Genomic DNA, 57671 nt, shown 5'->3' with positions numbered 1-57671 from the left:
ATGCCAATAGCACTTGCTGCTCCGTGGCCAAGGAGAATCTGAACTATCTGATGTGACATGGTGACATAGATGGCACTGAAGGGGATCAATAGGGCTACCGAGATTCGAGCCCCACGAGTTAAGTTGCGACGGAAGGCCCCTATCTCGTGGTGGGAGTAGTATTCGGCAAGGTCTGGCAAGATTGCAGCCATGACCGAAAAGGCTGCAATGCCATAGGGGAGCTGAAAAAATAGATATGAATTGTTATAGGCACTCACAGAGCCGGGGGAGTGGCCCTCTGCAAGGGTGAGCATGAAAAATAGAGAGACTTGATTGGCAAGCACATAACCAAAGGTCCACCCCGAAAGGCGAGTGATCTCTTTTACCGCGGGGTTGGAGAGGTCAAAACGAACAGAGAGGGCAAAGCCTCGTCCTCTCATTGCATATAGGACGATTGCACATTGAAGTGCTACCCCCGCAGTAGTTCCGATCCCTAAGAGCCAAAGTAGTGAACCGCCATTTGCGAGAGAGTTCAGCTTTTGTGCCTCAGTTAGAGAGGAGAATGAGAAGTGAAAGATTGCCAGGGTGATGATAGCTATGACGTTGTTGGCAATGGGCGCAAAGGCGGGGACGGCAAAGTGTCTAAAGGTGTTAAGTAGGGCTGTTCCGATTGAGATGACCCCATAGAAGAAGAGTTGTGGGGCAAAGAACCTAAGCAGATTTATTGCCGCTCGTATTTGAAGGTCACGATTTGGTGCATGGTTGGAGAGGAAGTAACCATGAATTATCAACCCTGCCACTAATTCAAAGATCAAGGTGGCAATTATTAAGGCTCCAACGGTAACAGTCGTGATGGCTGAAAGGGACTCCCAGACCTCGTTTTTAGCCTTTCGAGACGATGCTTTTACCATCACCGGAACGATCGTGGAGGCTAGTACGCCCCCAATCAAGAGATCGAAAAATGTATTAGGTGCGTTGTTGGAGAGGTTGAAGATATCTGAGATCGTGTAAATTCCAAGTGCCCATGCAATTGCAGAGAGGCGAAGAAGTCCAGTTACGCGCGATATTATCGTGCCAATGGCCATAGCTCCAGCGTTTCGGCGCCTGGTGGCTACGTTCCCAATCAAAGACTCCATCTTTTTCATTTGTTAATCAGTCTCATCAATAGAGCTTTGGTCGGATTGTAAGGCGGCTTCTTGGTCGAAGGCAGGTGGTTCTGTTTGGTCCTTTGATTCAACTTGACTCTGAGGGGCTTGGCGGGGTATGAGATTTTGATTTCGCGACCGTCCTCTAAATAGGGTTCTGAGCCACCAAAATCCTAAGGTTAGCAGCGCCAAGATCGTTAGCAGCGATCCAACCGTGGAAAATGTAAGAGATCTAAAAACTACTTGAGTGGATGCGATCTCTAGGTTTCCCTTTGGTGTCGACAGTGTCATTTTGGCCGAGAAGATTCCAAGAGTTTTGGTCGAGATAACAAAGGTAGCGGTATTTGTGGCAGAGACTACTTTTACTAGCTCGTTGTTGCCATTTGGTATATTGAGGCGGTCGCTAGATAGCCCAAGGCGAAGCATCAGGCCAACATGCGAATGTGAAGTAACAGAGATGGGAACGCTTGCATTATTTGAAGTCAATGTGACAGTTCTATTGCTTGGAAGTGAAACACCCGAGAAGATTTTGGTGATCGATGAGTTGATATTGGCTAGAAGGCTTTGGTTTTGAGATTGCGAGTTATTCGATGATAGCGCTTCCATAAGCCAAAGGGTCATTGGATCTGCGAGTTTCTTATTGATCAAGGCACTCTTTGTAGCAGCTAATTTGATAGCAGTTTTATTGAAGGTGGCAAGATTGGCTATTTGGGAGTGTCTTTGTCGTGTGAGAGAAGTCTCCAGCCACTGAGCTTTTGGCTTAGCGGAATTTAACGCGTCGAATGCTTGACCAAGTGTCATGATTTTTATCACTTTTGCACCCGATAAAGAGCCAAGGAAGTCATTGGCAACAGCTATTTGGTTTGAGCTATTGACAGGTAGGGTAAGCGACATTATTCGCTGTGTTGAATCATTAGGTTGATCTTCAAAGACCGATACCAAATCAGAGATCGTAAAGTTTGATTTCTCAAAGGCATTTGATGGTTTTTGAAGATCTTGCTTTAATTTTGGGTCTTGGCTTAATATTGAAACTGGATTCGAAGCTCCCTGAGGTATTCTCAACCCGGCTGTAAGTGTGTACTTTAGGTCAGGAAGGTCGAGGTTGTTGCCAGCGGTCACAACCTGATGAAAGCCATCGTTAGCAAGCGCGCTAAGGGCAGAGTTATCAAGGGGTCCTTGGGTAACAAATATTTTGGGCGATGTAGCTGGTGTAAGGCCGACTTGGCTTGCAATCTTTGAGGCGAGGGCGCTATCTTGGGCGATGTAACTAAGAAGGTTAGAAGCATCCAACTGCACCAAATTCAACGGAGTGACACTATTGATGAGAATTTGGTGGTTTGGCTGAGAGGCCCAGCTGGCGATCGTGCGTAACGCTTGGTGAGCGGATTGCGATTTCGAGGTTTTGATTACTTCTAGAGTTTGGGCGCTAAAGCTTAGGGTGAGCGAGAGGGTCGGATAGGTCGATAGAAGATTAGCAAGCTCAGAGATAACTGGGATGGCATTTGCATTCTTTAGAGAAGTTAGATCTATGTTTAGCCCGAGTCCAAGAGGAACGGTACTAGGGACGGCCGGACTCAAAATAGCTATAGGAATTGCGTGAGATGCGATCGTGGCTCCTTTGTGGATCATGGTAATTACCAATGGGTAAACACCATCGCATGTGTTGGCGCAATCAGTGAGATCGAGGTTGAAGCCTGATTTGTTAGAACTAGCCGAACCCGGCGCGGTAAATGAGATCGGTATTACAAGGGTGGAAGTTGCCGTTTGGTTACCTGGAACCGATACCGGTCTAGAAAATGCGATTGGATAGCTGAGACTCCCAGCATTATTTAGATACTTTAACTCGCTTCGATTTTGAAGTTTTGGATAGAGCAAGCCCTCTATAGCTGAGTGTGAGGGTGCGTTGGTGACCTTTATGGAAATTACATAGCCGCTTCCTAGATGTGCTATGGAAGGACCTGCTGTAACTGTGATTGAGGGCGACGTCTCTGCGGCAGCTGCGGACGATGATGCGATGGGCCCGACAAAGATCGCCCCGAAGGTGAAAAAGGTTGCGAGAAAGACGATCGAAGTAAGTAGTCGGCCAAAGGCCTTTGTTCTTAGCCTTGAATTATTCGAGTAATTGTTGTTCCGGTATGTATTTGAACTTGGTCTAACTTTTGCCAAATAAAAATGCAGGTTATTGGGTTGAGAGTCATAGTTATCCCTATTCGTGAGGATCCTGGCTAGATTGAACTTTTGACTTAGCGCCATCGAAGCTTTCCATGCCCCTGCATTGTACTTAGGTCGCAACCTACACTCTTGACTACTCTGGCTCAGACCACGGTTTGTGGACGGTGGTCTTCGACCATGTCAATGCTAATGGTACTTTTGTTAGATTGTTGATATCGGCATCTTCTAAGGGGTTGCCACGTCTCGATCCTCTGACGGAGATAGCTAAATTGAGAGCTAGCTCAAGGATTCCTATGATATTCGATGGCCCATATTCTTGTGACGTTCTATTGAGCGCTACGTCTCTATTTTATCGTATGTGGAGATCGGGGTAATGGTTTGTTTGTTTCTAAAGGTACCTAGACAAATGCGTTGTGTGGCGGCTTATATCTTTGGTGTTTTTAGTCAGGCGGCTATGGGATTGGCTGTCGTTCGATGTGACCACGGTGCCAGCTAGAGAGCTCAAAGTTGTTTGTTTCGAGGAGTTACCTTTTGTCAAAATACGATTTATCGGTTCTTTGATGTGTAAATGGTTTTGAGTCATAGATCCAAAAATCGGCATGTAAAGCAAGCAGTCGCCTTCACTCTAAGTATAGAGGCATTTCAAATCGAAATTTTGAATGCCTCTATGTTCAGTTCTGTTGTACTTTTTGTGACCTTAAGGCTCTATGGTCAAGATCGGATGTGGAATTGATTTACTTGTGTGCTGAGGATTGTGATCTGTAGCCGGGTGATGGACGAGAAAGTCGCTCCACGATGACTTTTTTTGTGGAATTGTTTCGCTTTGAAGGTAAAAATAAGCGACATACAAACTAAATAAGACCTAAAAATATTGACCGAGGCGCAGGAGAATAACGTGACAGGTTTAGGCACCACAGCTTCTCGATAATTTCAAATAGTTAATCTCAGAAAGTGATGCAAGCTAAATCTAACACTTTTATTCCCAAATAACTAGGAGGAATTGAAAGTGTTCGTATGATTGTTTACCCTTCGGTTAGTTGAGCAAGATAATCATTTTGTTTATCTTGGCAGACAGATCCTAGCCTTCTACCGAAATAAAGAACTATTATTGTTGTCAATAAAGCAAAGTTTAGCAAGAGGTCTCCCCAAAAGATTATTAATTGTAATGGTGAAGTAAAGCTAATTTTGATTGAGTTATTTCCGGCTCTTACTTTGACTCCGGCCATAAAGTTGTCTACCAGGAGAACTTTGGTCTTGTGGTTGTTGACTGTAACTGTTTCACCGGGTGATATTTGTTGCCTAATTACTACAATTCCAGATCTGGCGGCTTTGAAGCTTGCCGACATTTGAGACGAGTTTTCAGTGAAATGTATTGAAGTCAAATTGACAGCATTATTTTGAAGAGTTTTTGATAGATTAGATGCCTCGATCGTTACTGAGTTCGAGGAGATGGCTATCGGATCCTGATTGCGATTATTAGAGTAATTGATTGTCTTTGGGACCCATAACGGAGTTCTATTTTTGCCATTTGCTATGTCGTAAATGAACTCAATTTGCCCTTGGACTAGCGTCTTTCCTAGTAGGCGAAGCTGAGGTTTGCGAAATCCACTCGTTGAATAGTTGTAGATCGTAAAATTCGGTTGGGTGCGCAAGTAAGAGAGCGTGCTCTTATATATTTGATCAAACGGAGCCAGTTGGGGCGCAGATGTGTCCGAGCTATTTGTGACGCTGATTGCCCATTTCAGGAGTGTTGTACCGCTTTTGTCAATTGTGAATGCCTTTTGTAGATCCGGTCGTGAGTCGTAGATATTCAAAAGTGTTGTGAATGCCTTTTGAAAGCTTTGTTGGGATACATTTAGGCTTTGTGGAACGTTCGAGATCTTTACCGCAGATAATGGAATTTCGCGGCTTAAATTTAATGGATTGGAGACAATGACAACTTCAACGCCGAGCGCTTTTAGCTCAGGTATTGTTTGATAATCTATGGGGACGTTGATCATTGCTGGAGCAAAGGGAAAGATCGGTGATTGCGGCTGAAATGGCGATTGATTTCCGAAATATTTTTTAAGTGAGTAGGCGTAGCCTTTAGGAAAATAAACATCAAATGCTTGAATACTCGGAATTGAATTCTTGATCAATATCGACGGAAGAAGATAATTGAAGGGTGAGAAGGTAAGCGAGTTTTGGTAGCCGTTGTTGGTTAGGATTTGGCTAATTTTTCGTATTTGAGATGTGGGCACTTTAGTTGTATAGAAGGTGCTAGGAACCATTATTAGAATCATCCAAATGCTTACGATGGAGGCGACTGGAGCTCTAAATTTATTCGGTAGAAATACGATGACAAGGGGTAGCGCTATGGAAATCGCTATAATTGGTAGGTTTGTAGCGATTGTGGATGACAGATTGGTCTTTGAAATTATCGCAAAGATCGCTGGACCCTTTTTGAAAATGTCTAACCAAAGTAGTGCGATTATGCTAGCCGTTAATAAAAAGCCTGATATAAGCGGAAGTCGCCATTTCAATGCATCGATCCCAAATCCAGCCAGAATACATAGGGGCAGCCACCATAAAAATGGCAGGAATCGAACCATGGCTATTAGGTTCAGCGGAGGAAGTTGAAAGATGTTTAGTACCGAGAAAGTATCGTTGAATCCTAGTATCCCGAAGATGACTACTGCGGTCATGACCAAGGCGATCGCTCGATGATTGTCTTTGGAAGGTCTTTTTATAAATAGTGCTATCGGGGCCGTAGCACTCAGTCCAAAAAGAATTGGTGTTCCCGCGGTCCAAACGGTGTTGTTGATTTGCAAGGAGCCCGATGTTATTGCTTTGCCAAATGACCAGTAGTCAAAGAGTGACAGGAGCCAATACCGTGGGTTATGTAGCGACCAACTTTTGGTGTCTTGAAATGAATAATAGCTGGTTAGTGGTGTCAGAAATGGTACGATTGCAACCAATGCAGCAACGAAGCCCGCGATTAACGTAGCTGACCAAAGCGCAGCCATCGCTATCTTTGATTGCCAGGAGCCTTTAGTCTTTAGGATCATCGTCAATGTGATTAGCCCAATTGTGATGAGTTCAATCGGTAAGACTTCTACGAAGCCCGACAAGAACAATTGAGATGCAACGAACGTATTTATGGCGATCCACAGGTACTTATTGCGGTTTAGGTTGATTGCATCAATTAAATACGTGGAGCTTAAAGCGAGATAGGGCATCACCATAAGAGGATTGATCATATCTAGATTGAGATTTGCGATCGCAGGTCCGCTCAAGGAATACGATAGGCCAACTACGATCGAACCGAGGTAGCTAATATTGAGGGCGCGGGCAAAAAGATAGGAGCCGCACGCTCCAATAGTCAAGGCAACGACATTCCATATCGATAGATTGTGTGGAAAGAGAAGATGCAGTACTATCTCAGGTACAAACCAAGGTGCGGCTTGGTTTCCTGCCAGGGTGATTCCTAAACCTTCTTTGGGTAACCATATCGGCAGGTGTCCTAGCGACCAAGCATGGTTGACGGCTATTTCTTTATAGTAGGTTATCTGTGACCCAGCCACTGGGTCGGCCACAGAGTAGCTTTTAGGAATAATATTGGTGTCGCTAAAGAGACTCGCTTGCCCTAACAGGATTTTGTAATATCGGCCAAGAATGATTAGCGTCATTACCACAATTGAGGCAAGATCGAGTGTTTTGTCGCGTGACCCGTCCTTGCGTAGAATGCTAACAGGGGCTTGGTTTGTATGATCTATTGGTGTCTGATCTTTGATCGTTTTTATTGTCTAGCCCCTGTTTCTATGATATTTTGATTTATTTTTTGATTTTAGATATCGTTTACTTGTTGCAAATTGAATACGACGCTGACCCGAAGATTAATAATTCGAGAAGTTATAAAGCTTTTATGTCTCGTTCGAATTGTTAGATTAGGATATCTTATCAGCTCAATTGTCGCCCTTAATTTTGCGATCGGTCATTATCTTTATATTAAATACTGAATTATATTAGTCCTTGCGAGACATGGATGGTCGATCACCTCATGGGCCAACCTTCAAATAGGGGTCTCGTATCTTGGATTGGAACTAAATTCTCATTTACTTTCTTCAAATTCAAAATCTATTGGGCATAGGTTTCTCTCTGTTGCGGTTTGATCGTCGAATTTTTGAGGTCGATTGGACTAGGGTCTCAGGACTAGGGACATAACCTTTGACGTGGGTTTCGTGAAATAGCTATTAGATGAACGTAGTCTTATTTGCACGCAATGGACTTTTGGACTCTTGGCTGAGCCGATTAATAAGCTGTGGCGACCGTAGTGAAAATGGTGAGCCGCGTAGTTTTCGCGATCGCTTAGCTAAAGTGCTGCATCTGGTTGCCGGGTCTTTTTTGGCTTATTACTTTTCAGGGAGTTACCTGACGCCGCAGGGTAAAGATATCTTGGCTATTGAATATTGAAGTATTGGCATCCCAGGATCTCCATTCGTCCCACTTCGAACTTATTAGCCTTCCAGTGAGTCCTGGTACGTTGTTGTTCATTAGGAATAATATCAATTCCACGGCATTGTCCATGGAGTCGGCTCCATCTGATTTAGCCTGCACCATCCGTTTGAAGAATGATTCGCCAACAGCACTTGGTCCGGCTTTGATAACTTCATCTAGCATCGCAGTGTCAAGGAGACCTGGCGCTACTGCATTGATTTGAATGTTGTGCTCTTGAACCTCTAAGGCTAGTGTTTCCATCAATCGCACGACCGCTGCTTTGCTTGCGGCATAGCCTGAAATATTGGGCATCGGATTGGTTGCACCGCCCCCACTTAGTAGAACTACTTTGCCGCCGTTGTGCTCAAGCATCATGTCGATAGCAGAGCGAGCAACGTAGAAAGTGCCCATGAGATTGGTTTCGATAGTACGTATCCATTCGTCTGCCCTGATTGAGTTTGATGGCCCAAATGGTCCATAGATTCCAGCGCAGTGAACGACCGCAGAGGCAGGTCCGTTGTGATTAACTGCATTTTTAAAAAATTCAGTGACGCTTTTCTCAATTGACACATCGAGTGAGTTTGCGTGATTGTTTTGTTTTGGGTTGAGCAGCTTTGAGATCGTATCAAGATCGACTCTCGAACGTGCACCAATGGAGACGTCCCAACCTAAGTTAGAAGCTCGTAGAGCAACAGCTGCTCCCAAACCCCTACTGGCGCCGGTGATGATCACATGCGACATATTTAAATTTGTCCTTTTCTAGGTTTGGCGTTTTAGTAAAGTGTAAAAATTGCAACCCGTTCATCCTTGAGTGGCCTGACGGTGAAGCCCTTATCCATGATAAGGAGCTAGCGGCATTGGTGGTTTATCAATGTGGCAAATTGTCAAACTATATCCGTCGCAACCTCCTCTTTGTTCGAGTGGAATCTCTAAAGAAGTGAGTAGGTATTTACAAAAGTTTCTAATGCAATGGATCGATGTGGTGGTTTGGGCTGAGGTCTGTAAGTCACGACTAATTCGGTTACCCTTGTGTTTCTAAAGGAGAAGGGTTCGCATGATTTTTTGTCAAGTGGCGAAGGTTTTACGTAGCCTTTGATCAAAGGTGATGTAACGGGCTCTGTGTTAGGGGGCTCGTCCGCATTCTTAGGTTCTGTTTTTGCTAAACATTTGATTTGGTCAGATTGAACGGGGTCAGATTGAACGGGGTCAGATTGAACGGGGTCAGATTGAACGGGGTCAGATTGAACGGGGTCAGATGAGATTTGGAAGTTTTAACTAGCGTTACTGGTTGGCAATCGTTCGATACCGAGATGGTCGCGATGTAACGCAGATGACACCAATGAGGGCCACTCGAATCTTTGAGTGGCCCTCATTGGAAAGTCTTGTTATGTTGAGAATTGGCTATTTGGATTTAGATTCTTGTCGAACGGAGTTCTTTGGTGGCTTGGCTGAATCGCAACTTGAGGAGTAGTACTATCCACGAGATTGGATCGCTAATAAGCTTTACCTTTTTACCTTGACTATAGTCTCTGGAGATGTAATTTATTGGAATCTCAAGTGGCACGAAGCCCAAGATCGCGAACTTACAGATAATTTCCCAATCGAGATCAAACCTATCACTTACGAGCTCTAGATGATCTAGGATCTCTCTTCGAAATACCTTCCACATCGTAAACGGATCGCGGATACGTACGTCAAATGCAAGATTGATCATGGTTGCAAAGATCCAATGCATAAGATTCATCGATTGAGCAAGCCAATTGTGTTTTCCAAATTGCCTGACCTTTTGACCCGGTCCGTGTCGACTTCCGAGGACGAATGACGCACGTCCATCTTCGATAGCGTCAACTAGTTTCCAAATGTCGGAGAAGACATATTCCCCATCAGCATCGAAAATCGAGATTATGTCACCCTTGGCATGGCTGATTCCGTTGCGCACAGCGTGACCTTTGCCGAATGGGCGCTCCTCAAGAATGACCAATATTCCCTTTTCATCCTGGAATTTAGTGACATATTCTCGCGAACCATCATCGCTCGCACTCTCTACGATTATCAACTCTAGGCGGCTATCTAATTTGTAGGCATCTTGAAATGATTTGATTGCCTCTTTAATCGTAGAAATCTCGTTATAAACCGGCATGATAACGCTTATGCGATCCGCACGCTGTGCGTAGTTATATTTGGCTTGTATCGTTCTCAAAATCTATGAATCCATCTTGTTGCCAGTCGAACCTTAGTTCGTTGTTAATACGAGCTAAGGGCTAAGGGTCGACTGTAGCTATCTATATCAGTTGTTCAAAGCGAATATCCGGCTGCAGTAGCGTCGTTGTAAAACATTTGAACCGTCTCTAGGGAAAGATCGGTCAAATCTTTTCCAAGCATAGGTAACTTTTTCCAGAGATCTGGTGTCATGGTAATGATGTCGCAATTGGACTCTTGAGCTTGGATTAGATTTAGGATCTCGCGCGGACTCGCCCATAGCAATTTGTGTCCGACTTTGGTGTGGGTGATCTCTGACGAACTTTTCATGATCGGGATGGGATTAGTTCCGGTATCTGCGATTCGCCCCGCAAAGACCGATATTATTGCATCGACCCCAGAGATTAGCGCATTCGACACTCTCTCGACCTGATCTATCGTCATGAGCGCAGTCACGTTTATCTTGACTCCGTTGTCGGCGAGTTTATGAATCGTTTTTTCTAGGCTCTGTCCTTTGGTGTTAGTCACAGGTACTTTTACGAAGACATTTGGTGAAACTTTTGAGATGTCGATTGCTTGATCATAGATCTCTTGCTCATCGTCTGCGAATACTTCAAGCGAGAGGGGAAAGGGGCTAACCAGTTGGGCGGCTTCGAAGGCGAAGGCCGCGTAATTTTTAACGCCCGCCCTATTCATAAGTGTCGGATTTGTTGTGAATCCCTTTACAAGGGGGTTATTCATGAATTCTGCTATGGCGCTGAGATCTGCGGCATCTACGTAAAGGTCTAAATCGATTGTATTTGCTGTCAAGTTAGTTTCGCTTTCAACAGGTCTGTGATTTTAGGTTGGTACAATACAAGAATGCGTTTACGGTGATAAACGTTTACCAGTGGTTTTGATTGGATGCTTTTCAGATCTAAATTGTAGCGAGAACAAGGTGGCTATATGACCTACGTTGAGGACTTCTTGTCCGAAGCATCTAAAATTGCCCAACTGATTGACGTCAACAGTATCGAACGATTAGTTGATGTCATTTCTGACGTAAAAGGTCGGAACGGGCGGGTGTTTTTTGCGGGTTCCGGTGGGGGAGCAGGTCATGCCTCTCATGCTACCTGCGATTTTAGGAAATTGCTAGGGATTGAATCGTACTGTATCTCAGATAACGTAAGTGAATTGACTGCGCGCATAAACGACCAATCTTGGGAAGAATGTTACGTTGAATGGCTGAAGGCTTCGCGTTTTTCAAGCAATGATGCTGTTTTTGTTTTTTCGGTAGGAGGTGGCGACGCCGCCCGTAAAGTGAGCATGCAGTTGGTAAGAGTCGTTGATTACGCAAATTCCATTGGCGCTAGTGTCGTGGGCGTAGTCGGTAGAGATGGCGGTCACCTAGGGGAAAATTCAACGGCTTCGGTGATAATTCCAACGGTCAATGATGCCACGGTGACAACGCAAGTGGAGGGGTTTCAAGCAGTCATATGGCATTTGATTGTAGGACACCCTAAGGTGATCGAGTCCAAGCCGGTTTGGGAGAGCATTACTTCTAAATGAGAAATGTACTTATAACTGGCGGTGCCGGCTTTATTGGATCGAATTTGGCCGACCAATTGGTACGAATCGGATGCAACGTTAGGATCTTTGATAACTTTTCCACTGGTCGCGGCGAGTTTCTAGAGACGTCGAATGCAGATGTGCGACGTGGCGACCTGTTGGGGGACGTCGATGAGTTGCGATCGGCCATGGCGGGGATAGATACCGTATTTCATCTTGCAGCGAATGCAGATGTACGCGATGGGTGGAACAATCCCGATAGGGACGCCTATCAAAACGTTATCGCTACGTTAAATGTAGCTAACGCAGCAGCAGTCGAAGGTGTCATAGATTTTGTTTTTAGCTCGACTGGTTCGATCTACGGTGAAGCAGAGATCTTTCCCACCCCTGAGAATGTGGCGATACCAACTCAAACAAGTCTTTATGGTGCTTCCAAAATTGCAGCCGAAGGCTTTTTAGCCGCTTATGCCCATGCGAAAAAGCTTAGGGTTACGGCTTTCAGGTTCGTGTCAGTTCTTGGCCCTCGTTACTCACATGGTCACGTCATTGATTTTGTTAGACAGCTCGCTAAAGATCCATCCAAGCTTCATATCCTAGGAGATGGCAATCAGCGTAAATCATATATGCATGTCGAGGACTGCGTGAGAGCTTTGATTGACATTCGATCGGATTCTGGCTTTGACGTCTTTAATTTAGGTACACCCGAATTCTCAACGGTGAATTCTTCGGCTAGGTGGATTGCCTCAGTGATGGGTCTCGACCCAGACATTACCTATAGCGGAGGAGATCGGGGTTGGATCGGGGATAATCCCCTTATCTTGCTTGACGTCGATAAAGCAAAGCTCGCTGGATGGACAACTCAAAGGTCGATCGAGAGTTCTGTCAAGGACACCGTCAAATGGATTCTTGAAAATGATTGGATACTATGAGCCATGGCTAGCGTAAGCAAACGGTTTGGTCTAATCGGAGCCGGACTTATCGGCAAGAAGCGCAGCGGAGCTTTGGCCGAGCTTGGCTTTGAGATGGCGGGCGTCTTCGATATTGATGAGAGTCGGGCTAGTACTCTGGCGCACTCTTTTGGATCGGTAGCTAAATCAACGATCCAAGAGCTGATCTCCTCAGTTGGTAAGGATGGAGTCATTGTTGTAGCGACTCCTCATTGCGAGTTAACTAAGGCTGCAATGGCTGTGGTTGAATCTAATGTCAATCTTCTTCTAGAAAAGCCCGGTGCCATGTCGCTGGAGGATGTAACTTCTTTGATCGACTTTATAGCCCATAGTGGCTCAGACTCAAAGATAGCGGTTGGCTTTAATCATCGCTTTCATCCGGGGATCTTGGCGATGCGCGAAGCGATTTTCTCTAGAAGATATGGGCAAGTTAAATTTATTCGGGCTGTTTATGGCCATGGTGGTCGCCTTGGCTATGAACGCGAATGGCGATTTGATCCAGCTATTTCTGGAGGTGGCGAACTGTTAGATCAAGGCTCTCATCTGATTGATCTGGTGAGGTTCCTAACAGGGGAAGATCTTTTATACAAATTTTCAAGTATTTCGAACATCTTTTGGGGAGGCAAAGTTGAGGATAACGCCATCCTAAATCTTGCCGGCTCTAATTCGGGATTCGAAGCGCTTTTGCACGCTAGCTGGACAGAATGGAAAAACAAGTTTTTGCTAGAGGTCTTCTGCGAAAGTGCAAAGGTCGAGGTTTCAGGTTTGGGCGGTTCTTATGGCGCGGAGACCTTCCGGATATACGACATGGGGGAGAAGTTGGGGCCCCCTCAGATATCGTCCGTGGAGTTCAAACCAGACGATCTTTCCTGGAAGCGTGAGATAGTGGACTTTATCGGCGCAATAGAGGGAAATGAATCAATTGGCGCCACAGTCTTTGATTCTAGGGCTGTCTTTGAAATCGTTCAAAGGTCCTATGAGGCATGATAATTTCAAGAACCCCTTTGCGAATCTCTCTTGGTGGGGGTGGAACCGATCTTCCGTCGTTTTATCGAAGCCATGGTTCCGGGTTTTTAGTTGCAGCGGCGATTGACAAGCATATCTACATTGCAATACATCGCAATTTCGAGGATCGCTACCTCCTTAAATACTCTGAGATAGAGAACGTAGCCAAGGTCTCCGAGATTAGACATCCCATGATACGAGCTGTTTTGGAGAGACTTGATTCTCCAGGTGCTCTTGAAGTAACGTCAATTGCTGATATTCCGGCTGGAACGGGTCTGGGAAGTTCGGGTAGTTTTGGTGTTGGATTGGTAAGAGCGCTATCTTCTTATTCGAGAGATCCTCGCTCGGCTCAAGAGATAGCGGCAATTGCCAGCGACATTGAGATAAACGTCTTGAACGAGCCAGTGGGAAAGCAAGACCAATATATTGCTGCCTGTGGTGGAATTACTGCTTTTGAATTTCGCAGCGATGAATCCGTCTCGGTTACCCCAATTGTCATGCGCGAGGCCGATAGGCGTGATTTTGAGAGATCTCTGATGCTTTTTTATACAGGTATTAGACGTTCTGCTTCAGAGGAACTCAAGACGCTCGCCAGAGGGGCCGGTACAACTAAAGCAATTGTCGATAATTTAGAGTCGGTGCGCAAGGCGGGATATATTGCTGCTGAAGCTCTAGCAAATGGCGAAGTTGAAGGCTTTGGAAGAATGTTGACTCGCCAGTGGGAGCTGAAGTATCATCGTCAACCTTCATTGGTTCACGATGAGATGGATGTAATTATTCAAAAAGGGTTAGCTACCGGTGCTTTTGGCGGCAAGTTGATTGGTGCTGGAGGTGGCGGCTTTTTACTCTTTTCGACTGATCATCCAGCTAAACTTCGTCTTGCCATGGAGGAGAATGGCCTTCAAGAAGTTCCCATTGCGATTGATTACGAAGGAACTACCACCTTGAGAGCGTGGTAATGAACGTCGCAGTTGTTTTGGCGGGTGGTTTGGGTACCCGGATAGAGGCCTTGGCAAAGGGCAGACCGAAAGTATTGTTGCCCTTGGGTGGAGCTGATTTCCTAGAGTGGAAGTTAGCGGAATTCTATCAAAATAAGATTGATTCGGTCTTTTTATTGACCGGCAAGGGCTCTATGGCTATAAGTGCTTCGCTGTCGGTTAGAGATAGCGCGGTTCCTGTTGCTATGGTAGACGATGGGCCAACTTTAAGAGGCACAGGTGGAGCCTTACTTAGGGCACTCGCATTTCTACCAGATAACTTTTTTCTTACATACGGTGATACCTTACTGGATATTTCATATGAAGAGATCACAAGGTTTTCGAACCTAGATCCTGAGAGAAGAAGCGTCCTTGTGGTTTCAAGGCCACAAAATGGAGTCGATGGACGCTGCAATACTGCAATAGAAGGTGACCTGGTCAAGAGTCATTCCAAAGTGGATGTAGCTGATAAAGACTGGATTGATTTTGGAATTTCATTGCTAAATCGAGACCATATCTTAGATCTTGGTATTTCAGAGACGAGATTTGATCTGTCTGAGATTTACTCCCGATTGGCTGAGAGACAGCAACTTCGAGCGTTGCCCACAGAGGCGCTCTACTATGAGATAGGTACACCTGAATCGTTTGACTATGTTGAGCGGCATTTAGTCGATAAATCCGCTAGATCGAATTAGCGGTGATGATTCGCAGTGCATCGATAAGATCGTCCGCTTGGAAGTGTGGATAGTGGGATTCGCAGGTACGTCTTGGTCGACTATGACTAAGAAGCGATGGAACGCAAATCGACCTTACCCCACAAGCAGCTCCCGCTTCGATATCAGAACTTCTATCACCAATCATCCAGCTTTGATTTAAATCGATACCAAGTCGCTTCGCGGCTTTAGTTAACATTCCGGGCAATGGTTTTCTACAGGTGCAACCGTCGTCTTTGTCGTGAATGCAGGTCGCAATACTTTCAATTCCAGGAATTCTATTGGCTATTAATGAATTTATTCCAAGGAGTTCATTTAGCGAAAGTAGATGGCGAGCGATGTCAGGCTGGTTAGTTACTACCACAACGCTATAGCTGAGTTGACGGAGTGACTCTACAAATTGCACTGAGAGTGGGTTGATGATTACATCAGCCCTGCTTCTTGGACTGCCAACAGTCTGGTCGCTTCGAACGACATTATCTATCAAAACTCCATCACGGTCTAAGAAAATTGCTCGCATTTGTCTCTCGTTATTTTACGGTACTTAACCAATCTCACCTTAGATGGCAGGCTCCTACGGCGATGCTTTAGGTTTAGTAATGGTTTTTATCTAAGGTGAGATGGTTCCATGGACGCTGCCAGTTGGTATTTTGCTTCTTGCCAAGGATCCTGAGGTAACAGTGATTGTTCAATTGTTGTTGGGTATTGGAAGTTCATTCAACTTGTATGACTTTGAATCTAGAGGTCGATACTCGCATATGAGAATCTTCTAGAGGGGCTATCGAATTTTATTTGGAGAAATAAGTGATTCAGAGCGGATCAATATGAGGTTGTATATCTATTGGTAGAATCCATAATTTTAGAGTCTTGATTTGAAAATATTTTTCTTTTTGATTTTAATGTAGATCCTATATTGACTTTGCATTTATACATGAAGCGATTAATCTATGAAATATTTTTTATATTTAGCTTTGTTTTTCACTTATTTTTATAGGACTAGGTCCAGACTACAAACCGCTTAGATTGAGTTAGAGTGACTTGGGTGGTTTGAGGTGACGACTTCAAGCTTCAAATGTTAGATCGTTCCGAGGATGCTATTTTGCGGTGACATTCCTTACGGTGAGATGTTGAGAATCTATGATTATTCACTTTGATTCATCCTAGGCCACTTTGTTGACAATTTGAAACGTTGACAATTTGAAACGTTGACAATTGTTAACATTAGGTTTGTATCCCGAGTAGATTTTATAGCTTCATTTAGTTATTTTCTAAAGAGTGGACTAGATGTTTTAAATAGCGGCGATCTATTGCTATAAAGCATCTGGAAAATATCGATGTGGTTGTTATTGATCACAAGATAAATGTAATATTTGGGGGAGTCGGGATTGTTTTTGATGGATTAGATGGCGAAAGCTTCGTTGGAAATGATCTTGAGTCAATAGGAGGGATTCCCCAAGTTATTAGGGTTTCCGTTGAGATCGATGCCATAGTTGTTTAAAGGGCAAAGGCAATGTCAACAACTGGAGACCCCGAGTTCAGATGGGAGTCTCTTTCACTTGATAATTGTTGCTGTTGAAATTTCCATATGGTGATTATTACTCTAGGGCGCTGTGGACCTAAGCTATTGGGTGATGGCAATACTTGTTGGTACTCATAAAAAATTCCATGAGCATGACTCCGGAACTGATCATCCAGAGCGTCCAGAGCGTTTGGAGGCCGTACTAGAGGGTGTGGATCTGTCAGGGGTTGGTGAGGCGGTTATTCACTTCGAGCCAACTCCAGCCAAGATGGAAGATCTCTACCGCGTGCATGATAAGAACTATATCGATGCTCTGAGACGGTTCTGCCTTATGGGTGGCGGACGACTAGATCCTGATACCTCTGTCTCTGTGGCTTCATGGGATGCTGCCATCCTTGCGGCAGGAGCTGGATTAGATGCCATACGCCGCCTTGGTGACAATGAGGCCGATAGCGCTTTTTTAGCTGTTCGACCTCCGGGCCACCACGCCGTGATAGATCGTGCGATGGGGTTTTGTCTAATTAACAATGTTGCAGTTGCCGCCGCCTCCCTTGCTAGCCAAGGTGAAAGGGTGTTGATCTTTGACTACGACGCACACCACGGCAATGGGACTCAAGATATCTTTTATTCAAGTAAAGACGTAATGTACGCATCAGTTCACCAATATCCTCTCTATCCAGGTTCAGGACGCGCCTCAGAAGTTGGAGTTGGAGAGGGACTGGGAACCACAATAAATATCCCGGTTCCAGAAGGTACAACCGGTGCTACCTATTTTGGTGCGATCGAGCAGATCTTGATGCCCGCTATCGAGAAGTTCTCTCCAACCTGGGTAGTAGCCTCTTCTGGATTTGATAGCCATATTGGGGATCCTCTTTGCGATCTGGGATTGACCTCAAGTGACTTTGGCTCGCTCATTACGTGGCTCTTTTCACTCGTTCCAGGGGGTCGGCGCTTGGCATTCCTAGAGGGCGGTTACGATCTAGATGCCCTTCGGTTGAGTACAGCCGAGACGATAGCGGCCATGGGGGGAGAGACTCTCCATCTAGAACGAGCCAGCGAGGGAGGAGCCCTTGTTGGAGTTTTGAATGCTATCAGAGAACAAAGGGCGCGATCACTGGAACTTTAAAGACTATGCAATTTGATAAATCGGAATTCGATGTGCGCGTTAGGGAGATCAAAGGCGAACTTCATACCTTAGTTGAGGCCTTTAGTCGTCACGAAAGAAAGATCTATCTAGTTGGTGGTTCGGTCCGCGACGCGATTTTGAGTGCGACCCATGACAAAATGAGTTACCCAAAGATTGCCTCTCACATGGGTGATGACTCTGTCGGAGATTTTTTTGGCGATGGATCTCTAGAGGATGATCCAAGAACGGATGTAAGCCAAGCTTCGGCGGATCAATCAAGCGATCCTTCGATTGACTATGACCTAACCACTGACGCCATGCCAAATGAGGTGGAGGCGATCCTTTCGTCTATCAGCCGCAAGGTTTGGACGGTTGGCGCCGAATATGGCACCATCTCAGCACTTATTGGTTCACGGATAGTTGAGATTACTACTCATCGAGGCGATCTCTATAGGAGCGATTCCCGCAAACCGGTGGTGACCATGCCAACTACCCTTGAAGAGGATTTGATCCGACGCGACTTTAGGATCAACGCAATGGCGCTAGATCTTTCGGATGAGTCGCCTTCTGTAATAGATCTCTTCGACGGGATGGGAGATCTCAGGCAAGGTTTGATTCGCACGCCTAGAGAGCCGGAGAAGTCCTTCGATGACGATCCCCTTCGGATGCTACGGGCTTGTCGATTTGCAGCGCAGCTGAACTTTAGAGTTGATGAAGGTGTTGTTTTGGCGATGTCACAGATGGCAAGTCGCATTGAGATTATATCGCCAGAGAGGCTTGCTACGGAGTTCAACAAACTTATGGTAACCCCAAAGCCATCTTTGGGACTTAGGATTCTAAACGACACCGGCCTTACGCATTTCTTTTTACCAGAACTCTCCCAATTAGCCCTAGAACAGGATCCGATTCACCACCATAAAGATGTACTTGAACATACTTATAGCGTCATAGATAAGACTGAAGCGAATTTGGAGCTGCGACTAGGGGCGCTCTTTCATGATATTGGAAAGCCAGCGACTCGTCGTTTTGAAAAAGGCGGAGTGACCTTTTACAACCACGACAAAGTTGGATCAAAGATGACCAAGAAGAGGATGCGGGCGCTTCGCTATTCAAGTGAGATGATTCAGAGGGTTTCGCGTCTCGTCTATTTGCACCTGCGATTTCATACCTATGAAGCGGGGTGGACAGATAGGGCGGTGCGACGTTATGTCGTGGACGCAGGCGATCTCTTAGATAATTTGAACGCGTTGACCTTGGCTGACTGTACCACCAGAAATGCAAATAAGGTGAGAGCACTAGAAGCTCGGATGCAACAGCTCAAGGTTCGAATCCAAGAGCTACGAGCCCAAGAGGAGCTAGATTCACTTCGCCCAGAGCTAGATGGAACCCAGGTTATGCAGATCTTAGGTATTGCTCCATCGAAAGAGGTTGGAGTTGCCCTTGAATTTCTTATGGAGTTGCGAATCGAAGAAGGTTTGATCGGTGAAGATCAAGCAACCAAGCGCCTCTTGACCTTTTGGCAAGAGCGAAATGGTCGGCTCTAAGACTAAGCAGGACTAAGTAAGTCGATCCAAAGCCAACCAAGATGATTCAGCGCCTTCATTTACCCATCAGGTGATTCAACATTCTTAAAGACGTAGGTCGATGGGTTTTGACTATTTAGTGGTTTTTGATTTAATCAAGGCGAGTCGCAGGTTCATCGAATCGAGCAAGACCTTTGCCGCGTGGATACGGCTTGATGGTTGCCAATTTGACGCCTTTGAAATGGCCTGATTTGCATTGGCTTGTGTGCCGCCCCAGGGAAAAGGGCTTAAATGGCGAGATTGGTTCTATTTGCTAACTCGATTTTGGTGAAATAGCAAATGAAGTGCTCTTGGAGTGCTAGTTTCGCTTCTCTATCGTTTTTTTACTTTGACAATTATGAAATCAGGTAGATCCTTGTCTTTACCTTGTTGTTGGGTTTTTGGCTTGATTTGATTTCTTATTGAGATCTCTTCAAAGGTATCGACATAAAGTCCCGCTCGTTGCACAAGCGAAAAGAGTTTTGAGATTGGCCTAAGCGATATCTTTTGTGGGAGTTCAAGGCCAAAGCCGAGCACTTGGGTATCGACGATGTGGCTTTCGAAGTAGCGATAGTCACTAGGAGGTTCGATCAGTGAATTGGTTATTAGCAAGGGATGAGCAACGCTGAAGATGAACGATCCAGATGGGCGTAATATTCTCTTTACACTTCGAAGAAGGCGATCTGGATCACTAGTTGACAATAAGCCCAGTGCGCTAATTACGGTGTCGGCGGAGTCGATGTTGATAAAGGCCAGTTCGTCGAGACCTCCATTGTGAACCTCATATCTAGGGCTATCTGGATCAGCCTCTTGAGTAAGTTTCGTTATTACTTCGGCGGATGGTTCTACAACTATGAGGTTTGAGATGACGTTGGTATATGGAGCGCTGACGATGCCTCCGATAGCACCTAATTCAACAACGCGGCAACTTCGAAGTGATCCAACGTTTCTTTCGATAGCTCCAAAGAGTGGGTTCATCTCGACCGTACCTAATCTTGAGCACCAGAATGGAAGTCTTATTCGTCCAAAAGGCAGTCTTTTAAAAGAAATGTTAGCGCCTTTTGGCGACTTAGGGGTTGTCGAATTGGCTTAGGGACGCATATATCTTTGATTTTGGATCCAAATTAATTTTGATGCAATATTGTCGTTACCTAGCTCGCACCCGGAGACTTGTCGCTAGGGGGTCATCTTTGAGTCTTTCTTTATTTGAGTCTTTCTTTATTTGAGTCTTTCTTTATTTGAGTCTTTCTTTATTTGTCGCGTGCATTTGTCCTTAGCCAACGGGTGCAATAGAGGAGATTTTCTCGAATCTTCTAAGATAAAGCAAGATTGAGAGCTCTAATTCAAGTATTCATCGATCTTTATTTTTATCCAAGGTGAGTCGACTACGTTATTGCCACAGATGAATGAAATGTTCATCTGTTCGATGTCGCCAAGTTGATAGACGACAATGGCTGGTTACCTAGTGAGGTTTTGTCGCCGTTAGAACAACTCGGGGACGGCGGATGACAACCAGCAGGAGTTCCAAGTTTGGCTTAGCCTGTTGTATTTACCGTCTAGGGGCGTGATGAATGGCGAGACGAATAAGTGGTGCGTCAAGATTTTCTTTAGCCCAAGGGCTATCGTCAGAGCAAGATTTTAAAAAGAGGTACTATGACTGATCAAATTTCTCCGTCGCATTTAGATGGCGATCCTAATTGGTGGTCTCAGGCCAGCATCTATCAGATTTACATTAGATCCTGGGTGGACTCAAACGGGGATGGCATTGGCGATCTTAGAGGCGTGAGTTCTAAATTAGGTTACTTAGCATGGCTTGGAATCGATGCAATCTGGCTTTCCCCGATAACTAGGTCTCCTAATTCGGACTTTGGATACGATGTTAGTGATTACATCGCCTTAGCGCCGGAACTTGGCAATGACAGTGATTTTGAAGCTTTGATCGCCAAGGCGAAGAGCTTTGGAATTAAGGTTTTTTTGGACATAATTCCAAATCATTCAAGTTCTAAGCATCCATGGTTTATTGATAGCCGATCATCTAAGGCTTCGAAATACCGGGACTACTACGTTTGGGCTCCGCCAAAGAGCGATGGTGGACCACCTAATAATTGGCTAGATGGAACGGGATCGAGCGCTTGGACGCTAGACGACGATAGCAATGAGTACTATCTTCATAATTTTTTGGCAGATCAACCCGACTTAAATTGGTGGAATCCAGCGGTCCACGAAGAGTTTGAGAAGATCTTGACCTATTGGTTTGATGCGGGAGTTGATGGCTTTCGTATCGATGTTGCCCATGGGATCTACAAAGATCGCTATCTTCGCGATGATCCGATCGCTATTGCGGATGTAATGGATGCACCATTTGGAGTGGCACCAATCTTTTCCAAGAACCGACCCGAGGTTCACGGACTCTATCGAAGATGGAGAGAAATCTGTAATGAATATGATCCTCCTAAGGTTCTCTTAGGTGAGACGTGGGTCAACAAACCAGAGACCTTGGCTCGCTTTTTTGGAGATGGTGACGAGCTGCAGCTGACTTTCAACTTTGGCTTTACGACCTCGTTATTTGAGCCAACCGCGATCCGTCGTTCGATCATGGGCGCTATTGGCGGCCTTCCAATGGGAGCTAGGGCTACATGGACTGGGTCGAATCATGATATTTCTCGCTTTGGGTCTCGGTGGTGTAATAAAGATAAAGACAAGATAAAGGTAGCGTTGGCGTTGATCTTTATGGTGCCAGGAGTGAGTGTCTTGTACTTTGGAGATGAGATCGGCCTGGCTGATTCAGATTTAGACGATGCTGATCTTCTCGACAACATGAGCATTCAGGCCAGAAAACGCATCGGAAACGAAAAAGCTTTCCTACGAGATAGGGTTCGAACTCCGATGCCGTGGAATTCGCAGGTAAATCGTGGCTTTTCCAAGGGAGATAAGACTTGGCTTCCGATAAGCGACCCGATCTTCGGAGATGTGGAAGAACAGATCGCCGACCATTCGTCGATTCTGAATTGGAGTCGAGCGCTGATCTCTCTGCACTCGGAGATCTCCTTAGATGCCAAGATCGAAGAGATCGTCTTTTCTCCGGTCCAGTGGATCTATAGAATCGATAAATTTCTCGTCAATGTCACCTACTCTAGAGAAAATCTATATAAAACAGATCGCCTTGGCTTTGATCATCTTGAATTGATTATGACTAGTTTGGGAATGGATAGTCATGGTGGAGATGCCAAAAACGACGATTTGGCTAGCCACCGAGAACCAGTAGTTCGCGGCGCAGGGGAAGAAATTCCGCCCGGACTAGTTGGTGTGGGACCAACCGACGAGGCGCATCTTGAGGGTCCATTTGCTGTGGAGATCTATCGCATTATTGGTCAACCCAACGATGTTAGGTGAGGGTTGCCTGCGCCATTAGTTGGGAGCTAACTATTTGAGAGTTAATTAGAACCCAGCTAATCACAAGATAGCCAATTGACACTACGCCAGTTTGTGATTGTGAAAGTCAAGCGCGATCCCAACCGGCAATTGGTGAGGGTTGATCTAGTGGTTTTGTGTGGGATTTTTAATAAATACGATTTTTTCTCTATATAAGCTATTTTCTGTCATTTTTAGTTGTTAAATAATTGTTTTATGTGATTATATCTCTATAAAGTGTTAGCTCCCATAGGTGGGCTCTTATCGACTGGCTAATTGCCCACCTAATTGACTATGAGTAAATAAGTGATTGGTTAAACGGACGAGGCACTTTGAGGCTCAGGTCTATTTGACCCAATTAGATTTGACCCAATTAATATGCCGCGATTTTTTCTTTGGTGGTTTTTAGTTGACATTAATTGTTGGATCTAATTTTTCAAAGAATTAGGACTTGGAGGTCTAACTTGGGCGGGTTACGGCGCGATTTTTAGCTTCACTTTCTTCGATTAGGTGAGTGTATCCACAGTGAGAAATACCGTCCTCTTGGATTGGTCAAGTCGGCAGTGCGCGGCAATAATGGGCATTTAGTTGTTTGGGTTATCTTCGACCCCAGATCTTTGGAGATCTCTTTTTTATTCGGTTAGAGTCGCTGGTGGCGGTTCATTTTGGCTCTCTTGTTTGAGTGGTGTGAATATTTGTATTTGCATGGGTGATGGCCCGCCTGCTATGCGATGGTCGATAAAGCCGCTGTGGCGAAGTACGCTGTTATAGTAACAAGTCCAGAAATGCAGGTTTACTTTTCGTGCTCAGAGTAGAGAAACTCGATGTGAACCTTGGGGCCCGACAACTCGTCGGCGGCGCAAGTTTCTCAATCAATAATGGAGATAAGATCGCACTTGTCGGACGTAATGGGGCCGGCAAATCATCAATGCTGTCGGTGCTCATGGGTGATGCAGCAGCTGCCCTGTCTTTTAGTGGTGTCATAGAAGCCCAAGGTAGTGTGGGGTTTCTTCCTCAGGATGTAGACGATGAAGGTCTAGGTATGGAGCCATATGGCCTGTATCATGTCCTTTCAGCCAGGGGTCTGGATCGCATCGAACATGACCTAAGAGTTGCCCAAGAACTCGTAAGCAAAGATCCAACCACTGAAAACATACAACATCTCGTTGATCTACAAGACGATTTTGGCCACCGCGGTGGATACGAGTCGGAGTCAGAGATCTTCAGGTTGGCAAAAGGCGTTGGCCTTGATGAAGATGTCTTATTGGCTGAATTGTCTTCTCTTTCGGGTGGTCAGCGTCGTCGATTGGAGCTTGTAAGAGTTCTTTATCAAAAGCCAGAGACGATGATCTTAGACGAACCTACTAACCACTTGGACCTAAAGGCCAAGGCATGGCTAATGGCGGAGCTAACCGCCTTTGCCGGTGCACTGTTGGTCGTCTCCCACGACTTGGCACTATTGGATAAATCGGTAACTCGAGTCTTTAACTTAGAGAACGGAAAGCTGGAGCAGTTTAAGGGTAACTACTCTGCGTATCTTGCCTTCGTGGAAGAAGATTCAGCACGACGATTTAAAGCTTCTACTATGGAAGAAAAAGAGATAAAGCGTCTCAAAGAACTTGCTGATTCGATGCGCCACTCAACCGCATCACGAGCTAAGACCGCCCAGAGCCTAGATTCACGAGTTGAACGAATGCAGTCGAGTCGAACAGAGGTAAGGGCGGCTACCACCAAGATTAAATTCAAACTCCCTACACCACCAAGATCGGGTGTGACCGCTCTAGAGGTCGATAAGTTATCGGTACGATACGGAGAGTTGGTAGTTATACCTTCGCTTAGTTTGAGCCTTGAGCGAGGAACCCGACTGGTTGTAATTGGCCGAAACGGTGCTGGTAAGTCATCTCTGCTGAGATGTCTGGCAGGAGTTCAACAAGCTACATCGGGCACGATCAAATTGGGCCACAATGTGGCTATGGGCTACTTTGCCCAGGAGCATGAAGAGATCGACTATGGGACTACGGTTCTTGGTAATTTAGGGGATTCGATTCTCAAAGAAGAGCGAGAGCGTCGAGCGATCTTGGGATCTTTTGGACTCAAGGATGCCCACGTAAATGAGAATCCCGCTTCGCTCTCTGGTGGTGAGCGTACCAAACTCTCATTGGCTAAGATCGCAGCTGGAAACAACAACCTATTGATCTTGGACGAGCCTTCGAATAACCTTGATCCTCGATCGAGAGCGGCAGTTGGAGAGATGCTTCGCCACTGGAGTGGAACTTCGATTCTGGTGAGCCACGATCGAGCTTTTGTGGCTGCTTATCATCCATCACATGCCCTTATGCTGCCAGAGCGCAAGTTCACCTATTGGAAAGAGTCGATGTTGGAGCTAATCGAGTTGATTTGACTCTAGCGAAGGTCCTTTTGCCCTCGATTAATTTGTGTTGCGATTAATTAATGTTGATGATGATGTGCCTTCTGTGCGTGCTGCTTGGTTTTGTTTTGTTTGATCTGTTTAACAGAGTTGCTCACCAGAGTCATCTGCCCATTTTTATCAACACCTTGGGATTTGATTGCAAATGGGTGGCTCTTATGAGGTGACCAGGTTATTTGTTTTAGATCGACATGGAGATTGCCAAAAGATGGCCTTTTGGGCTAAGTCTCAATTTTCCAACCTTGGGTCGGCAAAGTTTATCTAGTTTTGTCTTGGTTGGATCTATGTGGTTTCGGCGATGTAGTTATCAGTTGACGTTGTTGGCGAATATAGCCATTAGGTGATTTTCGAGGAATTTCCACACTAACTAGCCGTTAAGTAGGATTTCAATAAAAAATAGAGGCCCTTGATGAGAAATTATCTCATTATGGGCCTCTATAAATTTTGATTATAAAGCTGTCGCTGTCGCTGTAACCGTGGCCGTCGGCCCTAGTGGAACTTAGAGTCCCTTGGCGAATTCATTGACCATATCGTGGGCGATGTGGTCGCGATATTGTACCGGTGGAGACTTCATAAAGTAGGCTGAGGCACTTAGAATTGGGCCTCCAATTCCACGGTCTTTGGCGATCTTGGCACAACGTAGAGCGTCAATGATAACTCCAGCTGAGTTAGGCGAATCCCACACTTCGAGCTTTAGCTCAATGTTCAAAGGTACGTCACCGAAGTTTCTTCCCTCAAGGCGAATATAAGCCCATTTACGGTCCTCTAACCAAGCAACGTGATCCGATGGCCCAATATGGACGTTGTAGTCATCTATGCCACCATCTACCTGGCTTGTGACGGCTTGTGTCTTAGAGATCTTCTTGGACTCAAGTCTTTCACGCTCAAGCATGTTTTTGAAGTCCATATTTCCGCCAACGTTTAGTTGGTAGGTTCGATCGAGTACCATTCCACGGTCTTCAAAGAGACGGGTAAGAACTCGGTGGACGATTGTAGCGCCAACTTGGCTCTTGATGTCGTCGCCAACGATGGGCACATTTGCCTCGGTGAACTTGGCTGCCCAGATCGGATCTGAGGCGATAAAGACAGGGATTGCATTTACGAAGGCGACCTTAGCGTCGATGGCAGCCTGTGCATAGAACTTTTGCGCTTGCTCGGAACCAACAGGAAGGTAGCTGACGAGAACGTCAGCGCCAGTGGCGGCTAGGATTGCTGCTACGTCGACGGGTTCGGCGGGAGACTCCTCGATAATCTGTCGGTAGTACTTGCCAAGGCCGTCAAAGGTCGGTCCGCGAAGGACCGTAACACCAAGATCAGGCACTTCAGCGAAGCGAATAGTGTTATTTTGACCACTGTGGATCGCCTTGGAGAGATCAGTCCCTACTTTTGAAGCATCGACATCGAATGCGGCTACAAATTCTATATCTCCAACGTGGTAGTCACCTAGTTGGACGTGCATCAATCCTGGGACGACCTCAGTTGGGTCAGCGTTTCTGTAGTATTCAACTCCTTGTACCAGCGAGCTGGCACAGTTACCGATTCCGGCTAGAGCTACCTTTATCTTTGAGCCCATATTTATTCCTTCCTAGTTTAGAATCACTATCTCTGATAGATCGATTCACCCTTAATTTTTTGATTCTTGATCTCCCTGAACCGCTGACTTTGCTAATGCAAAGAAAGGATCGATGGAGGTTAGAAGTTATGGTTGTGAAACCGACGTAGTCTCCCTAGCGATCCTTTCTTCATTATTTAGTGAAATTTGCGATTCAACCGTGGCAATTAGGGACTTTACGAAATTGATTTCGTTTTCAACGATTCCAATTAGCCTTCGGTTGATCTGGTCACGCAAGATGCCAGCGGTTGCATTTGGTTTTGATGCGACAGAGCGTATCTTGCGAAGCCTCTCAAGATTTGCCACCCTCTCGTAAAAGCGCTCCAAGACGATATCGAATTTGGATTCATCGGCGAGACTTAGCCAAGCTAAGAAATCGGCTTCAGATTCGAGTGGAGCATGCTCGAAAAGTTCGTCGAAGAGCTTGACTCCAATCTCGGTAATTTTATAGACACGCCTAGTGCGAACGGTTCGTTCTGTATTTGAGCGCCATGTAGTGGCCCTCACCCATTCGTCACTCATCGCGAGATCACCAGTCAGCGATCCTGTGGCAGCTACAAAGGTAGAGGCAGAGTCGACGAAGGATTCAAGCGCGGAGCGTTCCTCCAGGCGAGCTAGTGCTGGATATAGCGATCCAAATGAGAATTGAAGAAGAGGACCAGCCAACTCTGAGAGACTTTTTTTGATTTGATATCCGTGGTAGTCGCCTCGCTTCAAGAGCGCTAAGACGGCTAGATCTAATAATTGTGACGATGTCTTTTTCATGATCACCTCCTTGGCAATTCAATTTAAGTCAAACTTGTAATCGTTGATAGCTGACATCTGACAATCAGATTTGGTGTCAGCTATCATCTATCGAACTTTTCTTATATTTCATTGGCCAATCTCATTGGCCATCATCTCGATCTCTGTGGGCGAAATGATAACTAGATTCACTACTACTTGATAAAGCCACGCCCGTAATTAAGGCTGTCCTCAAGTGGTGGTTTCTACCTGATTTCAAGGACCAAATCTTAGAACCAACGATTCAAGGTTCTTTTTGTATCCAAGCATCAAACCAAGTTCAAGATATCCTGTTTGATGCAACCCAGATCGATAAAACCCAGATCGATAAAACCCAGATCGATAGAACCCAGCGTTTTGGATTTCCTTGACTTTGATATCAACTAATTACTCTCAAACCAGTCTGCCCTAGTGCGTCTACCCATCAATTATGTGATTTCGATATATCAACTTGATATATCACGAAGTTATTCCTTAAAAAACAATACCCGATCGTATTTTTTTTCAAGCAGGGTCGAATTTTCACCCTTTTGGCAGCCATAGTTGCTCAAAGATAAATTTCGTTGTCGTTACTTTTTAGAAGCTCGGTAACATTTAACTTCGGTGGAACGACAATCTAAAATAGACATTTCAGGTGTAAATGAGCGAACAGTTGATTTTGTGCTCGCTCGAAGAGCACTTCTACGTGCCTTTGGACGAGGAGAGGTCCTAAAGACGGAGATTTGCGATGCCCAACCAGAGTTGATGCGCGCTGCTTTGAACCTTGGGAAGCCCAAGAGTTCTATATGTCCCATATGTCGAGATACCAAACTCGTTAGCGTCTACTTTGCCTTTGGTCCAAAGTTGCCAGCACACGGGCGATGTTTGAACTCTGAGAGTGAGATCGATTCGATCCTATCGAGACATATAGATGCAAAAGTGTATGAGGTAGAGGTGTGTTTAAACTGTAAATGGAACCATCTTGATCGACTTTTGGCCCCTTTTGTCTTTGGCGAAGAGAGCGCTTAGCGTAGCCTCGCTCGATGACGAAATAGTGATATTCGCTGGGATAGCGACCTTTGCTTTGGATGATCACCGCGTAGATTGACCAAGTCAGTAGAAGCAGGAAGCATTTGCGAACGCTAGTCAATTTTATCGATCTGATTGGCTCTAGATTCAATATGGCTAGTCCATCTCGACGGGTTAGCTGACCTCCTCTGGGGAGTCACAAGGTCAATTTTAGGTTTGATCGGTCTCTTGTTATTGGGTCTTTTGCTGGGAATCATTTCCATCTAGATATTTCGATTGTGTCGCTCGATGGCTGTTTTGCCAGCCATGGCCTCTTTGCGATATGACGCAAGTAAAGATTGCGCAGGCAGACCAAGGATCCAATCTATGCACCGATAGGTCAAGCAGATTAGCAATTCAAGGCGGCAGATTTGAAGAGTTGTTGAGCGGCTGGTAGGAAAAGGGTAGAAAATCTTTTTTGGTTGCCCCTTGCGTGCAATAAGTAGTTACTGATATTGTTGAAATCAGTGCCTGCAGCTTCTAGCGCGGGACACGGGAGGTAATTACCATGATTCGGGAACGCGTCACTGTTCCATCTATTCGTAACTCTAAGGTTCGTCTCGGGCACGAGCCAATTTCCATGATCACCGCGTATGATTTTCCTGGTGCGCGTATGGTCGACCAGGCAGGGGCCGACATGATTCTCGTCGGTGACTCATTAGCAATGGTTGTTTTGGGCCACAAAGATACTCTCTCGGTAACCATTGACGATATGGTACATCACACAAAAGCGGTAGCCGCAGCAGATCCTCTTGCTTTGATTGTCACCGATATGCCTTGGATGAGCTATCACACCGGGACGAAAGATGCTGTTGTTGGCGCATCGAAGTTGATTCGAGCTGGTGCCAGTGCCGTCAAAATTGAAGGCGGTGCGATCAGGGCTAAGGTTATAAAGGCGATTGTGGAGGCCGAGATTCCAGTCGTCGGCCATTTGGGATTGACGCCTCAATCGGTAAATAAGTTTGGTGGTTTTAGGGTCCAAGCTAAATCCAACGAACAGGCCCAAGCACTTTTGGAAGACGCCAAAACAGTCGAGGCGGCCGGAGCGTTTTGTCTAGTTCTAGAGGCAATTCCAGATGTAGTGGCTAAGGCGGTTACAAATACACTTTCGATTCCAACTATCGGTATTGGTGCGGGTGCTCAATGTGATGGACAAGTTTTAGTCTTTCACGATATTTTGGGGTATGGCTCCAAGAAGCCTCCGAAGTTTGTGAAGCGTTACGCCAATCTTGAAGAATTGGGTATAGAGGGTCTAGCTCGATATGTTAAAGATGTGCGGACCGGCCACTTTCCTGATGACACTCAGACATATCATGACAGCGACGGTGTAATTTCTAAGCTCTATTAGACCTTTATTCTTAGGAACATTTAGTTTCTGGGAGATAAAACTCAAATATGAAGCCTTGGGGTTGTCGCCACTTTAGAGAGGTGACCCCAAGGCTAAGCTTTTTTAATAGCCGATAGTCAAAAGGCGATATGGTCGATTTCCATCAATGTCCTTGTCTTTGCTTCCTAGCCGAGCCTCTAAATCGAAGTAGATGACGTTTTGCTGAGCGATTCTCATGAACGGTGCCTTGGTTGGCTCGGTCGTTTTTTATTCATATACAACTAAGCTTTACTCTTTGAAATTGTGGGAGAAATCTCACCGAACCTGTTCTGTGGATTGGCCATGGAACCCCTGGGAAACCAGGGTCCGGAGGAGGAATATATATTGCTTAGGCCATATGAACTTATGGTTATTCTTGACTCGCGTCTAAATGATAGCGATTCAGATGGAATCATAACAAGAGTCTTAGATCTCTTGCGTAAAGACGGAAATGTCGGACGCATCGATCGATGGGGACGACGCAAACTCGCATATGAGATCAATAAGGTTTCAGAGGGCAATTACTCGATAATTGAATTTGCATCTACTCCAGCTACGGTTACTGAAATCTCTCGAATTCTCTCCATATCAGATGGAGTTCTACGCCACAAGATCATCAGATTGCCAGAGCGCATCGCGGGGCGAGTGCTCGCCAAAGAGGCTTTAGCCCAAGAATAGCGAGCCGATGGCTCAGACCACACCAGCTGGAGAAGACAGATGTCAAACGGAAACTCGGTAACTTTGATTGGAAATGTAACTCGTGATTTAGAGTTGCGATATACCCAATCAGGACAACCAAGCGTAACATTCGGAATTGCAGTTAATAGACGCTGGCAGAATCGACAGACAAATGAGTGGGAGGAAGCAACCTCTTACTTTGACGTCGTATGCTGGCGCGAATTGGCAGAGCACGCCGCGCAGAGCCTATATCGGGGTTCGCGTGTGATTGTGGTAGGGCAACTTCAGCAAAGAAGTTGGGAAGATCAAGATGGACAAAAGAAGTCCAAAATTGAGATCTCGGCTGAAGAAGTTGGACCTAGCTTGAGGTTTACCTCTGCACAGTTGAATCGTACCGAACGCCGTACCCGTACTAACGACAATTCACAGGGTTATTCCGCTCCAACCTATGGAGCGCCTACCCAAACACCATCGGGTCCTGTGAATGAAATAATTCCAAGTAATTACATCGAAGAAGAGGAACCCTTTTAATGGCCAAAGGCAAAGAGAGCTCGTCCCGTAGAGCGCCCAAGGAAACTAACAAGAAGATCAAGAAAAAAGTATGTATGTACTGCATCAAGAAGATTGAGTACATAGATTACAAAGACACCGATCCGCTAAAGAAATTTATGAGCGAGCGTGGCAAGATTCGTGCCCGTAGAGTCACAGGTAACTGTGACCAGCATCAAAGGGCAATTGCGGGAGCAATCAAGAACGCCCGCGAAATGGCACTACTTCCCTATACCCAACGAATGGTCGCAGAGCGTACCTCGATTCGTCCGCCTAAGCAAGATTCCAATAATGCTTATACGCCTGACGCAGATGACAGCGATGACTTGGTTGACATGTTTGCTGGTGGAGCTGATTTGGAGGATGAGAACTAATGCAGATCGTTTTGAGAACTGATCAAGCCAACTTAGGCAAGCGCGGCGACATCGTCAATGTCGCTGATGGGTACGCAAGAAACTTTTTGATTCCACGGGGCCACGCCATAAAGGCGACTCCTGGAATAAAGGCACAGGCCGATTCGATGCGTCGTTCGCGCGATCTCAAAGACAAAAAGGCCAGAGAAGGTGCTGAAGAGATAGCCAAGAGGCTAGCTGGAGCTACCGTTGTGGTTGGCGGAAATGCTTCCCATGAAGGAAAGCTCTACGGCTCAGTCGGTATTCCTGAGATCATCGAGGCGATCGAAAAGAGTCACTCGGTTACACTAGAGCGTCGTTCGATTCTCCTAGTGGATCATATCCGCGAAGTTGGAGATCACACGGTTGAGATCTCCTTGCACCCACAAGTGCGAATTAGCGTTACGGTTTCCGTAACCGAATAAAGATGTCATGGCTTTTCTTTTAGCCTAGGCGTTAGTGAATAACTATTATAAGTAGAGCAACGGACTATCTCTTTTTAGCGATTTTGCTGATTAGGAATAGTCCGATCCTCTTTTTTAGCAGGTGGTGACCAAAGTGGCTAGAGCGCCGCGCCGTGATTTAAAGTCAGTGGATGGTGGTCTAGAACGAGCAATTCCTCATAACCTCGAGGCTGAGGAGTCTTTGCTGGGCGCCATGTTATTATCCAGGGACGCAATTGCAGATGCGTTGGAGTTTTGCCAGGCATCTGACTTTTACAAACCATCCCATGTGGCAATCTTTGAGGCGTTAGCGAGTCTTCATTCTCGAGGTGAATCTAGCGATCCAATTAGCGTTGCTGATGAACTTCGTCGCCAAGACAAGTTGGAGACGGTAGGCGGAACCGCATCGCTCTTGGAACTTCAGGCCAAGACCCCAACAATTGCCAGTGCTGCGAGATATGCCAGAATCGTTGAGGAATACTCCCTACTTCGAAAGTTGATCAGGGTAGCCACTGAGATCTCAGAGCTTTCTTACTCTGTCCCAGAAAATGTAGGAGCAGTCATAGATATGGCTGAGACTTTGATCTTCGAGGTCTCTCAAAGAAAGAGCGCTGAGACCCTAGTCTCTATCAAAGATGTGTTACTCAAGACCCTCGATGAACTTCAGGCACAATATGAACATCCAGACTCCATTACTGGAGTTGCAACCGGCTTTCATGAGCTCGATGAGATCCTGTCGGGTCTTCAGCGTTCAGCTCTTATTATCGTTGGAGCCCGACCCGCTATGGGCAAGACATCATTTGCACTTGGAATCGCCACTCAAGTCGCTACTCGCGCAAATCTTCCAGTTTTGATCTTTTCCTTAGAGATGAGCCATATAGAACTCACCCAGAGAATACTCGCGGCTGAAGCACGGGTTGACTCGCGCAAGATGCGAACTGGCAACCTCTCTGAAGAGGATTGGAGTCGAATCTCTCGCTCTCTTGGTCACTTGGGCGAAGCTCCAATATATATAGATGACAATGCATCGGTGACGGTTCTAGACATACGTGCCAAGGCAAGACGATTGAAGGCCGCTACTGGCGGCCTTGGCCTTGTGGTAGTTGACTATCTCCAATTGATGTCGGGTGGCTTTAGGTCGGAATCGAGACAGGTAGAGGTATCAGAGATCTCGAGAGGCTTAAAGTTGTTGGCTCGAGAGCTAGAGGTGCCAGTTCTTGCTCTTTCGCAGTTGTCACGCGGTCTTGAGATGCGTCAAGACAAGCGTCCAGCACTTGCAGATCTCCGTGAATCTGGGTGCATCGCCGGCTCCTCCAAGGTGTGTTTGGCAAATGGCGAGACAATATCTATTGGAGCCCTAGAGAGGCTCTGGGGCCTTGGTGAGACCAAGGTCTTGTCGATGAATTCAAATGGCGATCTGGTTTCAAGTCCCATTAGCGATGTGCGGTTTTCTGGTTTCAAAGAGACCACCCGACTGGAGCTTTTGAGCGGACGCTATATCGACGCGACATTGAACCATAGGTTCTTTACTCGTCGAGGTTGGAAGATGCTCTGGCAACTAAATGACCAAGATGAAGTCGCTGTCTATCCAACGACGCGCCAGTCCACCCAAGCCCGAGGCCGCCAAGGAGACCACCAAGGAGATATGACTCGGACGGTCTATTCATATGTTGCCGACGATTCCCAAGGTGGCCCCACTTCTCGCGGTGGCCTTGCGGTGTTACTTCGCAGCGGAGGGGATTGTAACATTGAATCTTTGAGTAGCGATTTGTCAGAGGATATCGAGGCAAGTGTCGAATCGAATCCGCTGTTTTTGGGAGACGATCTCTCCTTTGAGCCAGTGGTTGCGGCTAGATCCATGGGTCTTTCATCTACATATGACATTGTTGTTCCAGCAACCTCAAACTTCATAGCAAATGAGATTGTTGTTCATAACTCGCTAGAACAAGACGCCGACGTCGTTATGTTCATCTATCGTGATGAGGTCTATAACGCAGAGAGTCAAGACAAGGGAATTGCGGAGATCATAGTTACCAAGCATCGAAGCGGCCCGACCGGAGTGGCGCGTCTTTCGTTTTTGGAGTCTTATACCAAGTTTGCCAATATGGCCAGGGGCCCAGGAAACCAATAGGCGTAGTAGTTTCTTTGAGCCATGACCAAGCTCAGCTTTTTTGCCCGCGATTATCATGGATTTCGCTTTGGATAAGTGGTCATTGCGAGTATCTAGAGCTTGGTAGCTTTTGGGGGTGGGCATTTCATTTTTCGGCCCTTTTGATTTGGTAAAAGTTTTTCTTCAGCAATAGTTTTATATGCAACGATGTATTTTGATCAATCCGGCCCCTATGGGAATTCTCCACCTGAAGGTAATGCCACCTTTCAATCGGTAGCTCAGCATAGAGAGTTATACCATGGAAATGGTGATCAAGCAGGGCATTTGATTCGGAATATTCAATTTCGCTATTTAATTTTTTGATGGATATCACCTGCTTTGTTTAGGTTTAATCTGATTCAGGGGATTTTGCTTGAAAGCTACGGTGTTAGGTGAAGGATAAAAGGTCGGGATTGGCCAAGGCGGCCTTGGCGTTAGTCGCTATTGCTTGGGGTGCTTCTCCAGTGGCCACTCGATTCTTACATCGTGGTGGTGGGGTTGTGCTATTGATGGAATATCGGTTCGTCCCGCTTGTCGTTGTAATTTTGCTCCTATTGGTAGTTCGATCGATCAAGCGGCGAGATTTCAAGGTGCTAGATTTAGGTGGCTTTAGCTCTATTCGTGTCATAGGCGTTTCGTTGCTGGGTGGCCTTGGGTACAATGGCCTGGTAAGTGCGGCTTTGACCTATTCCCATGCCACGATCGTGGGTATATCGCTCACGACAGAGCCGATATGGATATTGATCCTTGGCACTCTTTTTATCAGGAAGAGACTCTCTCGCGGCCTTTTATTGGGTGTCGCGCTCGCCATTGTTGGAACAGTGGTGGCCGCAGTGGCCGCACCGGGCGGTGAAGCAGGCGGTTCGAATGCAGTAGTGGCAGTAATCCTGGGAGTCTTAGCCACTTTTTGCTGGGGCCTCTATAGCGTTCTGACCCAAGATTGGAAGATATCGGCTTTAGATATGACCTCTTGGATGGTCATCTGCGTTAGCCCTATTGTTATCGTTGCTCAACTACTCTTGCATCCAGTCATTCCACAATTAAATAGTGTCTCTGTGGTGATCTCGATTCTCGTGGTCAGTGTGATATCGACACTTTTGGCGATTACGGGCTGGAACTTTGGGGTTTCAATTCTTGGATCGTCGCTGGCCGCACCCTTTCTCTACCTGCAGCCAATTTCAAGCGTTTTGCTCGCACTGGTTTTTTTAGGCGAGACTCCGACTTTATTCGAGGTAGTCGGCCTTGTGATAATCGTTCTGGGAGTAGCAATATCGCAATATTTGCAACAAGTACACGTGAAATAACCCTCTTAAGAGGACTTAGATCCCCGCTAACCAATGACGATCGTCGATTTTGGCCGTCAGCGAAATTATGTAATTTTTCTAGAGCCCTGGTTGTCTATCCCATAAAGTGATCCATGGATTAAGACAAGATGCGAGTGTGCTGTTGAGGCCTCATTCTCGTGCGGCTATGGATCTGCTCCTTGCTAAAGGGTGTAAAGGTGTTGCCCAAGAGGTGTTCATCACTCAGATACGCTTAGGCACAAGGTGTCAAATGATAATTTTTGAAGATTGTGAATCTACCAATGATTGGCGATGGCGAGCCTATCTACTCTTTGGAGATGATAGAGCCAGGGTTGTCAAAGCTGGTGAAGTAGACTTTTGGCTAAGAAAATGGCACTTGGAGCCTTTTGTGAGATCTGGCGAGGTTACTCTCCAAGCAATGAAATTGGCGCTATAGCGAGATTGTCAAAAAGATTGCGGTTGAACTGGGTGCGAATCAAAATTCACCTTTGAGTCATTGCGCTACTGTAAATTAGCTAGTAATGGTCTGGATGTCGCGACTTATTGCATGGGAACGCTGGCAAACCCAATTAATAGGTCACCTGGAATTGGACGAGTGGGGCGACCCTCAAATAATTCAAAGACTATAAATGGACTCTTTGTCGTGGGTTCTTGCCGGGCTTTAATTTGTTCCCAGTTGTTTTAGCTGATTTGAATTATTTCAGGCAAAGGTTCTTGGGCGGGTATTGCACCGATTATTTCCATTAGATGAACCGACATTAGATTGATCATAACTTCTTCACCTGAACTATTGGGCCAGAGTTCCATCGAGGAAGAGTCATTTATCACCGGTAGGTAGTCATCTGCGTCAAGGGTTGCTATTGTGGATGATCCATCTCGAATTAGGTGTATGAGAATACGTCTTCGACCCATCACCGGGTCAAAAGTTATATCTAGAACTTCAAAGCCAAGATATTCAGAGGGAGGGATCTCTGAGACGATATTGGGGGGCATGAAAGTATGGTCAAAAGTTACCGAAATGACCAAGCCGGCTAGGAGGGCTTTAAGGTCGATTACCACCTGCGCATCGAAGAGGTTCTCACCTTTGGTGCCCATTTTTGCCTTTCCAAAGGATAACTTAGTCCTTTGCGGATCTTTTTGGCAAGTTGATTTCGATTAGAGAGATTTTCGCGAGAGCGAGCTTTGGATTGGTATAGTGCGGTTGTTTTTGATTTGGCATTATAAGACGTGGCTTTTAAAGAAGTTACCCTTTGGCTATCTCCACATTTGTGAACGACGACATCGATCTTTTTTTCCTGAGCAGATGGGATGACTATCCCAATGTAGCGCCGGGTTGCAATGGCTTGGTTGTCGAGGTTTTGGTCTTTGTATAAATCATCGACCATCTGCCATCTAAGTACGAGAGTGCCTCGGTGGTGCATTTTAGATGTGCAAGCGGATCAAATTACGATTCCAGATAGGACAAGGAAAAGCCAATTCAAGAACATCCTCTAAAAAGACTTTTCCAAAAAAATACTGATTCAAAAACCTTAACCCAAAAGAACTGATCCAATGGGCTATAAGCCTTTGGCCGTCCATATCTTTGACATTGCAAATTCAAGGAGACCCGCCAGATAGATCCCATGTTTTTCTTGAGTTTGGAAGCTTTTGGGTCGAATTGGTAAGAGGTAATTGATTGATTTGTCGTATGTCATAACCTGTTAATGCGAATCAGCTAGAGAAAGAGACATCTTTCTCTAGCTGATCTTTAATAGCGGCTTTTCATAAAAAAGAACCCATTGAAAAAGTCGACCATCTCAATGGGTTGGTTCAACTAGTTGAACCAACCCAGGTTGATATTCAAAGGGTTAATTTCAATTGCCTTGGTCTTTAGGATTTGGCCAAGTTGCGAAGCACATATTGAAGAATTCCACCGTGGCGGTAGTAATCTAACTCCTTTGGAGTGTCGATTCTTACCTTTACATCGAAGGATTTGTCTCCAGCGGTCACCGTAACCATATCGGGAAGTGAGTCACTTTGAGCTAGCTCTTCGACTCCGCTAATGTCGAAGACTTCCTGACCACTTAGACCTAGGGAGGCGATTGAGTCACCGGTGATGAATTGCAGTGGAAGGATGCCCATTCCGACCAAGTTGGAACGATGAATTCTCTCAAAGCTCTCCGCAATAACTGCCCTAACTCCAAGGAGGAAAGTTCCCTTGGCGGCCCAGTCGCGTGATGAGCCAGAACCGTATTCTTTTCCAGCCAAGATAACCAGTGAAACGCCTCGCTCTTGGTATGTCATAGCAGCGTCGTAGATCGTAGTAATGGTCTCTTCGGGGAAGAGTTTGGTAAAGCCACCTTCTTTTGGTTCAACAAGGCGATTTCGAATTCGAATGTTCGCGAAGGTTCCACGGATCATTACTTCGTGGTTACCACGACGAGCACCATATGAGTTGAAATCTCCTTGGGGGACACCGCGCATTGAGAGCCATTCGCCAGCAGGAGACGAAGCTTTGATCGATCCGGCGGGAGAGATGTGATCTGTCGTAACCGAGTCACCAAAGACCCCTAGAACTCTTGCACCTACAATTGGCTTGACTGGCGCTGGAGTTGGCGTGATACCCGCAAAGAAAGGTGCTTTGTGGACGTAGGTTGACTCTTTGTTATTCCATTTGAATTGACTTCCAGATGGAGTATCAAGGGTCTGCCAACGCTCATCACCTAGGAATGCATTGTTATACGATGAGGCAAACATCTCAGTTCCAATGCTTTGGCGGATCACCTCAGCTACTTCAGCTTCACTTGGCCAGATGTCACTCAAATACACCGCCTTGCCGCCAGTCGTCTCACCAAGTGGCTCGCTGGCGAGATTGATGTTCATGGTGCCAGCGATTGCATAAGCTATTACCAATGGAGGCGAAGCTAGATAGTTCATTCGTACGTCTGGATTGATTCGGCCTTCGAAGTTTCTATTTCCCGAGAGCACCGATACCGCAGAGATGTTGCCAGCGGCGATTGCAGCTGAGACCTCAGGAAGGAGTGGTCCTGAGTTACCGATACAAGTTGTGCATCCATAACCAACTAAGAAGAACCCTAGCTTTTCTAGATATGGAGTCAGTGCTGCTCGATCGTAGTAGTCCATGACAACCTTGGAGCCTGGCGCTAGCGTCGTCTTTACCCATGGCTTGGCTTTGAGACCAAGCTCAACTGCTTTTTTGGCTACCAGTCCAGCGGCAACCATGACCGAAGGATTCGAGGTGTTAGTACAGGAGGTGATAGCAGCAATGACGATATGGCCATGATCGATATCGAAGCTTCTTCCGTCTTTGAGTGTGACGGGGACCTTATTGGAGAGCTCGCTTTTTGAACCTTGTTGCGCAAAGGATTTTTCAAGCGCGTCAATGAAGCGCTCTTTTCCCTGTGTTAGTGGAACACGATCTTGTGGTCGTGCTGGTCCAGCTATCGATGGCACGATGGTCGATAGGTCAAGCTCTAGGTATTCGTCGTATTGAGGAACATGGTCTGGATCTAGCCATAGGCCTTGAGTCTTAGCATATGCCTCAACGAGTGCGATTTGATCTTTGGACCTTCCCGTGAGGGATAGGTATTTGAGAACTTCATCGTCGATTGGAAAGACGGTGATGGTCGATCCATATTCTGGGGACATATTACCGATCGTTGCGCGATTTTCAAGAGGTACGTTTGCGCATCCGGGACCGTAGAATTCGACGAACTTGCCAACCACTCCATGGGCTCTCAACATCTCAGTAACCGTGAGAACAAGGTCGGTCGCTGTCGTTCCAGCGGGTAGAGTTCCAGAAAGGCGGATTCCTACGACTCGTGGAACCAGCATGGAGATGGGTTGTCCCAACATTGCAGCCTCAGCTTCAATTCCACCAACACCCCAACCTACAACCGATAGGCCATTGATCATGGTGGTGTGTGAATCTGTGCCGACCAAGGTGTCAGGGTAGGCGTTGTTATTGTCGTCGACAAAGACCACTCGAGCTAGGTATTCCAAGTTGACCTGGTGGCAAATACCAGTATCTGGTGGTACGACTGAGAAGTTGTCGAAGGCTTGCTGGCCCCAACGAAGAAATTGATATCTCTCCTTGTTTCTCTGAGCTTCTAGCCCAGCGTTGATCGAAAAGGAGTCCGAATTTCCAAAGTCATCGGCAATTACCGAGTGGTCGATTACCAATTCGGCTGGAATGAGTGGATTGACCTTGTTGGGATCCCCGCCGAGTTCAATCATCGCATCTCGCATCGTCGCGAGGTCAACGACCGCTGGCACTCCGGTGAAGTCCTGCATCAGAATGCGAGCAGGGGAAAACGCGATCTCTTGTGGCGCTGCGCCATTTCGAGAGTTTATTAAATATTCAATATCGCTTGCTTTGACTGATATGCCATCTTCATTTCGAAGCAGGTTCTCCAAGAGTATCTTTAGAGAAAAGGGTAGTTTTGAAACGTCTCCCAAGTGCGAGGTAGCACTTAGTGCGTGAATTGAGTAGCTTTTGTCACCGACAACGAGGTCTGTCTTTGAACCAAAAGAGTTGGCCATCGTCTCTCCTTCTATTTATGTCATACCTATCGTAGCCACGGGCGCCCGTTCTTGCTAATCCGGCTCGTTGGGGTTTTGTAATCTTCTAACTTTTTGAAGGCAAACTGATTCGCGAAATACATTAATGACCTTATGTTCAAAGATGAATCTTGGATTAATCGAACCTAGGGCAAATATTGAGTAAAGTACGGGTAAATTCAACTTCGCAAATAGTTAGGTAGCCTCCCCAGGGTGTTAAGGTCTTAGCTATGACTTCTGTCGACGACACTAAAAAACACCACCCAAAGGCCGAGGGCCACAAACTACATAGGGCTGGATGGCTTCGTGCAGCGGTTCTGGGCGCCGACGACGGTATTGTCTCAACTGCTTCGTTGATGATAGGCGTTGCGGCATCTTCAGCCTCCCACAGTGTAATTCTAACTGCAGGCTTTGCCGGATTAGCTGCCGGAGCCATGGCTATGGCAGCTGGAGAATATGTCTCAGTATCGTCCCAGCGAGACGCCGAAGAGGCGGACTTGGCTCGTGAAGCTCACGAACTAGAGCACTATCCAGAGGCCGAACTTCGTGAACTAGCTGGATTTTACATTGAGCGAGGTCTGACCAAAGAGTTAGCCGTTCAAGTTGCGGAAGCTCTTAGCAAGCACGACGCTTTGGGATCTCATGCCCGTGAGGAACTTGGGATACTTGAGATGTCAAAGGCTCGTCCAGTCCAAGCAGCACTGGCCTCAGCCGCTGCATTTGCTTCTGGCGCAGCTTTACCCATTGTGGCTCTGGTGTTGGCTCCATCTAACATTCGAACGATAGTTATCGTTGCGGTGGCTGTAGTAGCTCTGGGAGTCATTGGCTTCTTAGGAGCAACAGTAGGTGGTGCTAAGCCTTGGCGTGCAACTTTGCGCGTTATGATAGGTGGTTCGCTCGCCATGGCGGTTACCGCGGCCGTAGGCGCACTTGTTGGCCATGCGGGCCTTTAAATCGGGATCAATCTGCTTTGAACTTTGATTCTTTCAGGGGGCTTAGCTTCCTGAAAGAATCAGGTACCTCTTTACAGTCTCAAGCGCTGTAACTAGTGTCCCCTCTCATAATTTCCCTGAAACTGAGGAATTAATCCCTTCTAAGGTTGTTCTCCTTGGTAAGGACATAACCTTGCAAGGGAGTACGATGCAAAGTCACACCATTTCAGAGGAGCCAAACATTGATGCCAACCAGAGCAAGCCGCCCAAGAAGAGATCTGGACGACAAGCTTCGGTGGTTCCGCTCAGTCCCAAAGAACGTAGCGAATTAGAAGCAGTGGTAAGAAAGTCCACAGCTCCCATAGGACAGGTGGCAAGGGCCAGCATTGCCCTATGGAGTAACGAAGGGGTTGGAACCAACGAGATCGCGCAAAGACTTCAGATATCTACAGAGACGGTATGCAAATGGAAGCGGCGTTTTATCAACTACGGAGTGGAACTTCTCGATGACGCACCGAGAAGTGGAAAACCGAGAAGCATTGATGACGAAAAGATCGCCGAGATTCTAAGGATCACTTTGGAAGAAGAGCCCCCGCTTGCTACCCAGTGGTCGACGTCTTCAATGTCCAAGCGGATCGGGGTATCACCAGCGAGCATCTCACGTATCTGGAGAACCTTTGGCCTCAAGCCCCATGTCTTGGGATACTTCAACATCAGTACCGATCCGGCCTTTGCCGAAAAGGTCCGCGACATAACTGGGATCTATCTCAATCCCCCTGATGCTGCACTGGTACTATGTATTGACGAAAAGACACAGATCCAGGCGTTGGATAGAACCCAGCCACTGCTTCCCATGAGACCTTTTGTTCCAGAGCGGCAAACACATGACTACAAACGCAACGGCACAACAAATCTCTTTGCAGCACTTGATGTTGCCTCTGGCAAGGTGATCACCAACACCACAAAGGCTCATCGGGCGATCGAGTTCATAGCCTTTTTGGATCAGGTGAAAAAAGAAGTTCCAAAAGAACTCGAAGTCCACGTCATCCTGGACAATTATGCAACGCATAAAACCGATGCTGTACGGGCCTGGCTCATAAAAAACCCCAGATTCCACTTCCATTTTACACCCACCTACTCCTCGTGGATGAACCTGGTTGAGAGATGGTTCTCGGAACTGACTACCAAAATGCTCCACACATCCACCCATAAGTCACAAAAGCAACTCGTTGCTTCGATCAACACCTGGGCAGAGCGCTGGAACCAAGACCCAACACCATTTAGGTGGGTAAAGACAGCTGACGAGATATTCGCATCGATGGCAAAGTATCTGGGGAACTAGAACTCAGGGAACTTATGAGAGGGGACACTAGGAAGGCATTGAGGTCTAGTGTTGCCAAGAAGTTTTGCCAAGGAGTGTTGTTGCAGACCACTCGCAGTTAGCATTTAGGACAATTATTTTTTGGATTTGACGGGTTATCGATTTTGATCTTCATCGGATCTGATGTGGTCATTTGGTAAATCGGTCTCCTTACTTGGGAATCTATCTTCCAGGTTGTCGCATTTGGTTATCTTTCTTAGGATAGACGAGATGGTCTGACGACAAATTTCATTACTACGATAGCGTTTTTAGCTGTTTCTATTTCAAAAGTTCTTTTGCAAATAACCAGATTGCTTCCCCTAACGGTGCTCAATCGATGGGTCTATCGAATTGCATATGTGCGAAGTCGATAACGATGTCATCGAATATAGGGAATCTTTATTTGTTGAGCCCTGTTTGGGTCGACGAACTAACTTAGACGGTACCGAGAACGGTAAATCTCGAATTGAATGATGAGCTAGATTTTGCTTGCAGAATGGCATCATCTTCTCCTACTCTAGTGAACAGTGAGCTTTGAACATTGAGCTCAGTGGAGGTAGGATACAATTTCACCTACATAAGTCAGCCGGTGAATTATGTATTTATCATATTTATCTGGTTGATGCATTATCTGGTCGACTCCTAGCGGTGGAATGGCGTCTCTATTTATGACTTGTATTCGCTCCCTATGGGTTTCGCCACGGAGTTAGACCCCAAGTTATCAAGGAGACTATCTTTAGCTAGGACTTTTATGGAAGATTTTAAGGGTGTTTTGAGAAGGGTAGCCTCCATGCAATCGGACAGCGACCCTCACAACGGCCCATGAAATACTAAGACTAAGTCGCCAGAGCTCAAGGTATCTGAAGCACGGTGACCGTCAATGGCAATTGGTACCATCTGATCCATTTCAAGTATTAAGGCCAGTTATTATTCGGAGCAATCTAATAGAGGGCTAATAGATAGGTGGCCTTGTGGAGATTTAATTGAACTTTTTCATGGGCTGACCTTTTCTATGGGTTGAACTTTTTCATGGGCTGACCTTTTCTATGGGTTGATCTTTTTGGTTCCTTAAACCTTTTGTGTTGTTCAATTTTTTAGGGTCGTTAGTTTTTGAGTTTGACGTCATGTTGACTTGCTTCGGATGAGATTTTCACCGATGGATTCTGAGCCTTGATTAGGATCGTTTAGGGACCGTTTCTCTTTATTCTTTGAATGGCCAAGGTTTCATCGTAGCCAAAGACTAAAGCTGAGAGAGAGTCTTCGAGATAATCGAACGGGTGTGAGAGGGATCGATAACGTCGTCAATCTCGAAGACGCTAGCCATTGAGATCGCTTTGCCCACCTCATATATTTGTGCCAATAGCTCGTCATATCTGTTTTGACGTGCTATTGGATCTCCGATTGCCTCGAGTTCACGGCGATAGCCAAGTCGAATTGCCCCTTCGAGCCCCATCCCGCCGAACTCTCCACTCGGCCAAGAGACCGTGAGCGCACAGCTTTTGAAGCCTCCACCCGCCATTGCCATTGCTCCAAGGCCGTAGCCCTTTCGTAGGACCACTGTAATGAGGGGGACATTAGCGTTCGCGCCGGCTATGAAGAGGTCTCCAAAGACCTTGACCGCTCCTAGGCGCTCAGAATCGGGGCCTACCATGAACCCTGGGGTATCACAGAGTGAGATGATGGGCAACTTATACGCGCTGCAGAGTGATATAAATCGACTTGCCTTATTGGCAGCATCTACGTCGATCGCCCCACTGAGATGAAGAGGGTTATTTGCCATTACCCCAATCGATCTACCCTCGATCCGAGCTAGATAGGTACGAATACCTACTGCATATTGGCCTCTTAGTTCAATGACTGAATCAAAGTCAAAGATCGTCTTGATAATCGGGTCTATCTCATAAACCCGTAGGCGATTTGGCGGAATAGCTACCCGTAGTTTTCTTTGATCTTGTTCTATGGAATTGTCAGTAATCTTTGGCTTTGAGACAATGGATAAGTATTTTTTGGCCATGGCAATTGCACTTTGCTCATCTGGCACGGCAATATCGATGACTCCGTTTTTCGACTGAGTCTCCATGGGGCCGATATCTCCTGGTGCAACTACCCCAAGGCCACCACCTTCAATCATGGCTGGACCACCCATTCCAATGCTGACGTCGTCAGTTGCGATGATGACGTCGCCACAGCCGGCCAATGCTGCATTTCCAGCAAAGCAATAGCCAGAGACGATCGCGATAATTGGTACCACTTTGGAGAGAGAGGCAAATAGGAAGAAGGTATTTAAATCTAGACCCGCAATTTGAGAGGTGTCACTATCGCCTGGCCGCCCACCGCCTCCCTCGGCAAAGAGGACAATAGGAAGTAGTCTTTCTCTGGCAATTTCAAGGATTCGATCGAGTTTTCTATGGTTTTGAAGGCCTTGGGTTCCGGCCAAGACCGTGTAGTCATAGGAGATGACCACGCATGAGGTGTTATCGATTTTTCCGATTCCTGTAATAATGCCATCGGCTGGAGTGTTCTTTATTAAATCATCGAGGTCTCGACGTCTTCTCTGTGCGGCAATTGCTAGTGCCCCATATTCAATAAAAGAGCCTTGATCACATAGATCATCGATGTTTTCGCGAGCCGTTCGACGCATTTTTGAGTGACGTTTTTCAACTACTTCGATCCGATGTTGGTCAAGAGTTAGGTTGTGCCGGTCAATGACCTCTTTTAGGTCGTCTCGAATTTCATCTAGGTCTATCTCTGTTACCTCTAAGGTTTCACCAAGCGTGAGCTCTTCGTCTATTGATCCAATAAGGACAATCGGATCACCGATTCGAAGCTCGTCTCCAACGCTGACAAATATCTGCTCAATTCTTGCTGGTGTCGGAATTAATACGAGGTGGTGCATCTTCATTGATTCAATTACCGCAATAGCCTGTGATGCCTTTATCTGTTCACCTGGGAAAACCAGCATCTCCACTACTACCCCAGTGATCTTTGCACTTATTAGATTTTGATTCTCTGAAATAAAAAGAGGTGTTGGGTCGATCTCCTTCGCCTTTGCGTCATCGAATGCTTTTGTCTTTTTGATGTCGGACTGCAACTGAGCTGCGCGGTGAAGGAGGCGGGCTCTATATTTGTCGAAGAAGTCTGTAGTGGCAATACCATTTCGAAATTCCGGCGTCTCCAAAATGGCGCACAGGAGCATTTGGTTAGTGTCAATAGGTTGGATCGAAAGCCTCGAAAGGCTACGGACCATTCCTTTGGCCAACTCGGCCAAGGTCACATCTTTGTCTGTCAGAATCATCTTGGCTATCAATGAGTCATAGCGTGAACTAATGTGACACCCTTGTGTGAGATTGCTCTCCATTCGAATTCCACGCCCGCTAGGAAAGTTCAGGTATTGAACTATGCCAGACGAATGTGTTGTTTGTCCTTCTATTGAAAGTGCTTCAGCGCAGATTCTCACCTCAATCGAGAGGCTCTTGGGCGGCTCAATCTGATCAGGTCGCATTCGAATCTGAGAGAGGCGGGCGCCACCAGCGATTTTGATAGCAGCTGCCACCAGGTCGACCCCAAGGATCTCTTCGGTTATGCAATGTTCGACTTGGATTCGAGGGTTGGCTTCGATAAAGTAGACCCTGTCTTCGTGGACCAGAAATTCAATGGTTGCAAGGCCCATCAGTTTGAGATGCTTGCCGATCGCCACGCTGTATTCGAAGAGTTTTTTTCGGATCTCGTCTTTGACTGTGATAGCTGGAGCTATCTCGATTAACTTCTGATGATTTCTCTGTAAGCTGCAATCTCGATCATACAGATGAGAGACCCGCCCACTTCCATCTCCGATTAGTTGTACCTCGATGTGTTTTGCTTCTTCGATTAGTTCTTCGAAATAGAGGTCTCCACTTAGAAAGTTGGCCTTTGCCTCATTGGAAGCTTGGTCAAAGACGATCTTTGCGTCGTCGCCGGGTCGAATTATTCGAAGGCCTTTTCCACCACCTCCGCTGATTGCCTTTAAAATTAGAGAGGCATTTGAACTCTCTAGCTTGGATTCAACTTCTTTTAAGGTGGTTGGGCCATCGCTACCGGGAACCGTGGGAACTCCAAGCATCTTTGCGAGACGACCACTAGCGGCTTTGTCTCCAAGGAGTTCGAGCGTCTCAACACTGGGACCTATGAAGGTTACGCCGTTTTCTAAACACAACCTCGCAAAGGTTGGACTTTCGGATAAAAAACCATATCCAGGATGAATGGCATCACATTGATTTTCTAGTGCCGCTAATACGATGGCTTCTGACTCTAAATAGGCTGCTGCTCCTGAATTTTGGGATAGCGCAATAGAGCTAGCCCCATAGTTTTGGGCGATCTCTTTTTCGTCTAACGCGACGTAGGCAATAGTGTCGATCCCTAAATTGTTTGTGCTTTGGATGATGCGCCGTGCAATCTCGCCTCTATTGGCTACAAGAACTCGTTTGATTGTCATAGATTCTCCACCGCCGATTTCTCTATTCATTTCAATCATGGATCTTTGTTCAAAGTGTATTTTGTTCCATTGAGACCAAGCTACGATACATTAGGATCCCGGTTGGAACTGTTTTTATGTTTGTTCGAATTTTTGATTGACCATATGTGACTTTTTTGGAGATCGGTGACTCTTTTGCAGAGATCTAAGTTCGCAGACACAGTTTTTTTGTGAAGGACAACTCGATACAGCGGAAATTGAATTGGACTATCGAAACCTTAGCCTCTGCCGTTGAATTTTAGGGGTGACACGGCGATGACTGGCCCTTGGATTTGAGCAGTAATTGTTGAGCGGTGACTAGTTGAGTAGCATTGGTGTGTCGAATCGAACCATCGAAGGTGATAGGGGTGACATGGCGGTTATCTGGACCGGCGGTTATCTAGGGTGATTGAGATTTTGTTCTCGGCGAACCGTTGAACTAATTCGCTTTCCTAAGGTTAATCGCGATTCTTCAGGGCGAAGATATTTTGTGGCGGTCGCTACTGGTGCCCAGCTTTTGTCAGTCGGTTTCCAGGATTAATTTAAGGACTTATCCCTGCGGGGTTCTTAGAACTTTAGTTCGTGTTTCATGTTATTACCTTGTGTTGTGAACTCATATGTAGCCAAGGTGATCGCCTAGTTGGCTGTGATGGTTGACTTTGCAAAGCAACGCTAGAGAAGTTTTAGGGAGCTCTTGAGAAGGGGATCACCTTTTGGCTAGAAATCAAGATAACTTGGGTGTGATCCTAATCGCTAAACAAGCTGGACAAAACCGACATTGCAATTCGCTCTAATTTATGCTGGGTGCCATGGATAAAGCAACAAGACGGAGATTTTTCCCTGAAGCGAGATATATTTTTGTTTGTTGATCTAGACATTTTTCAATGGTCAAAGATTGATCGGTGCTAACGCGGTGTGTTGCAACTATCTTTGGTAGTTGATCATCGATCGGCTATTGCATTTCCAGTCAGTTGGACTAGAGGGTTCAAGGTATTACGGGAGCGATCCAAATGTGTCAGTACGCCCTTCAACTTTTGCTAGGGCTAGGATTAGTGGTACTTACATCAATTTAAATTAGAAGGGTTCGTCTGGCAACGTCATGGAGAGCGATCTCATCTTGGCCAGAAGTTCTGATTTTAGGGAGTTTTCAGACGTGACAAGCGGATCAATGGACAGATATAGTTGGCTGAATCCAAGCATCTTTAAAGTTCCCGACAGATTGACCGAAATTCCCGGGTGGCATGGCCATATTCCCTTTGCATTGTGGGTAATTGAAGCAATCAAACCACGATTGTTTGTTGAACTTGGCACTCATAAGGGTGACTCTTATTCCGCTTTTTGTCAAAGTGTCAGCGAGCTAGGTCTTCCCACAGCTTGCTATGCCGTCGATTCCTGGGAAGGTGACGAGCATTCGGGTTTGTATGGCGATGAGATTTTCGCTGAGCTGTCAGCGTATAACCAAAGGAAATTTGGCGGCTTTTCTACGCTCCTTCGAATGTATTTCGACAATGCCCTTTCATACTTTGACGATGGCACTATCGACTTGCTTCATGTAGATGGGTACCATTCCTACGAGGCCGTAAAGGTTGACTTTGACAAATGGGTCAGCAAGCTCTCATCTCGAGGGGTCGTTCTCTTTCACGATATAGCCGTAAGAGAACGAGACTTTGGCGTTTGGAAGTTTTGGGATGAAGTCAAGACCCGCTATCCAAGCATTGAGTTCACTCATTCAAATGGATTGGGCGTTCTAGCGGTCGGTCCGGAAGTGCCACCTGTTTTGGCAGACCTCATAAGGTCTTATCAGGAGTACCCTTCGAGTGTCTTAGGACTCTTTCAATCACTTGGAGCCCGATGTCAACAGATAAGCGAAAAAGATCGGTTGAATGCCGAACAAAGAGATCTACAGGCTCGTCTCTTCCAAGAACAAAGTCGTAGCGCGGAAGCAAATCGACAATATAGCGAATTAATCGATGAGATGTACTTTGTCAGTAGTGACTTGGCCGAGCATAAAGAACTCGCTGATCGGCTCACCGAGGAGATTAAAGATCTTAGGGCTTCTCTGGCGGCTGAGCAGGAACTCAACTACTCAGTTTCAATGCAAATCGGACGAGCAGTTGAGGAAAAGACCGAGGTTCTAAATTCCGAGGCGTGGCGCATTACAGCGCCTCTTCGATATTCAATAATTTCTATCAGACGCTTATTGGGTTGGCGTCGTTTTTTATCGATGACGAATCCGAAGTTAAAGCCCCTCCAAGGCGTAGTTTCGAGTGGCTTGACGGGTAAATCTATCGCACTTGGTGGGCAGGTGCGATATTCGATTGAACCACCTCTACCGTTGCCAGGCTGGTATCAGCTAGAGGTCGAGATAGAGACTTTGGTTGGTACGGAAAATCTTCGCGGCTATGTCATCGCTGAGACCAATAATTTTGATCGCTACAGCCAACAGGTCCCTTCTCGAAGAATTGGTCAGCAGTTAGAGATCCAATTTCACTTCAATTCTACGATAACTCGCTTAGAACTTGTCGTTATGGGCTTTACCGGAGAATTCCAACTGAAGGAAGTCCGACTGCGTCCGATTTTGGGAGTCCCAAATCATCGAATCGCTCGAATCTTTGGTCCTCTTATTGGAAATGTTTTGTTGTCGGAGCTGCCCGAAATTCAAAACCAGCAAGAACTTTTGAGTGACGAAAGTAACTATATAAAGTGGATTGAGAATTCTGAGCGCATTGACGAAGGCGATCGTCAGGCGATTTTGGACGAAATAGCAGCGTTTCAAAAAAAGCCACTCATTAGCGTGGTTATTCCATCCTACAATACCCCAATCGATCACTTTGTAACAGCAATCGAGTCTGTTAGAGCACAGATCTATCCAAATTGGGAGTTGTGCATCTCAGACGATGCATCTAGCGATGTTCGAATCAAGACATTGATTGAGCGCTATGTTGCATCGGACAAGCGAATTAAAGCGCATTATCGTGAGCAGAATGGCGGAATTTCAGTTAACACTAATGATGCCATCTCGTTAGCGACAGGCGAATACTTGGCATTTTTAGATGCCGATGATGAGATCTCAGAGTTCGCCCTCTTTTATGTTGCTAGGGAACTGCAAAAATCGTCTGGGCTTGAGTTGATCTATAGCGACGAGGATAAGATCACCGGAACCGGCAATCGTTTCGAAGCCTATTTCAAACCTACTCTCTCCCCGGAACTGCTTTTGTCTAAGAATTACATAAATCATCTCAGCGTCGTAAAGACTTCAACTCTGCGACGTTTAGGTGGGTTGCGGCCGGCTTACGATGGTGCTCAAGATTGGGACTTTCTTCTCAGATTGCTCAGCGAAATTGGAAATGACCTCTCCTTGTCGAAGAGAATACCAAGAGTCCTCTACCATTGGAGGAGCCTGCCTTCTTCGACATCGACTGGCTCTGAGGTAAAAACTTACGCACTCGAGGCGGGGCGTAATGCAGTGAAGACTTATTTAGATAACATTGTTCCAGGTTGTGACGTTGTTGCCTCGGCGGGAGCAAAAGCAATAAATAGGGTAGTTTTTCCGGTTCCTAATTCGACTCCACTCGCCTCTGTCCTAATTACAACTGCTGGTGGTTACTCGGTGATAAGGGCATGTCTGGATAGTCTTTTTGGAAAAACTACCTATTCGAATTATGAAGTTGTTCTGCGGGTAGATTCAAATGTGGCGCTATCGCCGAGAACGACCATGTATTTGGATTCCTTGACCACAAGACATCGATTTTCTTATCACCTAAGCATGCGACGTGCTGACGCTGGTTTTAATTATTCGGTCGCTGTGAATGCTCTCGCGAAGATATCAAAGGGAGATATTTTAGTCTTTCTCAACGACGATACCGAGATCATCGAAGGCGAATGGCTAAGTGAGATGGTCTCAGTTCTGTCCGTGCCGGGCGTAGGCGCTGTTGGTGCTCACCTTCTTTATCCTAGTGGCCAAATTCAGCACGGCGGTGTGCTTGTTGGAATGGGCGGGGTGGCAGGACACTTGTACCACCTGCATCAAGATGGAAGTCACGGTTATTTCAACGATCTCTTTGCCCTTAGAAATGTCAGCGCTGTTACTGGTGCATGTCTTGGGGTGCACCGTGATATCTATCTTAAGGTTGGAGGTTTCAACGAGGAACGACTGGGAATAGCTTTCAATGATACCGATTTTTGCATGAAAGTGCTTTCGAGCGGTTATCGAATTGTGCAGGATCCGAATGTCAGACTCGTGCACAAAGAGTCGATAACTCGAGGATATGAAGATACCACCGCTAAAAAGCGTCGCTTCAACTCTGAAATAGCGTACCTTCGCGCGACTTGGATGAAATACATCGAAGACGACCCATTTTATAATCCGAATCTTAGCAGAAATGGCACTTTTGAGACCGAGTCGGTTAGCCGAGTTCGAGAGATGGATAGAAAATTGGCTAAGTGATTCTCCCGGAGAGTCGTTAGGTGCTCTTACGGAGTTCCGACATCACTCATTGCTCTTAGGTGCACTTACTCTGAAGGTAAATTCAGTATTTCTCGTATTTTTAACTGTATACACGTCTACGAATAAGCCGGGAGGACTTGACACTCAAAGACTTTTGTTTTTGGAGTTGCCTTTCTATAGTTCGTTGAGGGTGATTAGCTCGGAATTGGGGAGAGCGCTCGACTCCTTGATAGTAGCAACGGAACCTCTATGGTTGTCCAGTAGTTTCTCTTTCCCCGTCGATAAATCTGACTCAGCAGATCAACAGAGTCAGATTTATCGACCCTTTGAGTTTTCGCCACGATTGCTATGAATGCACTTGGGCAATCGTTTTTGTGAATTTGAATGAAGGATTGACCTAAATCAGGAGTAAAGGTTGAGGTTTTCAAAGGATTTTGGATTAATTAGGAGGAATTTCGCATTTGTATTGAGAAATTTGGCACCATTGGCGGGAAGTAGGTGCTAGATTATCTTTCGATCAGCTAGATCCATACGTCTAAGATTACACTTGGTGTAGGTGAAGTAGATCAGAGTGTTCTGGCTCCCATGTCTGGGAATACTCTGGAAAAGATGGCTTTTGGCCTTTACAGAGCTGGACAAAAAAAAGTGCAGGAGGAAGTGGAGAGGATATGAACAAATTGAAATTTGATAACTCTAATACCGAGGAGGGTGGATTGTCCCGACGAACAGGATCGTTTACTAAGAGATTTTTAGCCATGACTGGTGCTGCGGCGCTGGTAGTAGGTGGCGCTGGGTCAGTATTTATTGGAGCAGGCGCTGCTTCGGCAACAACCACAGTAAGTTCGTCAACTTATATTGTGGGTTCGCAGGTATCAGGTGTGACGCTGGGACAATCTAGTACGACTGAAAGTGCTTCAGCTGTTTACACGTTGGGATTCACCGCCACCGACGGTATAGCGGCAGGCGGTTCGGCCACCTTGACTTTGACGGATGGCGCTGCATCGGGGAGATGGGCGCGTGCTTTGACCAAGGGTCCTACGTCAGTTATTGTAACTAGTGGCGGAAATTCGGTCACTCTAAGCGGAGCTTCAGTTGGGTACGCTCCAGGATCCACCAAGGCCGCTACTACTGTTACGATGACGTTGCCTAGCACGTTTTCGGTGGCGAACGGGGCTGCGGTTACCGTTCAATTCACAGCTTCAAATGGGGCGGCTGCCCATACCTACACGGCATCGGTTTCTACTTCAAGTGATTCTGTACCTGCCTCAGGAACGTCATATACTTTGGTCGCGGCCGCTAGTGCAGCAATTACAACTTCGTTGTCAAATGCGATAAACGGTGCTTCTGCTACGTTGACACTCGGAAGCATGTACTTGGGAGATTCTACCGCTACCCCAGCGGCGCAGTTGACTTTTCCGTCGGCAGCTGGCAATCAGGGCGTTTTCACCTTGACCTATGGCGGTGGAACCTTACCCTCAAGTGCAAGTAACTACACGATAACGGCAACCAACTCCACTGGAGTGGTGACAACTTTAACTTCAGCTGATTTTGCTGTGGCTTATGGTGTGGGCGTAACGGATACGGTATCTATCACCTTAAACGGCGGTACCTCTATTGCAGCTGGTGACCTTGTGTCTATTTCAGTAGCGGGGGCTATCAACCCAGCTTCTGGAACTACCTCGGTTACCCCAGTAATAACAGCTACTGAGACGGGTACAAAGGCAGCAACCTGGGTAGTGGATGACACCTCAACCTATAGTGGCACAGCTGGAACAGTGAATTCGCTTACTTTGGGTTCGCCAACATCTGTGACAGGATTGTCGATCACCCCAGCTTCTACGACCTCGTCGGCGTCTACTTCATACTCGATTAACTTTAAAGCCACTTCAGCTTTAGTGAAGGGAAACTTGGTAAACGTTGCTTTAGCAAGTGGAACAGTTTTGGGAACTAGTGCATATGTGGTTGACGCTACTAGCGGAACTTCGTACGTCGCTACGGTGACTCCAGGAACTGGTTCCGCAGCTAACACAGGTACTGTAACTTTGACAGCCGGCGTTAGCGCTGGTGATAGTGTGACCGTAACCTTGATTGGTGTGACCAACCCGACTGCGGGCGGTTCGGATAGTGGAACGATCTCGACGACTTCGGATTCGGTTGCTGCTACGGCGAACTATGCAATAACTGCGGCGACGACTTCCACGTTAGCTCCAATAGTCACTTTGAGCAGTGGTTCTGCTGGCGGGTCTGCGACTTACACGATTACTGATATTTCAGCTTCGGCGGCCTACGCGACAGGATCAACTACCGGTCAGATCGGCCTCTATTTCCCAAGTGGTACTGGGTTGCCGACCGCTCCTTCTCAGTATTCAATTACCGATCTCACCAATTCTTCGGGAACTGGTGCGCCGGCTAGTGTTAGTGTTGACACTACAACGGTGACTGGTGACAATGGGGTGACCTTGACGGTTAGCAAGTCTATTTCCATGAACGACCAGCTAAAGATTGTCGTTACAGGTGCTATAAATCCTGTAGGTGGATCATATAGTGCTCAGTTCACAGGGCTGAATGGATCTGTACAGACGGTCGCGCCTTCATTCCCAACTACTGCAATGACCTATCCGAACGGCGCGTTCGTTCAGTCTGGTGCTCAGATTGACGTTATTGCCGGTGGATATGGATTCGGAATCTCTACTCAGGCTGCGTTTGCACAGCTACAGGCGATGGATCCTGCTTCAGTTGTTACTGGAACGTTCCCAGCCGCGACTGGCCCTAGGGCTGGTACTTTGATTCAGGTTGCTGGCTCTGCTGGTATCTGGGTTGTGGGTACTGATGGTAAGATCTATCAGTTCTCTAGTGCGTCGCAGTTCATGGCTGATGGATATTCTCCAATGCAAGTTGTGCAAGTTCCAAGTTCGGGTGGTTTGACCGTAGGTACTGGTGCAGCTCCTACGGCAGCAATGACTTTGGCTGATGGTTCCATTCAGAACTTCGGCGGGACTTACTATGTGTACTCGGGTGGTCATGCATTCGGTATTCCTACACAAGCTGATGCTGCCGCGATTGAGGCTTCTACTGGTTCGATGGTAATTACTGGATCCGGTTCGGCTCCAACTAGTGCAACGATTGCCGATGGTTCTCTAATCCAGCCAGTGGGCTCAGCGGGTATTTATGTTACTTCTGGAGGCAGTGCTTACCAGTTCAATAGCGGAACGCAGTTGAGGGGCAATGGCTACACAGTAATGTTTGTAGTTATGGTTCCTTCTTTGGGATCTGTTACGGTAGGGTAACTTCTATCAATATATCTAAGAGCTAATTGACCTCAGGGGGTGCGCGATTTATATCACGTGCCCCCTGTTTCTGTATTAGGGCTGAGGCTCTTATCAGCTAGATGCCTAGAGATGATATGGTGGAGTTGGGCCTCGTGCTTTGACTGCTAAGGCTATGGTTTACCTGTGGTAGCGATGCTACAGCCCATTGGTTTGCCATTGAATAGCCCAGCATTAGGTAATTGCTCAAATGGATTATTACAGCTACGACAAGGATGATCCTATTGTCTGTCCTTAGTATCACAGGTTCGTTACCTTAGAGGCTGATTTAGATAAGGGCCAAGGCAGCACAGTTGAATCTGTCATGAGATTGACTTAGATTGGCCAGATTGACCTAGGGTTCCCCTTCTAAGGGGGTCAGCTTGTCGGCCTCCCCTCCTCGCACCAAGAGGCTTCTAAGCTTTTTGATCTGTCTTTAGCCCTTAAATGAATCAAAAGTTCCCCCGACCTCGTTCGTCAGTGCCAATCTCTCTTACTATCGTTATTTTGTATGATTCTTTCCGATCGCACCATACGCTCTGAGATTGAGGCTGGACGAATAGTAGTTGACCCATTGGGTGAAAATGCAATTCAACCCTCATCTATAGATCTACGTGTCGATCGCTTCTTTCGTATCTTTCGCAACCATGTAGCTAAGGTGATCGACCCACGTGTCGAACAAAAGGATCTAACTGAAGTTATCGAGGTAGATCCCGATGGTCTTTTTATCCTGCATCCAGGTGAATTTGTCCTAGGCTCAACTCTTGAGCGCATTGGAATCCCAGACAACTTAGTAGGCCGCCTAGAAGGTAAATCATCCCTTGGCCGTCTTGGCCTTTTGATTCACTCAACCGCCGGCTTTGTCGATGCTGGCTTTAGTGGCAATATCACCTTGGAACTCTCCAATGTAGCCAATCTCCCAATAACTGTCTATCCAGGTATGAAGATCGGACAGATCAGCTTTTTGGAGATGACAACCCCAGCCCTTATCCCATATGGCTCTAAGAGTCTTGGCTCTAAGTACCAAAATCAAAGCGGCCCAACCCCATCTATGAGCCATAAGAACTTCGAAGAATAACCATCTTCGCTATCGACTGTTATTTGGGGGGGGGGTGACTGCGTCAGCCATCTATGAGCCATAAGAACTTCGAAGAATAACCATCTATAGAGTTGGCAGATTTGTTACTTGGTGGTAACATTAGTTTTTGCCTATTTTATGACTGCTCTTTCCTCTAATCTATTTGGATGTTCCACCAATTGGATACTTTTGCCAATTGGTTGTTTCAAACTAAATGGCGACTAAATGACGAAATGAGCACTCGTTAGAATCTTTTGGCACCGATGAAGATCCCTGGAGGCTAGATGCGTCTAATCGTTGGATTAGTAATTACTGTGGCTGCATTGGCCATAGCTCTAAATAGAGCGCTATTTATTATGAAGTTGGTGAGATCTGGAGCTAAAGCCCCAAATCGCTCATCAACCATAGCTTCTCGAATTTCAACTGAACTCACAGAGGTACTTGGTCAACGAAAGCTCCTCGCCAAGACAATCCCAGGAATTGCACACTTCTTTACCTTCTGGGGATTTACCATTTTGATCGCAACGATCATAGAGGCATATGGAGCTCTCTTTCAATCCAACTTCGCCATTCCACTGATTGGCCATGACTCATGGCTTGGCTTTATCGAAGACTTCTTCTCTGTAGCTGTCTTAGTCTCTTTGGTCGTCTTTTCAATAATCAGAGTGATAAATGCACCTAAGAAAAAGGCTAAAGCATCTCGCTTTTATGGATCACATAACTCTGCAGCATGGCTAGTACTGGCGGGAATAGCCCTAGTTGTCATAACCCTATTGGTCTATCGAGCCGCTCAAGTAAATACAGGTGACTTCCCCTATTCCAACTTCGCATTTGCAAGCCACCTAATCGCTAACGCCCTAGCACCCCTGGGCCATTCAGCCAACAGTGCAATTGAGACCATCTTCTTATTGGGTAACATCGCCATCATCATGGGCTTTTTGGTCTTTGTCACCTACTCTAAGCACCTACACATCTTCGTAGCTCCAATCAACATCGCATTCTCTCGACGTCCCAAGGCACTAGGTGCCCTAGATAAGACACCTAACATGGACCCAGAAGAGCTAAGTGAAGACAGCGTCTTTGGCGTAGGCAAGATAGAGGACTTCTCCTGGAAGCAACTGCTAGATCTAGTAACTTGTACAGAATGTGGTAGATGCCAAGAACAGTGTCCCGCCTGGAATACACAAAAGCCCCTCTCTCCCAAACTCCTTATCATGGATCTAAGAGAGCACCTCTTTGAATCCTCCCAGCGCCTATTGACAACCGCTGGAACCACTCAACTTCTTGAAGAACCCAAGATGCTGGTCCCAAGTGTCATAGATCCAGATGTCCTGTGGTCTTGTACCACCTGTGGAGCTTGTGTTGAAGCTTGTCCTGTAGATATAGAACACATCGATGCAATTGTAGATATGCGTCGTTACCAAGTTCTAATGGAGAGCGACTTCCCAAGTGAAGCCCAAGGCATGCTCCGTAACATAGAAAACCAAGGAGACCCATGGGGCCTTGGCTCTTCTCATCGAGGAGATTGGGTATCAGAGCTTGACTTTGAAGTCCCAATAATCACCAATGAGATCCCTGAGGATATCGAATACCTCTTTTGGGTTGGCTGTGCTGGAGCACTAGATGAAAGAGCTAGAAAGGTCACCCAATCGATTGCTCGCCTACTTCATAGATCTGGAGTCACCTTTGCAATACTTGCAAAGAAAGAGAGCTGCACCGGTGATCCAGCTCGAAGACTAGGCAACGAATACCTCTATCAAAGCCAAGCAATGACCAACATAGAGACCCTAAATTCAGCCAAAGCCAAAAAGATCATAGCCTCTTGCCCTCACTGCTTTAATTCCTTAGCCAATGAATATCGTGGCCTAGGTGGCAACTACGAAGTCATCCATCACACCCAACTACTCAAAGAGCTAGTAGATGCCAAAGCACTAGTTCCAACCATTACCCAAGATGCCAAAGTAACCTAT

General features: G+C 46.3%; 37 protein-coding genes and 1 pseudogene (1 of these 38 running past the window's edge). 25 read left to right on the top strand and 13 right to left on the bottom strand.

Annotation, left to right across the window (positions count from 1 at the left end; all coding sequences use genetic code 11):
* From murJ to AXFE_RS11620, 4 genes are all read right to left on the bottom strand, one after another.
* A protein-coding gene (gene murJ / locus AXFE_RS11635; protein WP_160291844.1) for a murein biosynthesis integral membrane protein MurJ crosses the window boundary here: on the bottom strand, positions 1-1115 show its 5' portion. It extends 493 nt beyond the left edge of the window; the window shows 1115 of its 1608 coding nt (coding positions 1-1115); the start codon lies at positions 1113-1115; its stop codon lies beyond the left edge, outside the window.
* A gap of 12 nt (positions 1116-1127) precedes the next feature.
* Positions 1128-3416 carry a DUF6049 family protein gene (locus tag AXFE_RS11630; RefSeq protein ID WP_152626054.1) on the bottom strand — a complete coding sequence of 763 codons (2289 nt, stop codon included), beginning with the start codon at positions 3414-3416 and terminating at the stop codon, positions 1128-1130.
* A gap of 902 nt (positions 3417-4318) precedes the next feature.
* Positions 4319-6964, bottom strand: a complete 2646-nt coding sequence (locus AXFE_RS11625; RefSeq protein WP_152626053.1) for a hypothetical protein — start codon at positions 6962-6964, stop codon at positions 4319-4321.
* Between the two features lie 730 nt (positions 6965-7694).
* Positions 7695-8513, bottom strand: coding sequence for an SDR family oxidoreductase (locus tag AXFE_RS11620; RefSeq protein ID WP_052606082.1), 819 nt, complete (start codon positions 8511-8513; stop codon positions 7695-7697).
* Between the two features lie 431 nt (positions 8514-8944).
* On the opposite strand from AXFE_RS11620, the gene AXFE_RS21520 reads away from it, so the two are divergent.
* On the top strand, positions 8945-9031 hold the full coding sequence (locus AXFE_RS21520; RefSeq protein WP_407071686.1) for a pentapeptide repeat-containing protein: 87 nt from the start codon (positions 8945-8947) through the stop codon (positions 9029-9031).
* A gap of 152 nt (positions 9032-9183) precedes the next feature.
* Here the strand turns inward: AXFE_RS21520 and AXFE_RS11615 are convergent, their stop codons facing one another.
* Positions 9184-9972, bottom strand: a complete 789-nt coding sequence (locus AXFE_RS11615; protein WP_152626052.1) for a glycosyltransferase family 2 protein — start codon at positions 9970-9972, stop codon at positions 9184-9186.
* A 95-nt stretch (positions 9973-10067) separates the two neighbouring features.
* Entirely contained in the window at positions 10068-10781 is a 714-nt protein-coding gene (locus AXFE_RS11610) for a transaldolase (protein WP_200891270.1), read from the bottom strand.
* Positions 10782-10916: 135 nt separating this feature from the next.
* Between AXFE_RS11610 and AXFE_RS11605 the strand changes: the two genes are divergently transcribed.
* The 5 genes from AXFE_RS11605 to AXFE_RS11585 are packed head-to-tail and all read left to right on the top strand — an operon-like array spanning position 10917 to position 15143.
* Entirely contained in the window at positions 10917-11519 is a 603-nt protein-coding gene (locus AXFE_RS11605; protein WP_052606078.1) for a phosphoheptose isomerase family protein, read from the top strand.
* On the top strand, positions 11516-12448 hold the full coding sequence (locus tag AXFE_RS11600; protein ID WP_052606076.1) for an NAD-dependent epimerase/dehydratase family protein: 933 nt from the start codon (positions 11516-11518) through the stop codon (positions 12446-12448). The genes AXFE_RS11605 and AXFE_RS11600 overlap by 4 nt, the downstream gene beginning before the upstream one ends.
* A 3-nt stretch (positions 12449-12451) precedes the next feature.
* The gene (locus tag AXFE_RS11595; RefSeq protein ID WP_052606074.1) at positions 12452-13453 is read left to right on the top strand and encodes a Gfo/Idh/MocA family protein; all 1002 of its coding nucleotides are present in this window, start codon (positions 12452-12454) and stop codon (positions 13451-13453) included.
* Positions 13450-14430: a GHMP family kinase ATP-binding protein gene (locus AXFE_RS11590; protein ID WP_052606072.1), complete on the top strand. Its 981-nt coding sequence runs from the start codon at positions 13450-13452 to the stop codon at positions 14428-14430. Before AXFE_RS11595 ends, AXFE_RS11590 begins: the two co-directional genes overlap by 4 nt.
* Positions 14430-15143, top strand: a complete 714-nt coding sequence (locus AXFE_RS11585; RefSeq protein ID WP_052606069.1) for an NTP transferase domain-containing protein — start codon at positions 14430-14432, stop codon at positions 15141-15143. Before AXFE_RS11590 ends, AXFE_RS11585 begins: the two co-directional genes overlap by 1 nt.
* On the opposite strand, the gene AXFE_RS11580 is transcribed toward AXFE_RS11585, so the two are convergent.
* The gene (locus AXFE_RS11580) at positions 15130-15681 is read right to left on the bottom strand and encodes a D-glycero-alpha-D-manno-heptose-1,7-bisphosphate 7-phosphatase (RefSeq protein ID WP_052606063.1); all 552 of its coding nucleotides are present in this window, start codon (positions 15679-15681) and stop codon (positions 15130-15132) included. The genes AXFE_RS11585 and AXFE_RS11580 overlap by 14 nt on opposite strands.
* A gap of 100 nt (positions 15682-15781) precedes the next feature.
* Between AXFE_RS11580 and AXFE_RS20050 the strand changes: the two genes are divergently transcribed.
* The 3 genes from AXFE_RS20050 (at position 15782) to AXFE_RS11570 (ending at position 19350) form a co-directional block, all read left to right on the top strand.
* Positions 15782-15934 carry a hypothetical protein gene (locus AXFE_RS20050; protein WP_160291843.1) on the top strand — a complete coding sequence of 51 codons (153 nt, stop codon included), beginning with the start codon at positions 15782-15784 and terminating at the stop codon, positions 15932-15934.
* An 858-nt stretch (positions 15935-16792) separates the two neighbouring features.
* Positions 16793-17806, top strand: coding sequence for a histone deacetylase family protein (locus tag AXFE_RS11575; RefSeq protein WP_152626051.1), 1014 nt, complete (start codon positions 16793-16795; stop codon positions 17804-17806).
* 5 nt (positions 17807-17811) lie between these two features.
* The gene (locus tag AXFE_RS11570) at positions 17812-19350 is read left to right on the top strand and encodes a CCA tRNA nucleotidyltransferase (RefSeq protein ID WP_052606058.1); all 1539 of its coding nucleotides are present in this window, start codon (positions 17812-17814) and stop codon (positions 19348-19350) included.
* Between the two features lie 351 nt (positions 19351-19701).
* On the opposite strand, the gene AXFE_RS11565 is transcribed toward AXFE_RS11570, so the two are convergent.
* A complete protein-coding gene (locus AXFE_RS11565; protein ID WP_052606057.1) occupies positions 19702-20346 on the bottom strand; it encodes a class I SAM-dependent methyltransferase in 645 nt (214 codons plus the stop codon).
* Positions 20347-21021: 675 nt separating this feature from the next.
* On the opposite strand from AXFE_RS11565, the gene AXFE_RS11560 reads away from it, so the two are divergent.
* Together AXFE_RS11560 and AXFE_RS11555 are read left to right on the top strand one after the other, a co-directional pair.
* Positions 21022-22761, top strand: coding sequence for an alpha-amylase family glycosyl hydrolase (locus AXFE_RS11560; protein ID WP_052606056.1), 1740 nt, complete (start codon positions 21022-21024; stop codon positions 22759-22761).
* A gap of 820 nt (positions 22762-23581) precedes the next feature.
* Positions 23582-25180 carry an ABC-F family ATP-binding cassette domain-containing protein gene (locus AXFE_RS11555; RefSeq protein ID WP_052606055.1) on the top strand — a complete coding sequence of 533 codons (1599 nt, stop codon included), beginning with the start codon at positions 23582-23584 and terminating at the stop codon, positions 25178-25180.
* A gap of 526 nt (positions 25181-25706) precedes the next feature.
* On the opposite strand, the gene AXFE_RS11550 is transcribed toward AXFE_RS11555, so the two are convergent.
* Together AXFE_RS11550 and AXFE_RS11545 are read right to left on the bottom strand one after the other, a co-directional pair.
* Positions 25707-26780 carry an inositol-3-phosphate synthase gene (locus AXFE_RS11550; protein WP_052606053.1) on the bottom strand — a complete coding sequence of 358 codons (1074 nt, stop codon included), beginning with the start codon at positions 26778-26780 and terminating at the stop codon, positions 25707-25709.
* A gap of 126 nt (positions 26781-26906) precedes the next feature.
* Positions 26907-27584 carry a PadR family transcriptional regulator gene (locus AXFE_RS11545; protein ID WP_052606052.1) on the bottom strand — a complete coding sequence of 226 codons (678 nt, stop codon included), beginning with the start codon at positions 27582-27584 and terminating at the stop codon, positions 26907-26909.
* Positions 27585-28205: 621 nt separating this feature from the next.
* Here AXFE_RS11545 and AXFE_RS11540 point away from each other — a divergent pair.
* The 8 genes and pseudogenes from AXFE_RS11540 (at position 28206) to AXFE_RS11500 (ending at position 35530) form a co-directional block, all read left to right on the top strand.
* Entirely contained in the window at positions 28206-28610 is a 405-nt protein-coding gene (locus AXFE_RS11540; protein WP_052606051.1) for a DUF5318 family protein, read from the top strand.
* Between the two features lie 547 nt (positions 28611-29157).
* Positions 29158-29997 (top strand): 3-methyl-2-oxobutanoate hydroxymethyltransferase, encoded by an 840-nt coding sequence (gene panB / locus AXFE_RS11535; RefSeq protein ID WP_052606050.1) that lies wholly within the window; start codon positions 29158-29160, stop codon positions 29995-29997.
* A gap of 321 nt (positions 29998-30318) precedes the next feature.
* Positions 30319-30693 carry a 30S ribosomal protein S6 gene (rpsF, locus tag AXFE_RS11530; protein WP_052606049.1) on the top strand — a complete coding sequence of 125 codons (375 nt, stop codon included), beginning with the start codon at positions 30319-30321 and terminating at the stop codon, positions 30691-30693.
* A 39-nt stretch (positions 30694-30732) separates the two neighbouring features.
* Entirely contained in the window at positions 30733-31224 is a 492-nt protein-coding gene (locus AXFE_RS11525) for a single-stranded DNA-binding protein (RefSeq protein WP_052606047.1), read from the top strand.
* Positions 31224-31478: pseudogene (gene rpsR / locus AXFE_RS20790) on the top strand (30S ribosomal protein S18); the annotation flags it as partial. The gene AXFE_RS11525 and the pseudogene rpsR, both read left to right, overlap by 1 nt.
* Before the next feature lie 137 nt (positions 31479-31615).
* The gene (gene rplI, locus AXFE_RS11515) at positions 31616-32059 is read left to right on the top strand and encodes a 50S ribosomal protein L9 (RefSeq protein WP_052606044.1); all 444 of its coding nucleotides are present in this window, start codon (positions 31616-31618) and stop codon (positions 32057-32059) included.
* A 133-nt stretch (positions 32060-32192) separates the two neighbouring features.
* The gene (gene dnaB / locus AXFE_RS11510) at positions 32193-34208 is read left to right on the top strand and encodes a replicative DNA helicase (RefSeq protein ID WP_152626050.1); all 2016 of its coding nucleotides are present in this window, start codon (positions 32193-32195) and stop codon (positions 34206-34208) included.
* Between the two features lie 410 nt (positions 34209-34618).
* On the top strand, positions 34619-35530 hold the full coding sequence (locus tag AXFE_RS11500) for a DMT family transporter (protein WP_082058702.1): 912 nt from the start codon (positions 34619-34621) through the stop codon (positions 35528-35530).
* A gap of 681 nt (positions 35531-36211) precedes the next feature.
* On the opposite strand, the gene AXFE_RS11490 is transcribed toward AXFE_RS11500, so the two are convergent.
* Positions 36212-36625, bottom strand: a complete 414-nt coding sequence (locus tag AXFE_RS11490; protein ID WP_152626049.1) for a hypothetical protein — start codon at positions 36623-36625, stop codon at positions 36212-36214.
* 774 nt (positions 36626-37399) lie between these two features.
* Positions 37400-40072, bottom strand: coding sequence for an aconitate hydratase AcnA (acnA, locus tag AXFE_RS11480; RefSeq protein ID WP_052606024.1), 2673 nt, complete (start codon positions 40070-40072; stop codon positions 37400-37402).
* Positions 40073-40320: 248 nt separating this feature from the next.
* Here acnA and AXFE_RS11475 point away from each other — a divergent pair, with 248 nt between their 5' ends.
* Both AXFE_RS11475 and AXFE_RS11470 read left to right on the top strand, forming a co-directional pair.
* Positions 40321-41043, top strand: a complete 723-nt coding sequence (locus AXFE_RS11475) for a VIT1/CCC1 transporter family protein (protein ID WP_052606022.1) — start codon at positions 40321-40323, stop codon at positions 41041-41043.
* Between the two features lie 187 nt (positions 41044-41230).
* Complete coding sequence (locus AXFE_RS11470) at positions 41231-42364, top strand: IS630 family transposase (RefSeq protein ID WP_235347800.1); 1134 nt, start codon at positions 41231-41233, stop codon at positions 42362-42364.
* Positions 42365-43622: 1258 nt separating this feature from the next.
* Here AXFE_RS11470 and AXFE_RS11465 read toward each other — a convergent pair.
* Positions 43623-46883 (bottom strand): acetyl-CoA carboxylase family protein, encoded by a 3261-nt coding sequence (locus AXFE_RS11465; protein ID WP_160291841.1) that lies wholly within the window; start codon positions 46881-46883, stop codon positions 43623-43625.
* A gap of 1141 nt (positions 46884-48024) precedes the next feature.
* On the opposite strand from AXFE_RS11465, the gene AXFE_RS11460 reads away from it, so the two are divergent.
* The 4 genes from AXFE_RS11460 to AXFE_RS11445 form a co-directional block, all read left to right on the top strand.
* Positions 48025-51318, top strand: a complete 3294-nt coding sequence (locus tag AXFE_RS11460; protein ID WP_160291840.1) for a glycosyltransferase — start codon at positions 48025-48027, stop codon at positions 51316-51318.
* A gap of 668 nt (positions 51319-51986) precedes the next feature.
* Positions 51987-54605 carry a beta strand repeat-containing protein gene (locus AXFE_RS11455; RefSeq protein WP_052606015.1) on the top strand — a complete coding sequence of 873 codons (2619 nt, stop codon included), beginning with the start codon at positions 51987-51989 and terminating at the stop codon, positions 54603-54605.
* A 529-nt stretch (positions 54606-55134) separates the two neighbouring features.
* Positions 55135-55701, top strand: coding sequence for a dCTP deaminase (gene dcd / locus AXFE_RS11450; RefSeq protein WP_052604367.1), 567 nt, complete (start codon positions 55135-55137; stop codon positions 55699-55701).
* Positions 55702-55985: 284 nt separating this feature from the next.
* Positions 55986-57671, top strand: a 1686-nt coding sequence (locus tag AXFE_RS11445) for a (Fe-S)-binding protein (RefSeq protein WP_052606013.1), incomplete at its 3' end; no start/stop codon positions are given.

This window comes from Acidithrix ferrooxidans (assembly GCF_000949295.1).
In the GTDB taxonomy this organism is placed as follows: Bacteria; Actinomycetota; Acidimicrobiia; order Acidimicrobiales; family Acidimicrobiaceae; genus Acidithrix; species Acidithrix ferrooxidans.
This window is presented reverse-complemented; position numbering and strand designations above follow the sequence as displayed.

Coding starts and splice junctions, on each gene's coding strand:
- AXFE_RS11625 (WP_152626053.1), bottom strand. CDS start 6,964: ATGACGCTAATCATTCTTGGCCGATATTACAAAATCCTGTTAGGGCAA.
- AXFE_RS11620 (WP_052606082.1), bottom strand. CDS start 8,513: ATGTCGCATGTGATCATCACCGGCGCCAGTAGGGGTTTGGGAGCAGCT.
- AXFE_RS11605 (WP_052606078.1), top strand. CDS start 10,917: ATGACCTACGTTGAGGACTTCTTGTCCGAAGCATCTAAAATTGCCCAA.
- AXFE_RS11600 (WP_052606076.1), top strand. CDS start 11,516: ATGAGAAATGTACTTATAACTGGCGGTGCCGGCTTTATTGGATCGAAT.
- AXFE_RS11595 (WP_052606074.1), top strand. CDS start 12,452: ATGGCTAGCGTAAGCAAACGGTTTGGTCTAATCGGAGCCGGACTTATC.
- AXFE_RS11590 (WP_052606072.1), top strand. CDS start 13,450: ATGATAATTTCAAGAACCCCTTTGCGAATCTCTCTTGGTGGGGGTGGA.
- AXFE_RS11585 (WP_052606069.1), top strand. CDS start 14,430: ATGAACGTCGCAGTTGTTTTGGCGGGTGGTTTGGGTACCCGGATAGAG.
- AXFE_RS11580 (WP_052606063.1), bottom strand. CDS start 15,681: ATGCGAGCAATTTTCTTAGACCGTGATGGAGTTTTGATAGATAATGTC.
- AXFE_RS20050 (WP_160291843.1), top strand. CDS start 15,782: ATGGTTCCATGGACGCTGCCAGTTGGTATTTTGCTTCTTGCCAAGGAT.
- AXFE_RS11575 (WP_152626051.1), top strand. CDS start 16,793: ATGGCAATACTTGTTGGTACTCATAAAAAATTCCATGAGCATGACTCC.
- AXFE_RS11570 (WP_052606058.1), top strand. CDS start 17,812: ATGCAATTTGATAAATCGGAATTCGATGTGCGCGTTAGGGAGATCAAA.
- AXFE_RS11565 (WP_052606057.1), bottom strand. CDS start 20,346: ATGAACCCACTCTTTGGAGCTATCGAAAGAAACGTTGGATCACTTCGA.
- AXFE_RS11560 (WP_052606056.1), top strand. CDS start 21,022: ATGACTGATCAAATTTCTCCGTCGCATTTAGATGGCGATCCTAATTGG.
- AXFE_RS11550 (WP_052606053.1), bottom strand. CDS start 26,780: ATGGGCTCAAAGATAAAGGTAGCTCTAGCCGGAATCGGTAACTGTGCC.
- AXFE_RS11545 (WP_052606052.1), bottom strand. CDS start 27,584: ATGAAAAAGACATCGTCACAATTATTAGATCTAGCCGTCTTAGCGCTC.
- panB (WP_052606050.1), top strand. CDS start 29,158: ATGATTCGGGAACGCGTCACTGTTCCATCTATTCGTAACTCTAAGGTT.
- rpsF (WP_052606049.1), top strand. CDS start 30,319: ATGGAACCCCTGGGAAACCAGGGTCCGGAGGAGGAATATATATTGCTT.
- AXFE_RS11525 (WP_052606047.1), top strand. CDS start 30,733: ATGTCAAACGGAAACTCGGTAACTTTGATTGGAAATGTAACTCGTGAT.
- rplI (WP_052606044.1), top strand. CDS start 31,616: ATGCAGATCGTTTTGAGAACTGATCAAGCCAACTTAGGCAAGCGCGGC.
- AXFE_RS11490 (WP_152626049.1), bottom strand. CDS start 36,625: ATGGGCACCAAAGGTGAGAACCTCTTCGATGCGCAGGTGGTAATCGAC.
- acnA (WP_052606024.1), bottom strand. CDS start 40,072: ATGGCCAACTCTTTTGGTTCAAAGACAGACCTCGTTGTCGGTGACAAA.
- AXFE_RS11475 (WP_052606022.1), top strand. CDS start 40,321: ATGACTTCTGTCGACGACACTAAAAAACACCACCCAAAGGCCGAGGGC.
- AXFE_RS11470 (WP_235347800.1), top strand. CDS start 41,231: ATGCAAAGTCACACCATTTCAGAGGAGCCAAACATTGATGCCAACCAG.
- AXFE_RS11465 (WP_160291841.1), bottom strand. CDS start 46,883: ATGAATAGAGAAATCGGCGGTGGAGAATCTATGACAATCAAACGAGTT.
- AXFE_RS11455 (WP_052606015.1), top strand. CDS start 51,987: ATGAACAAATTGAAATTTGATAACTCTAATACCGAGGAGGGTGGATTG.
- dcd (WP_052604367.1), top strand. CDS start 55,135: ATGATTCTTTCCGATCGCACCATACGCTCTGAGATTGAGGCTGGACGA.